Origin of the sequence: Komagataeibacter intermedius TF2 (assembly GCF_000964425.1) — a bacterium.
GTDB lineage: Bacteria > Pseudomonadota > Alphaproteobacteria > Acetobacterales > Acetobacteraceae > Komagataeibacter > Komagataeibacter intermedius.
Window position 1 is genome coordinate 1 of sequence record NZ_BANF01000024.1, and the last position, 44,419, is coordinate 44,419.

Sequence of the window (44,419 nt, forward strand, 5' to 3'; positions counted from 1 at the left end):
TCCAGCGGCATCTACGTCTGCACGGCAGAGAACACGTGGTCCGCATATACGCCAGCTGCGATCTGGCCATAAGGAACCGACATGATCAAGTGAACCCAGCCATCGCCACTGTTTCCTGACCGATCAACAAGGAAAACACCATGAACCCGAATATTTCCCGCCGGTCCCTGCTGCGCGCCGGGGCCGGAACGCTGGCGGCTGGCCTGCTGGCAGCCTGCACGGTTACGAAGTCCGGCACGACCACCACCGTCACCCTGAACGTGGCCGAAGTCGTGGATTACAGCAACGCAATCCTGTCCTTTGCCAGCACGGCCATTAATGTGTCGTTCGTGGCGTCCGCGATGGGCACGGCAAATCTTGCGTTGGCCAACACCGTCATCACATCGCTGAAATCCGCCCTGGCCGCGTTCCAGTCCGCCGCCGGGTCAAGCGCGTCCGTCACCTATGACAGCGCCAGCGTGAAGGCGGCTTTCGATAGCATCCTTGCCGATGTGGAGAAGGTGGACACGCTCATCATTTCCACAATCACCGGCACGGCAGCAAACCTGTCCAGCAGTGTGGTGTCCGAGGCCAAGACGGCAGCCGGGGCAGCGGAAACCTTGATCGACCTGCTCAAGGCCATGGTGGACATGTCCGGACCGCGCCTGCGCGGTGTGTCTCCCCTGAACGGTGATGCGGCTATTGCGCAGATTGCCGTTTTCTCGGCCTCGCAGGGATGACCATGAACCCGGTCATTGCCGTTCTTCTCTGGATCAGTGGCGTCGTAAGCGGCGCCTCTGGTGCCTTTTTCCTTTACGCATATCTGGCGAGCAATTCACGATGACATATGCTCTTCCTAACGACTATTTCGAGAAAGTCGCGAATCAGCTTTCCATCGCGCGCCCTCTTACAGGGCGCATCGCAGAAATGGGCGGCCGCACCTTTGTTGGCACAAAGATTATTCACGCTACGCCGATGAACCGCCGAGAATACAACACACTGCGCGGCTGGGAACTCCCAGCCGACGAGAATGGCGACGATGCTGGCTATCTGGTCCAGTACGCTGATCAGGATCACACTAATCTACCCGGCTTCACAGGGTATATCTCATGGTCTCCGGCGGACGTGTTCAACGCTGCATACGCGCCCGTTACCGAAGATGGTAACGCATGACCACCCACACGCTCGCCGGTATGGGCCTGTTCCTGACCGGAGCGGCGTTCTCGCAGGTGCTGGCGTTCGGCATCGTCGCATGGCGCGAAGCTCGGCGCGAACGGCAGATTGACGGCACGCTTGGGCCGCCTGCGCCTGATCCATCGGATAATGCAAAATGACAAAACGCTTTCTCGGCTGCCTGTTACTGGTAGCTGCCAGCCTTTCTGCCTGTGCCCCTTACCGGGATTGCAGGTCTGAGAACATTCCCCGCACACAATGCGCATTTATTGAGGTGATTCCTTGACCGCCCGTAAACTCGGCTGCCGCCCGGCTGAACACCGTCCCGGCCAGCCGCATCTATCCGTCATGCGCGGGTTCTGCGCCCGGCAGGCCCCGCCGCGCCTGATCCGCGACCACATAGACCCGCGCCCGGCGATGCTGGGCAATGATGCACTGGGGGACTGCACGGCGGCTGGCATCGGCAACCACCTTCACGCCACGGCGGCCCTGTCCGGCTTTGACGTGGTAGGCGTCACCACAGAGGCGGCCATCCGGTTCTACAGCCAGTCCACCGGCTACGTGCCGGGAAATCCCGCCACGGACAACGGCGGCGTGGAGGTTGACGTACTGACATCAGCTTCCTGCGACGGATGCGCCCTGACCGATCAGACCCTGTATCCGTGCTGGGGCAGCGCCGATCCGGGCGACCTGAACGGAATCCGCAACATCACTGCGGGCCTGTCCGCCGCCTATCTGGGCGTGCAGCTTGCCACGGCGGATATGTGGGAGGATCAGGACGGCAACCTGCCGCCCGTGTGGGACACGGACAGTCCAGCCGACCATGGCGACCCGACGCCGGGCAGTGCGGGTGGCCACTGCCTGCTGCTGTGGGATTACGCGGGCACGACCGACACCGATCTGGTCACGCTCCTGACATGGGGCAGCAAGCAAAAGGCCACATGGCGCTGGGTCCGGTCCCGCATCATGGAGGTGCATGGGCTGGCTTGGGGACAGTTGCACGCACCCGGCGGCCTGTATCCGGCTGGTGACGACTGGGCCGCGCTGGTCGAGGCCAATGCGGCATATCTGCGGGGGACGGCATGAACCGGGGCGACCGGATAGCCTTCCTGCTCGGCTGCATGATCGGCCTGTCCGGCTGCGCAGTCCATCCGGCCAAGGTCAGCACGACCATCCCACAGGCCATGGCGGGCATCCAGGCCAGTCTGGCGCAGGCCGGGGTGGTGTCGGTATCGCATGCGGGCGATTGGACCCCGGATCAGGACGCGCTATTCGTCCGCGCCGTCCGGGCGGCGCAGTGCAGTCAGGACCGAGCCGACCCGGTGGTGGGCACGATTGCAGGCGATGTGACCTTGCAGCTATCCGGGCAGTTCACGCAGGGCGGCCAATTCACAGTGGGAGCGATCACGACAGCACCCACATTCGGCGTGCAGGGCGATGCCACCCGAACGCGCGGGCAGACGGTCAGCCTGCCGGTGGCCTACGCTCCGCTGTCGTCGCTACCAGATGTCGAGATGTCGCGGCAGCTTGGATACGAGGCCGAGATGCTGGCACAGAACGACGATGCCCGGCACGGCGAGGCGGCGCGGCTGATTGCTGATCGGGAGGAACTGCGAGGCAGGGTGCGGGAAATGATTGATACCTGGTCGCCGGGTGAATGCGCCGGGCACGTGCCGGTCATGCCGTTTGCCGGGGGCAGGCGGTGATCTGGCGATGGCTGCACCGTCTGTTCTGTTTGCGGAGAGGGTGCAGGAAATAAGAACGGCAGGAACCCTCAAGGCCCTGCCGTTCAATGCGTGGACAGCTTTGCCGCCTGTATCGAGCCATGCGCCCGCCAGCTGTCAAGAATTCCTTGACGGCTGGAACTTGTGTGCCGCGGCGGCGGGTTAGGGCCCGGATCACCACCACTGGAGATAGCCACCGCCGCAGCGGATGCATCATAGGATTGTAGGGAGGAAAGTACAAGGAGAAGTTGACCGTCAACGAGCGATAAATCCCCAGACGAATGAGAAATTTTCTTTATCAATGCATTGATATAACTTGATTATACCATTTCCAGGAAGCTGTGGACATGCTGCTCCACCGGCTGCACCTCGCGCCGTGTCACGGCGTAGCTGACATCCCACATGGCTGTTGCTTCATGCACGAAAAATGATGCGATCATGAACGACAGCACTGGAACATCAATTTCCATGAACAGTCCGGCCAGGACCGGAAAGGCTGCTTCCCCCAGCATGAGCAGGTGCAGGCCGCTTTCCTTCAGGCCCGTGGTGTGTTCGATATCCGTCCGCCGGTGGCACCACCAGTCAGTCAGGCCGGAGACCAGCCAGATGGGTATGACAAAATACTGTATGACCCGACGCGCGACATGGCGTGTGGCGTCGGTTTCGGCCTGTGCGTCCTCAATGGGTCTGGTTTTCCGTGCGACGGGTTCCTGCGGGGCCGGTTCCCGTGCAGCCGGTTCGGGCGTCGTGTCCACCCTGCGTCCACGCCACCATGCAATGAACCCTGCCCCCAGCGTCGCCGCTGCGGCGCATAGCATGGAGGATGCATAACATTTAAGGAAAGTGCGGTTTTCCATCATGTCCTGTCTCCCATCCTATTGGGGGGCGTGATGGGGTGCTGCCGCAAAAAGCGCCACAATGGCCGGACAGAATGCTTTCAGGTCGTGCGGATTGCGTGATGTGACCAGTGTGCCATCGCTCACCACTTCCTCATCCACCCAGTGCGCGCCCGCATTGGTCAGGTCCGCGCGCAGGGATGGCCATGATGTCATCCGGTGCCCGCGCACGCCGTTGGCATTGATCAGCGTCCATGGCCCATGGCAGATCGCGGCGATCGGTTTGTCGGCCTGGACAAATTCCCTGACAAAGCGCACGGCGTCCTCGTCCATGCGCAGGTGATCGGGACTGGTCGTACCGCCGGGCAGGAGCAGTCCGTCAAAATTGCGTGCATGGGCCTGACCCACCAGCATGTCGACCTGATAACGGTGGGTCGGGTTCACATCCGCCTTCATGGCTTGGATGTAGCCATGGGTGGGGGAGACAAGGACCGTCCGTGCCCCGGCCTGCTGCAATGCGGCGACGGGTTCGGTCAGTTCCACTTCCTCCACCCCATTGGTGGCAAGGATCGCAATGGTCCGGCCATTTAGCGGGCCACGACGCACGCCACCGTGCATTTCGGCATCGGGAGGTGTCCGTGTGTCATGCGCGGGCATGGCGCCGGGCGTTGGTGGCATATTGTCCTGGGCCTGGACCGTATTGAACACATGGTTGGCCATGATCGTTCTCCATCGGCTGTAAAGGACTGGCGCGGGGACATATTTTCTGCCAGCCCTCCGCACACAATCTGCTGGTGTCATAACGACCGACCGTGGGGGATGTTCCGATTATTCTGTGTCAGATGGCGGGACGGGGAACGTGTTATTCATGGGGAATAGACAGGTCTGGTTGACATGAAATAAAAAACAAGGGCGGCATGTATTCATGTCTGGAATACATGCCGCCCAGTCTGTCCGGGTCAGTTGCCGCATGATGCGGCATGCTTATTTGTTGGGTCCGGTCGAACGCCCCTGGGAGGGTGGATCGCTGGCGGGAAAGCTTTCATCAAGTGCTTCATCGCGCCCTTCGTCTTCCTGTTTTTCCTCAGGGGTCTGGGGCTTGTCCTTGTCGTCGGGTCTGTCCTGCATGGCCATGGATCCTGTCCAGTATGAATGCCCACCAGCCTGATGGTAGCGGGCCCGGTTGCGAAGTGGGGGTGGCTGCGGATCGGGCGTATCGAACGGAAACGGGTCGTAGGGGCCGGGGGGCGGATAATCGCGCGGCATGGGCGGGCCCGACGGCGGCAGTGGGGCCTGACCCAAGGTGTGGATGGAAGATGTAAACATGGCTGTTCCCATCTGGCTTACATATGGGAAACATGGGGCGTGCACCCTGTTTCCCTGCCGGTTGGACCGGGTATGTCAGTAACGTTTACTGTTCACCACTATCGGCGGGGGACGGGGTCTTGTTCCCGCCACGGCTGCTGCGGCCATAACTGTCGCGCATGTGTTTGTGGTGTGTGGACTGGGTGGACGCGCCGTTGTCCGTTGTCGGGGGCTGTGTGCCGGGCTGTTCATCGACAGTGCGCGGGTTGTTCCACAATTTGTCGGAAGGTTCCACCCGCTGCCCGTTCGGCGCGGTGGCGGAAGGCGGGTTCCTGCCCACTTCGGATGCCGCGGAATTCGCCGTTGGCGCCGGGACTGTTTCCGTACCGGTCTGTGCCACGGCCATGACCGGCACACTGGCGATAACTGCCGCCAGCAGGGCGGAATGCATTGTTTTTGTCATGGTGTCGTCTTCTTTCATTCATGTGAATGGACTGACCACAAAAGCATTCATGGGTCGAAAGGTTGCATCCTGTTTGTCAGAACGGTGCGCGTTCGTGCATCCATACCCATATGGGTAAATAAATCATTCATGACGGAATGGATGAATACATGGTCAGGTCAGGGATTGTTCTTGGTTTTCCTGTTGACCTGACCTGTTCATGCAGGTCGGCGCGCACCGTCAGGCAGCATGTCCGCTGTCACTGTTTTGATGACTGATCGGGTCCGGACGTTTCCGGTGCATCTTTCTCGGCGGCGTGTTCGTCGCATCCCGCCTGGTTCTGGTGCCTGCCCTTGTGGCTTGTAGCCTCGACACGTTCATCATTGTCGCGGGTGGATTCCGGCTCGTCCTCTCCCGCGCGGGGCTGGCCGGTTGCCTTGCCACCATCGCCCGGAGGGGGGGTGGCATGGCCCTCGGGCGCGTGAAGGGCATATGGGGTCTGTACGGAAACATGCGGTTGGTCGGGCATGGTCTTCCTCCGTTATGGGAATGGGGACGGTTCTCACCTGCTGGCCCTGCCTGTGCACATGAAGCAGCGCGGGGCCACGTGGTTGCCTGCCATGTTCTGGTTAACGGGGCATGGGCTGAATGGTTCTTGGCTTTTTCCCATCCTTTCATGTGCGAATATTTCATGAATACGCATGCTGTCAGCCCGGCGGGTCGGGTTGCGGTCCCAATGTGACCTCCACATTATGGGCCTGCCCGTCATCCACCATCTCGACCGTGCCTGTGGGCGGCAGGGGAGTACCATCGCATGTTGCATGGCGTATGCCGTGACACACATGGTCAGGATTGTGAACGACAACGTGATAGGTTGCCGTGCGCCAGCGCACCGTGGCCGTGAATCCCGGCCATGTATCCGGGATGCAGGGGGTGATCAGCAATTGCCTGTCCTGCACGCGCAGGCCGAGGATCGTCTCGGTCCCCACGCGCTGCATCCATCCCGCTGACCCGGTGTACCATGACCATCCTCCCCGGCCGACATGGGGCGGGCATGAATAGATGTCGGCCGCGACCACGTAGGGTTCCAGCCTGTAACGCGCCACGTCCTCGGGGCTGGATGCGTGATTGATCGGGTTGAGGGTATGGAACAGGGCATGGGCGCGGTTTCCATCCCCCAGCGTCGCCATAGCCATGGTGGTCCACAGGGCGGCATGGGTGTACTGGCCGCCGTTTTCGCGTATGCCGGGCGGGTAGCTGCGGATATAGCCCGGATCGGGGCCAACGGCGTCAAATGGCGGGGTCAGGACAAGGACCAGCCCGTCATCCGGGCGGACAAGACGCGTCATGGCCGATCGCATGGCGTGCTGCGCCCGTTCGGGTACGGCCACACCCGACAGTACGGCCCATGACTGTGAGATGGCGTCAATCTGGCATTCCGCGCTGGTGTGCGAGCCAAGCGGCGTGCCGTCATCAAAATAGGCGCGCAGGTACCAGTCGCCATCCCATGTCGCTTCCAATGCCGTGGCAAGGGCCGTGGCATGGTCCTGCCACGCCTGCACGCGCGCATCATCCCCGCGGGCGCGCGCCAGCGGGATGAAGGTGGTCAGCGCATCATGCAGGAACCACCCCAGCCATACGCTTTCGCCCCGTCCCTGTTCCCCCACGCGGTTCATGCCGTCATTCCAGTCCCCCGTTCCCATAAGCGGCAGGCCATGACTGCCTGTCGCAAGGCTGTGGTCCAGTGCGCGGGCGCAGTGTTCGAACAATGTGCCGCTGTGTTCGGAAATCGCGGGGATCATGAAGCGGTCATGTTCGGTAATGGGCAGCGCTGGCGCCTCCAGAAAGGGAATGCGCTCATCCAGCACGCCCGTATCCCCCGTGGTGGTGACATAATGCGCCACGGTATGGGCCAGCCAGGCGCAGTCATCGGAAATATGGGTCCGCACGCCCGCCCCGGTATTGGGCAGCCACCAGTGCTGCACGTCCCCTTCGGCAAACTGCCGTGACGCGGCCCGTAGCAGGTGCGCGCGCACGCGGTCCGGGCATGAAAGCGCCAGCGCCATGCCATCCTGCAACTGGTCACGGAAGCCATATGCCCCGCTGGCCTGGTAAAATCCGGCCCGTGCCTGAACCCGGCTGGCCAGCGACTGGTACAGCAGCCAGCCATTGAGCATGATATCCATTGTGCGGTCGGGGGTCTGGACCTGTATGGCGCCGGTTACCGTATCCCAGTGGCGGTGGACCGCCTCCATCACATGGTCGGGACTGGTGGTACGGTACTGGCCAATCAGGGCGCGGGCATGGTCGGTGTCCGTGCCTTCACCCAGCAGGAACACGATTTCCGCCCGTCCCCCCGGTGGCAGGGTCACCATGGTCTGTACCACGCCACATGGGTCCAGCCCGGCGCCGGTCGCCCCCTGCACGCCATTGGCATGGGCGAAGGCAAGGGGATCCGCCATCGTGCCATTGGGGCCGATAAAGGCGGCACGATCACCCGAACAGGCCGTCATGTATCCGCCAATATCGGCAAAGGCCGTGCGGTCCGCATATTCCGCGTTCCAGCGGTTGCGCGCGAACAGCGCGCCGGTTTCCCCATCGCGTTCGGTCATGATGAAGGGGGCCGCCGTACTGCGCGCCGGCCCCAGCACCCATTCCACATACGCGGTGACGGACAGGGTGCGGGACCGGTCTGACTGGTTGTGCAACTGTATGCGCGTAATCTTGACCGGGTCGGATACCGGCACGTATTGCAGCAGGGAACTGGCCACCCCGTGCGCCACGCGGTCCAGGCGGGTATAGCCGCGTCCATGATGGGTGACATAGGTCGCGGCGGCATCGCGTCGGGTGGCGGCGGTGGGGCACCACAGGGTTCCGGTGTCCTCGTCCCGGAAATAGAAGACTTCGCCCGCATGGTCACTGACCGGATCGTTCGACCATGGCGTGATCTGGTGCTCGCGGCTGTTGCCCGACCATGTATAGCCGCTGCCTTCGCCCGAGATCTGGAAGCCGAATGCGTCATTGGCGATCACGTTGATCCATGGCGCGGGCGTGGTCTGGCCGGGGCCAAGCACGATCACGTATTCCCGCCCGTCTTCGGCAAAGCCGCCATGGCCATTGAAGAATTCCAGCGCGGGCACCGGTGGCATGGCAAATGCCGAAGGCTGCGGTGGAACGGGGCGCGGCGCGGGCGGGAAGGACCGTGCCCGCGGCCTTTCCCCCTGGTCAAGCTGTTCGGACAGGGTGTGATCCGCATCCAGCACCACGCGGGCGATGGATATGATCAGGTGGCGCACGGCGGGCGTAATCAGGTCGGCGCGCAGCACGCGCACGGACCCGGCGGTTCCTGCCGTGCGGGGGGTCGCACGGACAAGCTGGTCAAGCGATACCTGCAGGTCCTGCAGGTAGGACGACGGGTGTTCGTTCAGGATGACAAGATCCACCGCCAGTTGCTTGAGCCGGAAATACTCCTGCGCCAGCAGCAGGAAGCGCACGATATCCGTGCCGGAATTTTCGCGCACGCGCAGCACGACAATCGGCAGGTCGCCCGAAATGCCCTGTTCCCACAGCAGGGGCTGCGCACCCGCCCCGCGTGCGATGTCCACCGGGCTGGCGCGCAGGGCGCGGGTGGCGAACACGATATGCCCCGCCAGCCGCTGGAACAGGTCCGCCTGCGATGGGGAAATGTCCAGATGTCGCAACTGCACCTGCGCCTGTGTCCATGCCAGCGTGCGCGCGCGTTCGAACGCGGCATGGTCGTGATGGGTGTCGATCAGGTCCAGCAGGGCCGCACGGGTGGGGGCAACCATGGTCCAGAAGGCGACGCGCGCCACCGCGCCGGGACGGACGGAGACCCGCGCCCGGATGGAAAAGACGGCATCCAGCACAGTCCCGGTCGTGCCCGACAGGGGCGCGCGTGTGGCCATGGCGGCGGGCTGTCGGGCATCGTGCCTGCGACCGATGAAGCGGGCGCGATCCGTTTCAATCTCGATCGGGGCATCGCACAGCGCCAGATGGGCCACCCATATCTCCGGCTCGTCACCGGTGCGTCGGCGGCGTGTTGCGATCAGGGCGCGTGACTGGGGGATATGCTCTGTCTGTACGAACAGCTTCGTAAAGGCCGGGTGCGCCAGATCGGCGTTCTGCGCCAGCAGCGCCAGTTCGGCGTATGACGTGATGTCCAGGTCCAGCGTTTCGCTGCCTGCGTTAAAGACCGAGACCTGACGTACTTCCGCATCGTCTTCCGCCGAGACCAGAACATCCAGCGTGGTGGTGACGGTCCCGTCGCGGCGCGCGAATTCGGCACGGTCTTCATGAAAGACCACGGCGTATTCATCGGGCGGGCTGTCGGTCGGCTGCACCCCGGCGGACCACAGACGGCCTGTCCTGCGGTTGCGGATATAAAGATACTGGCCGTATTCATCGCGTGTCGCATCCTCGCGCCAGCGCGTGATCGCCTGTCCCTGCCACCGGCTGTAGCCAGATCCCGCCGCCGTCAGCATGACCGTGTACCGTCCGTTGGACAGCAGGTGCGTGACCGGTCCGCCCATATCGGCACGGTCCACGTAACGCCCCGCAGGTGCTGCTATGGTATGGACGGGGGTATGGGTATCATCTTCGGACGGCAGGGGGCGGGCGACGGCCCCGGTGCGGGGGGCACGTTCCTGCAGCAGCAGCTCGGCCGAGGCAATGACCGGATCATCATGAAACCGTGCGCGCATGACGCCATTCATGATCGTATCGGCCACCGCCAGGATGGACATGCCCTGATGATGGGCCATATAGGCGCGGATGATCGCAACGCGGTGGCTGTCGGGCACGCGGTCGGGCGTATAATCCAGTGCTTCGTACAGGCCATACCGGCCCAGCGCCCCGGTTCTTTCCAGCGTATGCAGGTTGGCCACCGCTTTCTGCGGGTCGATCATGGCGGCCAGCATGGTGGCGTAGGGGGCGACCACCGTGTCCATTCCCAGTCCGCGCTTCAGCCCCAGTCCGGGAATGCCGAAATTGGAGTACTGATAGGTATAGTCAAGGTCGCGCGCGTTATAGGCGGATTCCGATATGCCCCACGGAATGTCACGATCCTGCCCATAGGCGATCTGGCGCTGGACGATCAGCTTGTTGGTCTGTTCCAGCAGGCTGCCCATGGGGGCGCGCATGACCAGTGATGGCATGAGGTATTCAAACATGGACCCCGACCACGACACCAGCGCCGCCCCGCTGCCCACGGGTGTTATGGACCGGCCAAGGCGGAACCAGTCATGGGCGGGCATGTCACCCTTGGCGATGGCGAAAAACACCGCCAGCCGTGCTTCGGACGCCAGCAGGTCGTAGCAGTTGGTGTCCTGCGTATCTTCCGCCACCAGATAGCCGATGGACAGCAGCTTGCGCGACGGGTTGCACAGGAAGGCGAAATCCATGTCCTGCGCCATGCGCCAGGCCGTCTGCGCCACGGCCTCCAGCCGTGCGCCAAGGGTGGCGTACAGGTCCGTATCCAGATCGCGCAGGTGGCTTTCCAGCGTGCGCAGGGGGGCTGATACCCAGAACGTGCGCTCGTTCACCGTGTCTTCATCATGGCCCGATGGGGGGGGCGTCATGCCCGCCACATAATCCATGACCGCTGCCGCCTGGCGACGCAGGGCGGACAGCTGTGTTGCCGAGCGGTTGGCGTCTGCGGACAGGACGGAGTTCTTCAGTCCCGTCAGCAGGCGCAGCAGATGGCGTTCCGCGGGTGTGTGGCTGATGCGCGTGCCGTTACGGAATGTCAGGTCGGTAATCGCGATGTTCAGCGCATCCGTCACCCCTTCGCGCCAGGTGGCGAATTCAGGACCGTTTTCCCGCCAGCGCTGGCACGCGCTGGATAGCGTGACGAGGTGACCGGCAAGGTTCCCGCTGTCGACACTGGAAATATAGACCGGGTCAAGCGGGCGGAGGTCGTCGGTGGCATACCAGTTGTAGAAATGTCCCCGGTAGCGCGGCATGATCTTCAGCGTGGCGAAGGTCGCCTCCAGCCGCGCCACGGTGTCGGCCAGGCCGATCCAGCCGAAATCCCGCGCACTGGCGCAGCACAGCAGGTACAGGCCGATATTGGTGGGTGATGTGCGTCGGGCCAGGACAGGGGCGGGATCTTCCTGGAAATTGTCCGGCGGCAGCATGTGGTCTGCAGGCGTGGTAAAGGTTTCGAAAAAGCGCCACGTGCGGCGCGCGACCATGCGCAGGATGCGCGTATCGGTGCGTGAGGGCCGCGAACGTGCGGAAATGACCGGCGTGCGGCTGGCCCACATCGCCACGGCGGGCGACAGGCACCACAACGTGGCGACCGGCACGGACGCGAACAGGCTCCATGGCGCCCATATGGCCGTGGCCGTGACACACCCGCAGCCCAGCAGCGGGGCCGTGAACATCCGCCCGTAATATCCCGCAAGGCCCGAGCGCATGAGCCCCGCGATCTGGGCTGCGGGCACCCATTGCAGCAGGTGGCGGCGCGTGATCAGCACGCGCACCAGCGTGCGCGTGATCGCATCCGTCATGAGTACGGACTGATGGGCGAGGAAGGTGATGGTCAGGAAAGTCATGACCGCCGCCTCGGCGCTCTGCGTGCCGATGACGTTGAGGTAACTGCGCAGTGTAATCCATTCCCGCCGGGGCACGATATCGGGCAGTACCGGCAGGAACGCAGGCAGCGCCAGGGCCGCCAGCATGAAGGTCGTCCAGATCAGGGCGGCATGGAACGGCAGGAACCATCCCGCCACAAGGCTTGCCAGCGCCAGCGGCATGCACATCGTGCGGCGCAGGTTATCGAGCATTTTCCACCGCGCGATGCCCGACAGCCGTGCTGCGCGTGCCGGCACGCTGCGCGGCGGCAGGCTGGATACGATCCACGGCAGCAGCTGCCAGTCGCCACGTGTCCAGCGGTGCAGCCGCTGGGCCGCGACAAGGTAGTCGGTAGGAAATTCCTCGACCACCTCGATATCCGTCACCAGTCCGGCGCGGGCGAAGATGCCTTCGAACAGGTCATGGCTGAGCATGGTGGATTCAGGTACCCGCCGGGCGAGGGCGGCTTCGAAGGCGTCAACGTCGTATATGCCCTTGCCTGCATAGGACCCTTCGCCAAACATGTCCTGATACAGGTCGGATACGGCAGCGGAATAGGCGTCGATGCCGCTGGCGCTGGCGAAAATGCGCTGGAACAGCGTGCTCTGGTGCCCCACGGGCAGCGATGGCGTCACCCGTGGCTGCAGGATGGCGTAGCCTTCATGCACCCGTCCGGATACGGGATCGAAACGCGGCGCGTTCAGGGGATGGGCCATCTTGCCAATCAGGCGGCGCACGGTTTCCAGCGGCAGGCGCGTATCGGCATCAAGGGTGATGACATAGCGTATGCCTGCAGGCAGGTCATGCGGGGGGGACAGGAAGGTCGTGTCCGTCGCCCCGCGCAGCAGGCGGTTGAGTTCATGCAGCTTGCCGCGCTTGCGTTCCCACCCCATCCAGACCCGTTCGCTTTCGCACCGGACCCGCCTGCGGTGCAGCAGGTAAAAACGCGTGCCCTGCGCGCCCGCGCCATATTTCCGGTTCAGCCTGTCAATGCCTGCGCGCGCCAGTGCCAGCAGGCGCTGGTCATCGGGGGCATCGGCGCTGTCATGGTCGGTCCAGTCGGTCAGGAGCGCGAAGTGAACCGTATCGTCGCGCACGCTCAGGTAATGGACCTCCAGCCGCGCGACCAGTTCGTCCACGGTTCTGTCCGTTGTCAGCAACGCAGGCACGACCAGCATGGTACGCAGATGGGCAGGAATGCCATGCAGTAATTCCAGTCCCGGCAGGATGGTGGCATGTACCGCCTCCAGCGCCAGGCGGTTGACGCAGGCGACTGCCGCCTCCGAAATCGGGATGAAGGCAATGACCGGCAGGGCCCATGCGACATCCATGCCGGCCCGATGGACCAGCCACACCGGAATGGCGATGAACAGCAGCGTAAGCAGCGTGACCACGATGCTGTAGGCCGTGATCCCGTAGGCGCAGAAAGCCCGGACCAGGCGGCGTGACAGTGTGGGCCGGAACCCGATCGCAGCCTCCAGCGCCGGTCGTCCCGCCATAAGCAGGTAATAGCCCGGATCGCAGCGCCGGGGGTCATCCGCGCCCCTGTCGCGTGCCGCATGCGCCATGGCCACGGCCTGTCTGGCTATGTCCATTTCGCTGTGGCGGCAGCCGCGGGCCAGATTTTCTATGGCCTTGCGGTACAGGTCGCGGCTGGCAAAATCAGCCTGTGTAAAACTGTCATATTCGGCAAAAAGCCGGTCGATCAGGCTGACCCGTTCAAAGGCTTCGGTCCAGTCGAAACCGGCGATCAGCCGCAGGCTGGTGATGATGTTGCGTATGGTGGCGTTGAACGCCCCCTGTTCATGCAGGTCGTCGCGCACCGCGTCGTCAATGGTGGTGTGCCGGTCCGCCAGACGCTGTTCCAGCCAGACAAGGGCCGGGTCCTTTTCCGGATCCAGCCCACGCGAACGGTGGACAAGTTGCGCGGTGAACGCATTATTGAGGATACGGAGGTCAACCGCCGCCAGGAAACCCGCCATGGCCGCCTGCGTGCCCTTGCGGTAGGCGGCCAGCTGGTCGGCCAGCTGGTCAGCGGCGCGCCTGCTGGCGTTATTGTCCATGATCGCGCTGACGACACGGCGCAGGTTTTCAATCAGCACGATCCGCAACGTGATCGGGACTGCCCACAGTTCCCCGATCGTAAGCGGCGTGACACTCTGGTAAGCCTGCAGATAATTGTACAGGATTTCAGGCTGCAGGTTGCTGTCGGTATGGGCGACAAGGGCCCATGTCACGCCAAACACCCGCGGCAGCCCGGCAAACGGGCCATTGGCCAGTTTGGGCAGGCACGCATAATAACTGGCGGGCAGGTCCAGATCCGTTTCACGTATCTGCATGTCCACCAGCGCGTAATTGTCCGCCAGCCACTGGGCCGCAGGCGTAAGCTGTTTCCCGTTCTGGATATCCTGCGCGATCCGCACGTCGGCTGCGCGCAGGAACGCCCCGTTTTCCGCCAGCCGCCGCGACAGGGGCTGACCGTGCGTGCGGGCATGCCCGTCGGGTACGACGGTCTGGGCCGCGGCAAGGCTGCGCGCGTGGGCTTCCAGCCGTTCCATGCCGAAAATCTCGCTTTTCAGCGGGGCGAAGTCATTTTCCCACAAGGGCGGCGGCACGCGACCGAACAGGCGTGCAAGCCATGGGTGTCGTGTTGACCGGACTGCAGGCTCGGGCTGTGGGAGGGTGGTGGTGATCCCGTCCATTTTCTGCTCCAGTTGCAGGCACGTGCCGGCCTGTGGACAGGCTGCTGCCCGTGCGGGCGTTCATTTCCGGAAAAGGCTTTTCCTTGGCTGCGGGGTGGGGGGCATGGACCCGCGCAGTATCGTCGGTGGCGTTCCGTCAGGTGGGTGGGGGACGGTGTCCCCGCCTGTTTTCAGGGCACGCTCCGGTGTTGCGGGCATGGCTGTCGGTTGTGTCCTGTCGGACGGTATGGTCTGTCCCGGCGGCGCGGGTTTGTGGGATGCACCCATCCTCTGTTCTCCTCTGTCCGGGGATAAAGGGGTGGTGGTGGATCAGGCCTGCGGGACATGGCGGTCAGTGTGTGTGACCGGATTGCCGCAGGCTTGGCCAGAACGTGCCCATCGGGCCTGCGTTGCATATATTTTACTGGCGTTTTATTTGGACTGAAAAATACCCGTCTGGATTTATGATACAAAAAACCATAAAAACGGTTTTCCTGAACAGGAACGTCGGGGGAACTGTTTCAGGCAATACTGGATATCAATACATGAAACCCGCCATTTCTGTTGTGGCGCATGGGGCGGGCGCATATCATACGGGGCTGTAGCGCACGCGCATGGCCGTCCGTCGCACGGCGCGAAACCTGTCCGGGCCATATTTTATTATGTGAATACGTCCCGTCAGCCTGTCCGCGCGTGGCACTGTCCCCGCCGTGGCGCGTTATTGCCTGGGGCCATGATGGACAGGCCCGGCAATCTGACAGGTAGGGCGCGCATGTCCAACGTAGGGCGGTTTGAATTCATCCTGCTGCTGATTGTCCTGATCGTGGGATTGGAACTGGTGGCGCGCAAGCTGCGCCTGCCGCCGGCGGCGGCGCTGGTGCTGGGGGGCATCGCCATCGCGCTGATGCCCGGCGTGCCGGTGATCGGGATTGATCCCGATCTGGTGCTGATCGTGTTCCTGCCGCCGCTTCTGCTGGCCGGGGCCTATTTTTCCGTCTGGCATGCATTCCGGAAGCACCTGCTGGGGATATTGCAGCTGGCGGTGGGCGGGGTCGCGTTCACCACGCTGGCGGTGGCGGCCGCGACGCGGTGGCTGATCCCGTCCATGCCGTGGGCAGCCTGCGCGGCGCTGGGGGCGATCGTGGCCCCGCCCGATGCCGTGGCGGCGAAGGCGGTGCTCAAGCATGTGCCCCTGCCGGAACGGATGACGACCCTGCTGGAAGGGGAAAGCCTGCTGGATGACGCCGCCAGCCTTGTCATCTACCGTTTTGCCACCCTTGCGGTGCTGACCGGCAGTTTCAGGCCCGTCCATGCCATGGTCACGTTTTTTTTCCTGGCGTTGGGCGGTCTGGTGCTGGGGGGCGTGCTGGCATGGGTGTGGATCCGGCTGCTGACGCGCGTGCGTGACCGGATCCTTAGCATCACCATGACGTTGCTGCTGCCCTGGGTGGCCTATATCGGGGGGGAACAGGTTGGCGTTTCAGGGGTCATTACCACCGTTGTGGCGGGGCTGGTGCTGGGCTGGCGGCAGCATGACGTTTTCAGCGCCGACGAACGCCTGCGCTGGGCGGCGGTGTGGGAAGTGCTGGTGTTCGTGCTGGAATCCCTTGTGTTCGTGCTGATCGGCATTTCGCTGCATGCCATCGTGCTGCGGCATATGGGCACGGCATGGGTGGCGCAGGACGTGGTCCTGCCGGTGGCAGGCATCGTGACGGTGGTGCTGGTATCGCGTTTTGTCTGGATGCTGCTGACCGAAGGGGGGCGTGTCGCATTCCTGCCACGTGGCAGACGGCCGGGCTGGCGGGGGTTTTCCAGCTTTGTCGCCATTATGGGATGGTGCGGCATGCGCGGCGTGGTCAGTCTGGCGATCGTGCTGGCCCTGCCACCGGAAATGCCCAACCGTGACATCATGCAGATCGCGACCTTCGTGGTCATTCTGGTTACCGTTCTGGTGCAGGGCACGACCATTGGCTGGGTCATCCGCATGACGGGGGGCGAACCCGCGCATCCACGCGGTCAGCGCCATCACCTGTCCGTATCGCAGGCGCGTGCGCTGATCGCCCGGTCGCAGGAACACGCCATGCGGCAGCTGGCCTATGCCCCGGATGGGCAGATCGTCCATTCCCGCCTGCTGGAACAGTACGCCTATCGCGCGGAACTGGCGGAACGTTTCAGTCACGAGCAGCAGGCGCTGCAGGGACGCAAGGATGCCCATTACAAGGCGCTTCTGGCGACCATAGACGCCGGTCGCGCGGAACTGCTGCGCCTGCACCGCAGCGGGGAAATCCATGACGCCGTCCTGCACCAGCTGGAACATGAACTGGACCTGCAGCAGATGACGGCGGAAGGCGGCCTGATCTGACCCTGTCCTACCCGATGGCCTGTGTCATCACGCCTTCCAGCCAGTCGGCAAAGACCTGCAGGCGACGCGACAGGTGCTTGCGGTGGGGATAGAGCAGCGTCATGGGCATGGGGTCCGGGCGGTACTGCGGCATGACCTCCACCAGTTCACCGGCTGCTATATGGTGGCGCACGTCATAAGCCGGGACCTGTATCAGCCCAAGGCCCGAAAGGCAGCAGGCCACCAGGGCTTCGGCACTGTTGACGCTGACCCGGCCAGGCAGGTCCATGCTTCGCGTGCGCTCGCCTTCCATCCATTCCCATTCCTCCACCCGTCCGGTGGAGGGGGAGGCATAATGCACTGCCTCGTGCGCCTGCAGGTCCGCAGGGCCGTGGGGCGTGCCGTGGCGGGCAAGGTAGGCGGGACTGGCCACGTTGATGATGGCCAGTTCCCCCATCCGGCGTGCGATCAGGCCGGAATCGGTCAGGGGACCGACACGCAGCACGCAGTCGATCCCGTCCTCGATCAGGTTGACGGCGCGGTCGGTCACGCCCAGTTCGATCCGGATTTCGGGGTAGCGATCCAGAAATGCGGGCAGTGCCGGGGCAACCAGCAGCCGCCCGATCCGCCCCGGCATGTCCACACGCAGCAGGCCGCGCGGATTGCTGCGATCATGACGGAACAGGGTCTCGGCTTCCGCCACATCCGCCACCAGGCGCACGCAGTGTTCATAAAACGCCACGCCATCGGGCATGGGCGCGACGGAGCGTGTGGTCCGCGCCAGAAGCCGCGTTCCCAGCCGGGATTCAAGTTCCTGTATGGCGGTGGACACCGTGGAGCGTGGCATGTTGAGCGTCGCCGCCGCCCGGGTGAAGCTGCCGGTTTCCACTACGCGGGCAAAAATGCGGAAAAGGTCGATACGGTCCACGATTGTCACCGTCAGGTTGCTGTTTGTTCGACTTTTCTGACATGTGTTGTCAGAAAATGGAACTTTATGCCCCAATCCTAACTGATAACCTGTAACCATGAACAGCGCGGCATCCCTCCGCGCACCATGAATGGAGGCTGGATATGGCTGATCATAGCATCAAGGGTAAAACCGTCCTGATCGCGGGCGGGGCAAAGAACCTCGGCGGTCTGATCGCCCGTGACCTTGCGGCACATGGCGCGAAGGCCATTGCCATCCATTACAACAGCGAGGCGACACGGCCCGAGGCGGAAAAGACCCTTGCCGACCTGAAGGCCGCAGGCGTGAACGCCGTTGCGTTCCAGGCCGACCTGACGCGCGATGGCGCGGTAGCCAGGCTGTTTGCCGACACGGTCAGGGCCATCGGCCGTCCCGATATCGCGATCAACACGGTGGGCAAGGTACTGAAAAAGCCGATTGCCGATACCAGCGAAGCCGAATTCGATTCCATGTTCGCGATCAATACGCGGGTTGCGTATTTCTTCATCAAGGAAGCGGGCATCCACCTTAATGACCATGGCAAGCTGCTGACGATCGTCACATCGCTGCTTGGGGCCTATACGCCGTTCTATTCCACCTATGCCGGGTCCAAGGCGGCGGTGGAACACTTCACCCGTGCCGCGTCCAAGGAATATGGCGCGCGTGGCATATCGGTCAACGCCATCGGACCGGGACCGATGGACACGCCTTTCTTCTACGGGCAGGAAGCGCCTGAAGCCGTAGCCTATCACAAATCGGCGGCCGCCCTGTCGCCGTTCAGCCCGACCGGCCTGACCGAAATCGAGGACATCGCCCCCCATGTCCGCTTTATCGTGTCCGAAGGATGGTGGATGACCGGCCAGACCATTCTGGTCAATGGCGGTTACACCACGAAGTAAAGACAGCCGTTTCCACAGGTGCCCCCCCGCCGTGATCCCACGCGTATCTGTCCGGTCCTGACCCTGCTGCCCTGCATGGCCATGGGCAGGGGACGGGTAAATGCGCGTGGGTTGCGGGCGTATTTGAAGGGCGCACCGTAACAGAAAGCTTTTCTGCATAAAGGCGGCGAGCCGGAAACTGCTGTTTTTTATTGGTAGCCCGCTGCCTGCAGTTCAAACAGTTCCGCGTACCGCCCGCCCTGTGCCAGAAGGTCTTCATGCGTGCCGGCCTGCAGGATCTTTCCATGTTCCAGCACGACAATCCGGTCCGCCGTGCGCACGGTGGAAAAGCGGTGCGAAATTACCAGCGCCGCCTTGCCGCGCCGCAATGCGCGCAGGCGTTCGAACACGTCTGATTCCGCCCGCGCGTCGAGTGCCGCGGTCGGCTCATCAAGGATCAGCAGGTCCGCATCGCGCATATAGGCACGCGAAATGGCAATTTTCTGCCATTCGCCCCCGGACAGCTCACGTCCTTTCGCCACGCGTTTGCCCAATGGCTGGTCATATCCCATGGGCAGTTTGCCCACGACATCATCTGCCAGTCCTTCATGTGCCGCCGCTTCAATGCGCTGCGTGTCCGACAGGGCATCGATCCGGCCCACGGCGATGTTTTCCGACGCGGTCAGGCTGTAGCGGACAAAATCCTGGAATATGACGCCGATATGCGCGCGCAGGTCCGTCAGGTCCATATCGCCCAGGGGCACGCCATCCACCGTGATCTGCCCTTCATCGGGGTCATACAGCCGGGTCAGCAGTTTGACGATGGTGGTCTTGCCCGCCCCGTTTTCCCCCACCAGTGCTACCGTTTCCCCCGCGCCAATGGTCAGGTCCAGGTGCCGGATGGCCCAGCGGTCCGTGCCGGGATAGCGGAAACCGACATTTTCAAACCGGATGCCCTGCCGGATGGGGGACGGAAAGGGCAGGGCGCGTGGCGATGAGACGATGGCCGGGCGCAGGTCAAGGAAGGCAAAGAAATCATTGAGGTACTGCGCCTGGCTGGCGGTCTGGGTAATGCCCAGCAGCAGGCTGGACAGGACCGAATGCAGCCGCAGGAACGACCCCGACAGGAATGTCAGGTCTCCCACCGAAAACCGGCCACGAACCGTATCCCACACAATGACCAGATAGACCCCGTAATAGGCAACCGACCCGATGGTGGCGAAGGCGCCGCTCCAGACAAAGCGGCGCAGGGCCAGCCTGCGGTTCTGTTCCAGCACGGTGCTGGCTGCCGCCCGGAAGCGCCCCACCAGAAAATCCCCCAGCCCGAACAGCTTGAGTTCCTTGGCATGTTCGGCGCTGGCGCCGACATAGCGCAGGTATTCCATTTCACGGCGTTCGGCCGTCTTGGCGCGGATCAGCCGGTAGCCTTCGGCATTGAACCGCGCTTCCCCTGCCGCCGAGGGCAGGAGGGCGACAGCCAGAACCACCACCATCCACGGCGCAAACGCCACGACGCCAATCGCAAGCGTCAGCGCGGTCACGGCGGTCTGGGCAATGTTGAACAGTTGCACCAGCAGGTTGTTGCGTCCCGATGCCTGACGCCGCGCGCGTTCCAGCAGGTCCTGCAACGTGCTGGATTCAAACTGCTGCAGGTCCAGCGTGGCCGAATGGGCCATTAGCGCAAGGCTGACGGAGTTGATGTAGCGTTCATTCAGCAGTCCATCGACCAGCACGATCGCGCGTGATGTCAGGTCCGACAGGATGATGAGGGCGAATTCCAGCCCGATCCATTCCTCCAGCCGGGTGGCCGGACCATGCAGTACCCAGTCCAGCATGGACCCCGACGCCGGAGCGTGGGCGCTGGTGCGAATGACTTCATCGACAATCAGCTTGCCGACATACAGCGCCAGTGGCGGCTGGATGGCCTGCAACAGCCGCAGTGCGATGCTGGCCAATGTCAGGGCGGGGCTGCAGTTCCATATCTGGCGGAACATGCGGGGCACATGCCCGTACACCCCGAAACGGGCGCCCAGGCGCGTCCGCCATGATGGGGGGGATGGATCACGGTCCGATGTTTCAGGGGCTGCGTTCAATCAGGAAGTCTCCGGCAGGGAAGGGCGGAAGGTCGGGGCAGGCGACAGAAACAGGGCGGCGACGGACGGCCCGCCCTTCATCACGACTGGTCCAGTATTTCTGCCGTGGCGCGGTTGAGGATGGCGGCGATGCGACGGGATTCCTCCGCCGTGCATCCACGCTTGCGGCGCAGGGCATGACGGATCGCATGGCGTGCTTCATGCAGTTCACCGGCTTCGGGGCCAGTGGCGTCATCAACTCCGGCGAACGCATCGCGCACGTCCGCCATGCGGCCACCGATACGCGCCAGTGCATGCAGTATACCGTCTGCCTGTTCACGCCGGGCCGCCAGATGGATACGACCTGTTTCCGTCAGGGTATAGCACTTGCGGTTGCCATCACGGCTGGCGGCGGCATGGCCGGTTTCATCCAGATATGTCAGGGCCGGATAGATCATGCCGGGGCTGGGCGCGTAAAACCCGCCCGAGCGGTCTTTCAGCTGCCGGATCAGGTCATAGCCATGCGCCGGCTGTTCCGCCAGCAGGGCCAGCAGCACAAGTTGCAGATCTTCCGAACCAAGCTTGCGCCCTGTCGGGAAGTCGCCCCGACCCAGACCACGTTCGAACCCGCCACGCGACCGCCGACCGGAACCATGCCCTCGCCCGCCATGCCTGCGGGAATCGGGGCCGGAATGGGTCGGACGGTCAGACATATGATCGTCAGTCATATCGTAAGATATATACTATCTTACGATATATTCAATGGAAACGACCCATGAACATGCCTGATCCATAACCGGGGGACTGCCCCCAGATCCCCCCGCCGGGGGAAAGATGGGTCAGCCGTCCGGCGCAATGCTTCGGGCTTATGCGTTCGTGTCGTCACCAGGCGGGGTGTCATGCCGCGTGCCGGGCAGGGGCAGGCCCAGATGGCGCGTGCCCTGCCGCGCCGCCAGCTGGATCTGGCGCTCACGTTCCGCATATCGCCTGCGCTGGGCTTCGGTGCGCTGGTCGGCGCAATGGGGGCAACTGACCCCTTCCACATAATGCGGGCTGGCGCGGTCAGCTTCGCTCAGGGGCGTACGGCAGGCATGGCATATGTCGAATGTGCCGGGTTTCAGCCCATGGCCCACGCTGACGCGCTGGTCGAATACGAAGCATTCCCCATCCCACAGGCTTTCATCCTCTGGCACGGTTTCCAGATATTTCAGGATGCCGCCCTGCAGGTGGAACACATCCTCGATCCCTTCGGCACGGACAAAGGCTGTTGCCTTTTCACAGCGTATGCCGCCAGTGCAGAACATCGCGATTTTAGGCTTGCGCCCCTGTTCCAGCAGGTCGCGCCGCCGGTCGCGGAACCATTGCGGGAATTCGCGGAACGTGCGGGTGCCCGGATCAATGGCGCCGCGGAAGGTGCCGATTGCGACCTCGTAATCATTGCGCGTGTCGATCACGATGGTATCGGGATCGGAAATCAGGGTGTTCCATTCATCGGGTGCCACGTAGTGGCCAACATCGCGGCGGGGATCCAGTCCTTCCACGCCCATGGTCACGATTTCACGCTTTATGCGCACTTTCATGCGGTGGAAGGGCAGGGCGGGCGCACGGGAAAACTTGACGTCCAGATCCGCGCAGCCGGGCAGGGCGCGGATGATGTCAAGGATGCGGGCAATCGCGTTATCCGTTCCGGCAATGGTGCCGTTTATGCCTTCGCGCGCCACCAGCAGGATACCCCGTATATCCAGTGCGTGGCAGGCATCCAGCAGCTTTGCGCGCACGGCGGCACAATCTGCAAATGGCGTGAAATGGTACAGTGCCGCCACGCAGACGGGTAGCTGATCCTGCGTGGGCGGAACAACGGAAGGGGTGGGATCTGTCACAATGGCAACCATGCGCTTCAAAAGGGATCGCTGACGAAAGCCCGTCAGTAAACAGGCCGTTCCGGCATTCCGGGCAGGCCGCCTGTGCGGTCATAGCGGAAATTCCCCGCCAATGCACCCTGTCAGGCCACACGGCGCAGGCCGGGCTGCAATCGGGAAGGGAACGTGCTTATAGTGCGTTTCCTCTGTCTGATCATATGGGAAAAAACCGCGTCATGACCGTCACCCTGTACCATAACCGTGCGTGTGGCACATCACGCAATGTGCTGGCCATGATCCGCGCCGCCGGGATCGAGCCGGTCGTGGTGGAATACCTGAAGACACCGCCAACCCGTGCCGATCTGGATGTGCTGGCCAGCCGTCTTGTGGTGTCGGTGCGCGACCTGCTGCGCCAGCGCGGCACGCCGTATGCGGAACTGGGGCTGGATGACCCGGCGCTGACTGACGGGGAACTGCTTGATGCCATTGCGGCCCACCCGGAACTGCTCAACCGCCCGGTGGTCATGACCGATCAGGCGGCGCGTCCCTGCCGGCCTAAGGAAACCCTGTTTGACATCCTGCCGCAGGCGCGTGGGGTCTGAATAACGGAACGGGGACAAAGGGCCGCCGTCAGATTACAGGAAGTTTCTGGTGAAGCTTTTTTTGAACGCTTCAGGAAAACGTCGGCTTTATTGGAAAATGGCGGCGCTATGCTTTCGGGCGCATCCTGCCGCGCACGACATGGATCATGATAAAGAACAGGGTTGTGCCAAGGCTGGCCATGGCGGTCATGCGCTGTGATGCATTGAGCAGCATGGCCACGAAAATGACCATGACCCCTCCCAGTGTCAGGAGGTTGACCGCCGGGAAGAAAGGCAGCCGGAAACAGGCAGCCTGTTCCGTATTGGCGGCCCGGCGGCGCAGGACCATGTAGGATGTGACAATCAGCGAATAGACCAGCAGGATCACCCCGCCACTGCAACTGAGCAGGAAGGCGAATACCGTGCCCGGTGCAAGGATGGAGGCAAACGCCACCACGGCCCCGGCCAGTGAATTGGCCATGATGGCGTTGACCGGCGTATGCTGTCGCCCGTAATGGTGCAGCAGGGCGGGCGCATCACCATGCCGGGCCAGTTCGGCCAGGATACGCGATGTAATGTACAGGCTGGAATTCATGCATGACAGTACCGCCGTCAGCACCACGATCCGCATGCACGCCCCCGCCCCCGGAATGCCCATGGCCTGCATGGCCGTGACAAAGGGGGAATGGCCTGGAACGATGTCCGACCATGGCACGATCATCAGGATCAGCGCGATGGACAGGCTGTAGAACAGTACGATGCGCGTGCCCAGGCTGCGGGTGACATGGGCTACATTGCGTGCCGGTTCCGCGGACTCGCCTGCCGCCACCGTCGCGATTTCCGACCCGATCATGGTAAACAGGACGGTGGGGATGATGGAAATTACGGCCGCCGCCCCATGCGGGAACAGGCCGCCATGGCCCAGAACATTGCGCGGGAACGGGACGCCGGGTCCGAAGACATGGGCGACATACAGCGCGCCCGCCATGATGAACAGCACGATGCTGATGACCTTCACCAGCGACAGCCAGAACTCACATTCCCCGAATATATGGACCGCTGCCAGATTGATCAGGTTCAGCGCCACGATCAGCGCCATGGCAAGAAGCCAGACCGGCAGGCTGATCCAGTCATGCAGCAGGATGGCCCCGGCAATGGCCTCGCTGCCCAGCGCCACCAGCCAGAAAAACCAGTACAGCCACCCCGTGGTAAAGGCGGCCCCGTCGCCATGGGCCAGGCGGACATAGGCCACGAACGATCCCTTGCCGGGGCTGGCGGTCACCATTTCGCCCAGCATGCGCATGACCAGCATGACCACAAGCCCGACCGCGACAAAGGCCAGTAGTACGGCAGGTCCTGCTGCGGCAATGGCCGCGCTGCTGCCCACGAACAGTCCGGCTCCGATGGCGCCCCCAAGCGCGATCATGATGATATGCCGCTGCTTCAGCCTTGCAGCAGGTCGGGAAGGCGGCTGGTGGGTACCAGTCGTGTCAGACATGCCGTATGGGGTTTCCTGAATGACGGGAAAGAATGATTTCAGCGGAGGTGCGGATCGCATGCCACCGTGATGGCGGCGGAACCGGCGATCCTGCATCCCGGTGACGGGCAGGCGCGGGCAAACAGGATGGAGGCATCAGGCACGCCGGGGACAGGTATGGGATGCGGGCTGATATCGTTTCAGTTTCATCGTGAACATAGGACAGGAACGCACCTGTTATGTAAAGGGGCGAGATGTCAGGCGTGCGGGCATAAAATGTCTGTTTTACAGGGATATGACCGGATCGCGGCGTTCGTGTGGCGACAGCATGGGGCGGCCCGGATCGTATCTTTGTTTTTTTTGACAGGGCGCATGAATTCCACGAAGACACGTTCCATGCCCGACCCGAACACGAAAGTGACCGTTATCCTGAACCCGACCGCCGGGCGTCGGCGCATCGGGCGTGTGGTGCGCTTTGTGCGGCAGTTGCAGCATGCGGGCATGCAGGCGGACATCGTATCAACCCTGCATAAGGGACACGCAACGGATCTGGCGCGTCGGGCGGTGGTGGAACGGACCTGCAGCCATATCATCGCCGCGGGCGGGGATGGCACCGTGGCCGAAGTGGCCGAAGGCATGGCCGGTTCCGATATCATATTGGGCATACTGCCCGTCGGCACGGCAAATGTCCTGGCGCGTGAACTGCATGTGCCGTTTGATGACGCGAGGAACGCGCGCATGATCGCCAGCGGTGCCTGCACCATCGTCTGGCCGGGGCGGCTGCGGTCCTCCACGGGGGAATGCCTGTTTGTGCAGATGGTCGGGATTGGCCTTGACGCACATGTGGTCCATGTTGTGTCAGCACGACTGAAAAAACTGGTGGGGCGCGCGGCCTATGTCATGGCAACGCTGGGTTCGTTGTGGAAATACACGTTCGCCCCCATTACCGTATCGGTTGATGGCGTTCCCTATCAGGCGGCGTCGGTTATCGTGTCGAAGGGGGCGTTGTATGCCGGGAAATATGTCCTGACGCCACGGACACAGCAGACATCCAGAAAGCTGTCGGTTGTCCTGTTTGGCGCAGCGGGGATTGCCGGCAGCATCCGCTATGGCCTGGCCCTGCTGCGCGGGACCCTGTCACGGCAGCACGATGTCAGGATACTGACGGCGGAAACGGTTGAAATCAGGGATCCCTGCCATATGCTCGTCCAGAGTGACGGGGACGCCCGGGGTCATACGCCCATACGGATTGATATTCCTGATCGTCCCCTGCGTATTGCGGTATAAAGGACTGTCTGAAATGTCGGCTTACGAAATATCCGACATATCCGACAAGCTCACTGAAAGTTTCCATTAAAGAACGACGTGGTCGCGGGATGGCGTCAGGTTGCCTGCGCGGATGTCCGGACCATGCCACCCCATACGATCAGCGCATTGACTGTCAACCCGATCATGCCGGGATTCAGTCCCGCAGGCATGACATGCAGGAAAAACAGGCTGATTCCGATCAGGTCGCCACATAACAGCCCGGCAATAATGGGCATGGCCGACACCCTGCGGTTGAGGATGGCGACGATAATGCCCGGCGCAAGCTGGGTGACACCGATATAATACAGGTTGTTCAGCATGACCATCAGCCCGGACAGTGATGCGCCCCCCAGAACCGAAACCAGCAGGTAAATGGCAATGGTGACCTGTGCCCCGGTTTTCTGGGTGCGGTCCGAATGGCCGGGCATCAGGTTGCGTGAAACCAGTGGCCCCAGCGCCAGGCAGATCCCCGCCAGTATCACCAGCGCCGACAGCGCGCATCCCCCCGCCACCAGACCACGTGCCCAATGGGGCAGGGTGGCGCAGACCGCAACCATGAACACATCATTGGGCGATGCAGGTGTCATGCCCGCTGTCCGCACATACAGCGCCATCATGAACAGGAACGGGAACATGAGCATGTAAAGCGGCATGAAAATCTGGTTTTTCTGCACGGTCCGGGGCGACCGGGCGCTGAACAGGAAGGCAACCGTCTGTGGCGCGATACATAACCCGATCGATTGCAGGATAATGGTCGAGACGATGAAGGCGTTGCCGCCCGGTAACCCATGAACACCCCCGGCGGGACGGGACAGGGGTGGCAGTGCCGCAGGCCAGTGCATGGCATGTAAGGCCGCATATCCCCCCAGCACGATCGCCACCACCATCAGCACATCCTTCAGGATGGAAACATAGGCCGGCGCGCGTATGCCCGACAGCACGATCCACGCCAGAGTCAGTAACGCCGATGCCCCCGTCATCATCATGCCCGACACATGCCAGCCCAGATTGCGGACCACCACCATAAGGCCCGCAAACTGCATTTCACCAAAAGGAAGAAGAAATAGCGTAGTATTCAGAACGATCAGGATTTCCAGAACGCGGCTGGCGTAATGGTTGCGGAAAATATCGGCAATCGTCACACAGGCATATTTCTGGCCCAGCGCCCATACGCGCGGGTTCAGGAAATACCCCACCGGATAGGACAGCAGGATATACCCCAGAAACCACAGTCCGAACCCGCTGCCCTGCGTATAGATCCCGGCGGGAAAGCCCAGGACGCTGCCAATGCTGTATGTCTCCCCGATGGTCAGGAAAAAGACGAGCACGGCCCCGAACTGACCCGACGCCACAAAGAAATCCCGTGTATTGCGCGCGGCGTGGCGATACCGTGAATAGATGGCGATCAGCACGGAAGCCGTAATGACGGCCAGAAATATGGAAACTTCCATGCCTTATTTTACCTGCTTTCCGTCTGGACCAGGTGGTGACATGTTCCAGCATACGGTCAGGCATGCCGGCACCAGAATGAAACAGGCGAACATCCAGATCATTTCAAGCGGGATGCCGAATAATGCCATCCGGAATGCCTGAAGCGCCAGACAGCCCCCGATCACCAGACAGAACGGCAGGACAATGCCAGCCAGCAGCACGGGAAGGGAAATGGCGGGCACAATTCCGGTGTCGTTGTCCCGTCTGTCGTGATCATGCATGCCTGTCTGACCCGGTCCTGTGATAATGGCAGGATGCTGTCATGCCATCCTGCCCGGCTGATACGGGCGCCGGAGGCGTATCATGGCCCCGGTGCCAAAGACGGAAACTGTAATGAAATTACGCATCGTGGCATAGGGACACGGCAGCGCATTCCATAATCATGCAGTGGTTTTTTTCCAGATCCCCATCGTCGCCATGCCTGCGGCCTGCGGGACGGGAAGGGGAATTCACTCCCCAGACCAGCGGGCGGCATGATATGCATGTTCCGACATGACAACCCAGATGCTGATCGAACTGATTGCTGTCCTGACGGCCGTGCGGGATGACGTGCCGCAGGTCATGACAATCGACCACGGCAGGCTGCTGCCGTCCGGCCCGCTGGAAAGTACCCACCGGTCCCTGCAGGCAGGCGTCAGGGCATGGGTGGAACGCCAGACCGGTCACCCCATCGGGCATGTGGAGCAGCTGTACACCTTTGCCGATCATGACCGCCTGCTGGGCGCGGAACAGGGCAGGATGATCGCCATTTCCTATCTGGCGCTGACCCGCAGCCACGCGGGGGAAACAGGATGGCGGGACTGGTATGACTATTTTCCGTGGGAAAACTGCAAGACGGATGCAGGACGGGACTGCCTGACCATTATTGAACGCCTGTTATGCAAATGGGTGGCGGGCATGGACAATGCCGCCATGCGCGTGCGGCAGTGGCAGCGCTGTGTCACCCTGTTCGCCATTGGCGACATGGTGGCGTGGAATGACGAACTGGTGCTGCAACGCTATGAACTGCTGTATGAAGCCGGGCTGGTGGCGGAAGCGGGCTGCGCGCCCGAAAGCACCGTGCCGGGGCGGGCCATGCACCACGACCACCGGCGCATACTGGCCACCGGCATGGCGCGGTTACGTGCAAAGATACGTTACCGCCCGGTCGTGTTTGAACTGATGCCGGAGGAATTCACGCTGCTGCAATTACAGCGCGTGATGGAAAGCCTGTCGGGTGTCCATATTCATAAACAGAATTTCCGCCGCCTGATCATGCAGCAGCAATTGGTTGAAGAAACAGGTGGAATTGAGGAAAATACCGGTGGCCGTCCCGCCCGCCTTTACCGCTTCTGCGGGGAAGTCAGGCAGGCGCGGCAATTCGTCGGGACCAAGATTCCACTGGTCCAGCCCTGAGGGGAAAAGCGGGACCTCACGAAAAACCTGATTGACAAGAGGCTTGTTTCCCTCTGGAACTGTGCGGGCGACCCCTGCTGCCTGACTTATACTCAATATGAGCATAAGCGGCGCGGCAGAATGGGGCCGAAGGGAGAACAGGCATGAACCAGATTACGCCGCGTGGCGGAACAGACGGGCTGTATGACCGCGTGCGGCATCTGGTCCCCGAAATGGAATGGGAGACGTTTGTCGAGGACATCCGCGCGATCGAAACACTCAAGCGCGAACGCAACGCCGTCATCCTCGCGCATAACTACCAGACGCCCGAGATATTTCACTGCGTGGCCGACATCCGTGGCGACAGCCTTGCCCTGGCGCGGGAGGCACAGGAAACGGATGCGGACGTGATCGTCATGGCGGGCGTCCATTTCATGGCGGAAACGGCCAAGATGCTGAACCCGCACAGCACCGTGCTGATCCCGGACCTTCATGCGGGCTGTTCGCTGGCTGATTCCATTACCGGGCGGGACGTGCGCCTGCTGCGTGAACGCCATCCCGGCGTGCCGGTTGTCACCTATGTCAACACCTCGGCCGAGGTGAAGGCCGAAAGCGATATCTGCTGTACATCGGGCAATGCGAAGCGGGTGGTGGAAAGCCTTGGCACCGACCGTGTCATCATGATCCCTGACGAATTCCTTGCCCGCAACATCGAAGCCGAGACCGGCATCAAGATGATTACATGGGCAGGCCATTGCGAGGTGCATGAACGCTTCACCCCACAGGAAATCGAGCGTATGCGCGCCGACCATCCGGGGCTTGTGGTCCTTGCCCACCCCGAATGTCCGCCCGACGTGGTGGCGGCATCCGATTTCAGCGGGTCCACCGCCATGATGGGTGATTTCGTGCGCGGGCATACCGGCAGCCGTATCCTGCTGGTGACCGAATGTTCCATGAGCGACAACCTCGCGGTGCAGTATCCCCAGACCGAATTCGTGCGTCCATGCAACATGTGCCCGCACATGAAGCGCATTACCCTGTCCAATATCCGCCGCGCGCTGGAAACCATGACGCATGAAGTCACGCTGGACCCGGAACTGGCCAGCCGTGGCCGCCGCGCCGTTGAACGCATGCTGGCGATATGACCACCCTGCCGTCGCCGGACAGGCTTGCCGGGCAGCCGCTGATCGTCGGCGGGGGACTGGCGGGTATCATGACCGCACTGTCCACCACGCGGCCATGCGTGCTGGCATGCGCGGGGCGGCTGGATGACATGCGGCCGCCCGCTGCCGCCAGCATGCTGGCGCAGGGGGGAATGGCCGCGGCCGTGGGGGCGGATGACACGCCCGCGCTGCATGCCGCGGATACGCTGGCGGCGGGGGCGGGATTATGTACTGCTGCGGTGGTCGACCGTGTGACAGCGTACGCGCCGGTGGCGGTTGAACAGCTGGCCGGGCTTGGTGTGCGGTGGGACAGGCATGCGGATGGCAGCCTGCAACTGGGGCTGGAGGCCGCCCATGGGCGGCGGCGCATCGTCCATGCGGGGGAAGATGCGACGGGGGCCGCCATCATGCGCGCGCTGATCGCCCGCGTGCGGCAGACCCCGCGCATCACGGTAGTGGAACGGGCCCATGCGCATGACCTGCTGGTGCATGATGGCGCGGTGTCGGGCTGCGTGCTGGACATTGGCGGGCGCACGCTCACGCTGTCCACCCCGGCCGTCGTGCTGGCCACGGGCGGGACAGGCGGCCTGTTTGCCGATACCACCAATCCCGCCGGGGCCACTGGCGGTGGCCTTGCCATGGCCGCGCGCGCGGGCGCGGTGCTGGGCAACATGGAATTCGTGCAGTTTCACCCGACCGCCCTGTCCGCCGGGCCGGAAGGGCAGCGCCTGTGTCTGGTCAGCGAGGCCGTGCGGGGCGAAGGTGCGGCCCTGGTTGATGAAACGGGCGAACGTTTTACCAGTGAACTCGCCACGCGCGACAGCGTATCGCGTGCAGTCTGGCGTCACATGATGGCCGGGCACAGCGTGTACCTTGACACCCGCGCGGCTGTGGGCGCGGCCTTTCCCCGGCATTTTCCTGCCATATATGCGTTATGCATGGCCCATGGCGTCGATCCCGTAACGCAGCCGATCCCCGTCCGTCCTGCCGCCCATTACCATATGGGAGGAATCATGGTGGATCACCGGGGGCGGACCGGTGTCACGGGCCTGTGGGCAGCGGGGGAAGTCGCATGCACCGGCCTGCATGGCGCCAACCGGCTGGCCAGCAATTCCCTGCTGGAAGCCGTGGCGTTCGGCACATGGATCGGCCACGAACTTGATGGCTGCATGGCGTCCCGCGTTCCGGTGCCTGATATCGCCCGCCTGCCGCATGACCTGGCCGCATTTCCCCCACCGGCAGCCCTGCGCCGGATCATGAGCCATCATGCCGGGGTGATCCGCACGGGTGACAGTCTGCGTTCGGGCCTGAAACAGATCATGCCCTTCATGGGCACGGATGTCGGGCTGGTCAGTGCCGCGATCCTTCTGGCCGCCAGTCTGCGCCGTGAAAGCCGGGGCGGTCATTTCCGCAGTGATGATCCCCATACCATGGCGACCGCCACGCCGTCGCGCTTCCGGCTGGCGGACCTGCAGGCCCGGCTGGCGGATCTGCATGATGCGCCCGTACCCGCCGCCCCATCCATGAATGAAAGACATGCCCCATGATCCATCCCCTGCCTGACATCATGCTGGAACCGCTCGTACGTGCGGGGCTGCTGGAGGATCTGGGCCGCGCGGGCGACCTTACGACCGATGCCGTGATCGTGGATGGGGATGCTGGCGTCTGCGCCATGCTGGCCGCGCGGCAGGACGGGGTGATTGCCGGTCTGGACATGGCGCGGCTGTCCTTTGCGCTTATGGACCCGCGCATCGTGTTCGAACCCCATGTGCGCGATGGTGACGCGGTAACACGTGGCGCCCGTCTTGCCACGGTGCGCGGCCCAGCGCGTGGCATCCTGTCGGGAGAGCGCGTGGGCCTTAATTTCCTGTCGCATCTCAGCGGGATCGCGACGGCTACGGCGCAACTGGTTGAACTGGTCCGTCCCTATCGCGCCAGCATCACCTGCACGCGCAAGACCATGCCCGGCCTGCGGGCGATCCAGAAATATGCGGTCCGGGCCGGTGGGGGCAGCAACCACCGTTTTGGTCTGGATGACGCCATCCTGATCAAGGACAACCATATCGCCTTTGCCGGCGGGATTACGGCTGCGGTGGAACGGGCGCGCCGGGCCGCGGGGCATCTGGTGCGCATTGAACTGGAGGTCGATACGCTGGCGCAGCTGCGCGAAGGGCTGGAGACAGGCGGCGTTGATGTCTTCCTGCTGGATAACATGCCCCCCGACATGCTGCGCGAGGCCGTGCGGACTGTCGATGGCCGTGCCCTGACCGAAGCCTCGGGCGGTATCACGCCCCACACGGTCACGGCCGTGGCGCAGGCGGGGGTGGACCTGATTTCCCTTGGCTGGCTGACCCATACCGTGCGCGTCATGGACATCGGGCTGGATTACCTGCCCTGATCCTGTAGGAAGGATGGTATCCATACACGGGAGAACCATCATGGCATCCACCATCAGGACCGGCGCGGGGTATCTGTGCGCAGCGCTGCTGGGCGCGACCATCATGACGGTGGGCGCGCAGGCCCAGCCGGACATGCAGCAGGCGCAGCAGCGCGCCCAGCAGATGCAGCAGTTCCAGCAACAGCAGATGCAGCAGCGCCAGCAGGAACAGCAGATGAACATGCAGCGTGACCAGCAGGCGCAGCAGATGCAGCAGCAGTTCCGGCAACAGGACATGCAGCAGCACCAGCAGGAACAGCAGATGAACATGCAGCGCGACCAGCAGATGCAACAGATGCAGCAGCAGTTCCGCCAGCAGCAGATGCAGCTGGACCAGCAGGAACGCCAGATGGGCAACCAGCCCGGTGGTCGTGAACAGATTGCCCGCCAGCGTGAGCAGTTCCGCATGCAGCAACAGCAGCAGATGCAACAGATGCAACAGCAGTTCCGCCAGCAGGATGAACAGTTGCGCCAGCAGCATATGCAGATGCAGCAGCAGCAGGACCAGCAGCGCAGGCAGATGATGCAGGGACCGCAGAACTGGTAAAATGCCTGCCTGCCGAAATGGCCTGCGCAGCACAAAGATGTTTTCAGGAAAACTTTTCCCGGAAGATTTCTGGGAAATGCCGCCTTTTTAAAAGAAGGCGGCACCCGGAAACTGTCATTATTTTTTCATTAATGGCCTGTTATCGGCCACCCCGTTTTCCATATCAGTTCCCTGTTACGGCAACGGGTGAACGGGGCAGTTCCAGCAGGTTGACCGCAACATCCCTGTCACACATTTCCGCCCGCAGGGTACGCGTCATGTCGCGTATGCTGTCATGGTGGGTGAACAGCAGCACCTGCGTGGTGCGGGCGAAATCCGCCAGTACCCGCAGGGTGCTCAGGCTGCGGGCATCATCGAACTGGACCAGCAGGTCATCGGCGATGAAGGGCAGGGATTCGGCGGATTTGCAGTAGGTTTCCACGCTGGCCAGCCGGAAGGCGAGGAAAAGCTGGTCGCGCGTACCCGCGCTCATCGCCGCGACCGGCACCGTGCTGCCATCATGGCGCACGCCCTGCACCACGGGTTCGCCATCGGGGTCGAGTTCCGTTCTTATGCCGCTGAACGCGCCCAGGGTCGCAAGGGACAGGAACTGCCCCGCACGGGTGACCAGCGGGTCCTGTTCCGCCGTCCGGACGCGGGCAATGGCATCGGCGATCAGCTTGCGGGCCAGGCTCAGTTCGGCATATTCCTCCACAATCCGGTGCAGGCTGGTAATGGCGGCCTCGCGCCGTGCCGCGGCCTGTGTCGCATCCGTATTATGTTCAAACGCACGCAGCGCCATGTCTTCATGCTGTTCGGCGCGGACCGCGTTATCACGCAGGCGCTGCAGTTCGGCCAGCCGGTCATGAATCCGTGCCGCTTCCGCCTTCAGTTCCGGCACGTCGCGCCCGTCAAGGGCATGTTCCACTTCGGCGGGGGACTGCCCGTCGGTCATGCGGGACAGGGTATCGCGTACCTGCGCATGCTCCCCGATCAGCCGGTCACGCTGGTCCAGACGTGCTGCCAGCGCACGCAGGGCGTCCACGCTGTCGGCAGATGTGCGGGTCAGCAGCGCCTCGATGGTCGTGCGGGCGTGCAACAGGCTGGCTTCGCTATCGGTTACGCCCTGACTGGCTGTGGCCAGTGCGGGCAGCAGGGCTTCGCGCTGGTGTCGCGCCTTTTCCGCCGCCTGCCAGTGCTGCTCCAGTTCCCCGGCCGCCGCCACGCTGTCCTGCGGCAGGGCAAGGGGCAGGCGGGGACGGATGGCATCGACAGCCTGCGTCAGTGCATGTCCGGCGGCGTGTGCCTGCGCGCGGGCGTCACGCAGTTCGTCCAGACGCTCGATCTGTGCAGGGGCAGCGGCCCATTCGGTGGCAAGATCGTGTGCGACATCGGGCAGGGCATCAGGGCCAAGGCCAATGGCCTGCATGGCGGCGGCCCAGTTCTGTTGCCATTCCTGCTGTGCCGTGGTCAGGGCTGCCGCCTGCTGGCGCAACTGCTGCTGTAGCGGCAGCAGGTCATCGCGTTCGCGCTGTAGCCTGCTGTATTCTTCATGTCCGCTGATATGCATGCGCGCGGCAGTGCTGACGGCTTCCACACACGCGGACAGGTCCGGCGCGGGGTCGATCCCCAGCCGGCGGGCCAGCCGGTGCAGCCTGTCCCGCATTGCGTCCGGACGGATGCGTTCTTCCACCAGCGCCGCCTGTTCGGCTGCGACCTGTTGGGCATCCGCCAGCAGCTGCGTGCGCTGCTGCACGAAGGCCAGCAGGGCCTCGGGCGTTGCGGCACGGGCGTGCAGGGCGGGAAAGGGGGCCATGAATTCCTGCCACTGGCAGGTCATCCGGTTTTCCACCTCCGCCCGGCCATGGTCATGGAAGGTGATCCTGTCCATGCAGTGGCTGATATCGTGGCGTAGTCCCTCGATCCGGGCGATACGGTCGGCCTGCGCCATCAGCTGTGTGGACAGGGTGTCCACCTGTTCCATGGCGGCGTCCAGCGCCACGGCGTGGCTCAGGCGCGTGGAGGCGGGCGTGTCCGGGTCAGGGTGCAGGTAGGTGGCGCGGATGTCCTGCCACAGCGCATCGCGCCGTGCGCGCGCGTTTGCCACCATGTCGGGCGTAAGCGTGCTGCCTGCCTGTTCCAGCCGCGCCAGTTCGGATTGCAGGCTGGTCAGGCGTTCGCGTTCGACTGCCAGCGTGCCAGCCAGCCGGTCGTGTTCGATGCGCAGTTTATGCTGGCGGTCCATGGCGGCGCGTACGCTGTCCGGGTCGGGGCAGGGCTGGTGGCGCAGGTGGTCCACCGTGTCGCCACCCAGTGCCTGCGCCTGTGCAGCAAGGCTGGCCTGGCGCTGTTCCACTGCCGCCGCGCGCATGGCCAGCCGTTTCATGTCCATGGGCAGGGCGGCGAAGGGCGCGGTCTCTTCATGCAGCGCCACGTGCTGGCCCGCTGCATGCAGGCTGGCCATGCGGTGCTGCTTCTGCGCAATGGCCAGGTCTGTCTGGCGCATCTGCTGTTCCAGATTGTCGTGCTGGATGCGCCAGCGCGCCTGCGTGTCCACCAGCACGCGGATGCTGTCCAGCACCGCGCGGTCCGGCATGAACTGCCGCAGGTCGGCATCCGCGCCCTTGCCCAGCCTGCGGCGCAGGCTGGCCAGGCTGTCGTTTATGCTACGCCATTTTTCATCCTGCGCCGGTTTCAGCGCACGGTGCTGGCGGACGTCGTGCCCAAGGCGGATGGCCTGCATGACGGGATCGCGCAGGTCCTGAAGGCTGACCTGTGCGGGAGACGGCGTCGTCTGTTGTCGTAATTGAGCGGCCTGCGCCACCATGGCGTCATGGTGGGCCCTGGCGTGATCATATGTTTCCAGCGTCGTGGTGATCGTGGCGCCCATGCCGACGGGCAGGGCGGCAAGGTCAGCCAGTGCCGACAGTTCCGCCTGCAGCCGGTTGATCTCACCCAGCAGGGGCGCTGCCTTTTCCAGCCGTTCATGACGGGCCTGCAGGCGGCGCAGGTCGTCCTGTTCGCGGCTTATGTCGGTCTTGCTCTGGCGGGCTTCATCACGCAGGCGGCAATGTTCGGTATAGGCGTCATGCCCGAGCGAGGCGTCCTTCAGGCTGTCCTTTGCCGCGTTAAAGGCATCCAGCGCCCTGTAGAACGCACGTTCCGCCGACCGGCGGGGCGCGAACAGGGCATTGCGCCGCGCGTCGATTTCCTCCAGCCGTTCCACCAGCGCGCGCAGGCCGCCGCCTGCCTCCACGATCAGGCGGCCAATATCCCCGTTTGCCTTCAGCAGTTCCGTTCCGCCCGAACGCAGGGTTTCGTCATTCAGCCCGAACAGCGCGGCAAAGCGTTCGCGCGTCATGGCCCCCAGCGGGTGCGACAGCATGCTGTCGGCCACAGCCTTGCCATTGGGGGCCAGCAGGGTATTCCGGCGGCCCTTGCGGCGGCTCAGGTCCAGGGCCTGCCCATCATCCAGTCGCAGGCGGGCGTCCAGCCGGATCTGGTCGTTGCCAAACACCGCCCCCGCAGGCGACAGGTTCGGGACGCCAAACAGGAAATCCGACAGCGCGGACAGGCAGGTGCTCTTGCCTGCCTCGTTGGGACCATGGATGACATGCAGCCCGTGGCCATCGCCAAAATTCAGGTCAAGGTCGGCAATGGCGCCGTATTTGACAATGCGGAATTCACTGATTCGCATTGTCATGCCCTTCCGGATTGTCCACCAGCGACAGGGCGAGGTCGATTGCCCGGCCCGGCACGTCATTCAGGATCGTTTCGCGCATTTCTTCCGTGCGGGCATGGGCGGGCATGCGGTCCATGATCGCGGTCAGGATATCGGACAGTTCCGCCCGCAGCACATCCGGCGTTGCGGCCTGCTGTATGTCGGCGGCGATCCGGCCGCCGGTGGACGGGTCCAGCACGGCAGGGCGGGGTGGCGGGCGGGTATGGATTTTCAGGCGTTCGAGCCATATCTCATCGGACAGGCTGGCCAGTATGGTCTCGATTTCCAGTTGCGCGTCATGCGTGCCGCGGATCAGGTGGGCATGCAGCGCCGTTGCCCCCACCAGTTCCAGCCGCAGGGCAATGGGCCGCCCCTGCGCCTGCGCCACAAGGGATCGCCCGGCATCGCGGATACGGTCGGTCATGTCGGCGGGGGTCGTGGCGTCTGTCAGGTCCACCATTTCGCTGGCCCAGCGCACGGCGTCCAGCACCTGATGGTCTACCGACAGGACCCGCTCGCCACGCACCGTGACCAGTGACGCCCCTTTTGGTCCGGCTTCGCGCGCATGGCGTCCCTGCAGGTTGCCCGCGTACACCACGTACGGGTTTTCATGCAGGATTTCCCGGTTATGGACATGCCCCAGCGCCCAGTACTGGTAGCCATGGTTGACCAGCTGTTCCACGGTGCAGGGGGCATAGGTTTCATGCCCCTCCCGCCCCTGACAGGCGGTATGCAGGATGCCGATGTTGAACAGGCCCGGTACGGGGACAGGATATTTCCGTGCGATATTGTCCGTAACGTCCCGGCGGCCAAAGCTGCGGCCATGCACGGCAACGCCCAGATCTTCCATGATGCAGGTTTCGGCCCTGCTGGAGGCGAACAGGTGTACGTTGTCCGTTATGTGCAGGTGGCGGGCAAAGCGGTTTTCGGCATCATGATTGCCAAGGATCATGAAAACGCGGATGCCCGCCTGCTGCAGCCGCGCCATGCCGTTGATGAAGAACAGCCCGCACTGCGTATCGCGCAGGTCACCGTCAAATACATCGCCCGCCAGCACGACAAAGCGGCATTCGGTCTGGATGGCCAGATCGACCATGTCGCTGAAGGCGCGGCGTGAGGCATCGGCGATCAGGCGGGCGTACTCCCCCGATTTCTGCGTCAGCCCCAGCAGCGGGCTGTCCAGATGGAGGTCGGCGGCATGAAGGAAGCGGAATTCGTCCATGTCGCCATCGTAGTCCATTGAAAGCGGATGTAAATGCGCCCCGGCGCGTGGAACGGGGCGGCTGCCGGTCATGCCGTATGGTCGGTGATGTCCGTGCAGATATACTTCATTTCCATGTATTCATCCATGCCATAGCGTGATCCCTCGCGGCCCATGCCGGACTGCTTGATGCCGCCAAAGGGGGCGACCTCGTTGGAAATCAGGCCGGTGTTATGGCCGACCATGCCGTATTCCAGTGCTTCGGCCACGCGATGGGCGCGGGCATGGTCGCGGGTGAAGAAATAGGCGGCAAGGCCGTATTCCGTGTCATTGGCCATGGCGATGGCCTCGGCTTCCGTATGGAAGCGGAACAGCGGGGCCACGGGGCCGAACGTTTCCTCCCGCGCGATGCGCATGGCGGGTGTTGCGTCACGCAGGACGGTGGGCCGGTAGAACAGGTCGCCCGCATCGTCGCGCGCGCCGCCGCACAGCACGGTCGCGCCATGTGCCAGCGCGTCGCGCACGTGTTCCTCCACCTTGTCGCGCGCCTTTGTGCTGATCAGCGGCCCAATGGCGGAACTGGGGTCGCTGCCCGGCCCCACCGGCAGCTTGTTCACCACGCGGGCAAAGCGGGTGGCGAATTCGTCATAGATCCCGTCCTGCACCAGGAAGCGGTTGGCGCAGACGCAGGTCTGTCCGGCATTGCGGTATTTGGCGGCGACCGCGCTTTTGATCGCCTGTTCGATATGGGCATCGTCAAATACGATGAAGGGGGCATTGCCGCCCAGTTCCAGCGAAAGGCGCTTGAGCGTGGGGGCCGACTGCGCCATGAGGATGCGCCCCACCTGCGTGGACCCCGTAAAGGACAGCTTGCGGATGGCGGGGCTGGCGCACAGCGCCCTGCCCAGTGTCACGCCATCCCCCGGCAGGACCTGCAAAAGGCCCGCAGGCACGCCCGCCTGCCGGGCAAGTTCCGCCAGCGCAAGTGCCGTAAGCGGTGTGTCCTCCGACGGCTTGACGATCATGGCGCAGCCCGCGGCCAGCGCGGGTCCGGCCTTGCGGGTGATCATGGCGGCGGGGAAATTCCACGGCGTGATCGCCGCGCACACGCCCACGGGCTGGCGGATGACGCTCAGCCGCGTGGCCGGGTTGGTGGGGGGAATGATGTCGCCATAAGTGCGCATGGCCTCGGCCGCGAACCACAGCAGGAAGCTTGCAGCATACCGGATTTCGCCCGCGGCTTCGGCACGGGGCTTGCCCTGTTCGGTAATGATCATGGTGGCGAGGTCGTCAACATTGTCCATGATCAGTTCATGCCAGCGCGTCAGGATGACCTGTCGCTGCGCGCCGGTGCGGTTGCGCCATTCCGCCTGCGCCGCGAGGGCGGCCGTAATGGCGTGGGTCACGTCCTGCGGCCCGCATTCGGCTACGTCCGCCACCAGCAGGCCGGTCGCCGGATCATGCACGGCGCGGCGCGCGCCATCCGCCGCAGGGCACCATGTGCCGTTAATGAACGCATCCTTGCGGAACAGGGATGTGTTGGAAAGATGTACGGGCATGTACGGTCTCCGGTACTGGGGCGAATGGCCGGGACGGGTTCGGGATTTTGCCGGAACCTGCCCGGAGAATAGTCTTCCCTTCATCAATGATCACATCGGATGCCGTCAATGGCACAAGGATGCGAATATCTGGCCCCTGTATCCCACGCGGGGCAGTCGGGTCAGCCCTGTCCAGCCGGTTCCATGCGCATAACGTCACGGCAGCATTCATGTGTACGCCCGGCCCGCCACATTTTCCCCACCATTTTTTCGCGAGCGATCATGCCCTCGGGCCGGCATGGCACCGGGCATGCCTGCCTTGACGGCCCTGCAGGCGGGCTGCCGTTCGGTCAGGCCGGAGCTGCCGTGCGCGCCGCGATCGCGCATATGGGGTGCGGGACGGGGTCTCTGGCGAATGGCGGGATTGTCCGGTAATATGTGACGTTTCTTGTCAGGACGGATGTGGCGTGTTTCTGCGGCAGTTGACCTATCTGATAGCCCTTGACCGCTATCAGCATTTCTCGCGGGCGGCGGAAAGCTGCGGCGTATCCCAGCCCGCGCTTTCGGCGGCGATACGCCAGCTTGAAGCTGAACTGGGAATTACCATCATCCGTCGGACCCGGCGTTTCAATGGCCTGACGGACGAAGGGCGGCGGGTGCTGGCATGGGCGCGCCAGACGCTGGCCGCGCTGGACGGATTGCGGCAGGAAGCGGCCTTTGCGCAGGCCGTGGCCGGGGGCACGCTGTCCATTGGGGTCATACCGTCGGGGATGCAGGGCATTCCGCTGCTGCTGGAAAGTTTCCGGACCGCCATCCCGGGGCTGCATCTGCAGGTGCGTATCGGTTCATGTGCTGATACCATTCACCGTCTGCGCCAGCAGCAGCTTGACCTCGGGCTGGTCTATCTGGACCAGATCCCTGCGGATGCGCCTTTTGATATGCTTCCCCTGTTTACCGAACAGCATGTGCTGGCGGCGGCGGAACCCCTGGTCCTGCCGACGGGACGGCGCGACTGGGCGACACTGGCCGACCTGCCCCTGTGCCTGTTCAGTCCGGAAATGCGTACGCGCCAGATCGTGGATGCCGCGTTCCGGGGGGCAGGGGTCAGCCCGATCGTGGTGCTGGAAACCAATTCACCCGAAGTGCTGTATGGTGAACTGCTGGCGGGGCGACTGGCCAGCATATTGCCGGTTGCGGCGCTGCCGACCCATATCGGCCATAGCCGCCTGCAGATTCGTCCCCTCGGTCCATGTGGTGCGCCAGAAGTGGGGCTGGTGCGCCTGACGCAGTCCCTGCCAACGGCGCTGATGACGCGGGTATGGGAAATTGCCAGCCAGATGGACATGCGCGACATCTTCGCGGTCAACTGAAAGGTCTGCCCACCAGTGTCCTGATGACCTGCGGGATGGCGTATGGTCGGTGTGTGCAACCGCCTGTCATGGCGCGGCGGGGGAGTGCGTGTTCCGCAATGCCTGCTGTTCGGCGCGCCGGAAGGCCGTCCAGTCCTGTCGTGCGGGGCTGCCGGGCATGGGGGCGGCAGGTTGCGTCGCGTTCAGGTCAGCGGGACCGGGGACCTGTTCGCGGTAGGGTGATGACGGAACGGATGTGCCGGAGGCATGCAGCGGGGCGAAATGCGCCAGCGGAGGGGCTGCTGGCATGGACAGGACCGATGGGGCCATGGGCGCATGCGGCAGGGCCACGCTGCCATTCCAGCCGCCGGGGACCGCACCGGGCATCTGCGCCATGGCATGGTGCAGTGGCAGGCAGGCCAGTGACAGTATGAGAAACCGGAACATGCTGTCTGGCTGTAAAAGAGAGTAGAAATAAAAACGGCAGGAACCGGAGTTCCTGCCGAGATTATCAGCCAATCTTCAGATTGACTGCAGAAGACTTGCCGTTGCGGCCCCGTTCGAGGTCGTAGGTCACAGCCTGTCCCTCGTTCAGTGTCTGCTGGCCAGCCTGCTCGACTGCAGAGATGTGAACGAAAGCGTCAGCGCTTCCATCATCAGGCTGGATAAATCCAAAGCCCTTCTGGGCGTTGAACCATTTAACTGTTCCTGCGGCCATGTCTTGGCCTCCTTGCGTAACCGGCACCTCCACGCGAACATGCGCGGAATCGAGACTTTTCGTTATATCGGGGATGCCAGAAGGCCGCTTAGCGAGGCTGCATTTGAAATCTTGTCCGTAGCTGAAAAGTCCAGCCGTGGAACATCCTATACAGAGGATGCATGCAAATAGCACGGAAAATATTTTAAAAAGCGGAAATATTTCCTGTGGGCCGCCTGATAACCGGCTACAGCAGGCACCACTGGCGCATCATGTTGTGGTAAATATTGGTCAGCGACAGCACGGCGGGATCGGCGTCCCCCAGCCGTTCACGCAGGGATGTCACCTGCATGTCCAGGTCAAACATGATCTGCCTGCGGCTTTCCTCGGCAATCATCGACTGGGACCAGAAAAAGGCCGCCAGCCTGCTGCCGCGCGTGACCGGCGTGACACTGTGCAGCACGGTGGTGGGATACAGCACCATGTCGCCTGCCGGCAGCTTTATGGCCTGTTCGTTGCCATTGGCATGCATGGTCAGTTCACCGCCGTCATATTCGTCGGGATCCGAAAAAAACAGCGTGGAGGACACATCCGTGCGGATGCGCGTATGGATGTCGCCCGCCACGATGCCCCGGATGGCATTGTCCACATGCGCGCCAAAGTTCATGCCGTTTTCATAGCGGTTGAACAGCGGCGGGCTGACCCGGTAGGGCAGCACCGCGCTGTTGAACAGGGCGTTGCGGCCCAGCGCGCGCAGCACGACCTGCCCCAGTTCACGGCAGGCTTCCGAATCCCGGGGCAGCTGCAGGTTGTTCTTGGCCTTGGCTGACTGCAGGCCCGCCGTCTCGCGTCCGTCGGTCCACTGCGCGTTTTTCAGTGTTTCGCGACAGTGGGCCAGTTCATCGGCGCTCAGCAGGGCGGGAATGTGCAGCAGCATGGCGGAACCTTGGTGGTATGATGGATGTGGATCAGTACTGGGCCGAGATGTTGAACAGGAACGAGCGCCCGATGGACGGCGTCACCCGGTTTGAAAACAGGCTGCCGTAATTCAGCCGGTTATCAAGGTTATAGGCGTTCATCGCCACTTTCCAGTGGTCGGCGAAATGGTGTGACACCATGGCGTCGAATTCCACCGTGGCCGGCACGCGCGCGGTGTTGGCCTGATCCAGCCACACGCCCTGCCGCCATGTAATGCCACCGCCAATGGTCATGTTCCACGGCTTGCGCGGGGCGATTTCATAGCTGGTCCATGCCGTGGCCTGGTTATGGGGTACGTACTGGATCTGCCCGCCCTGCTTGGACGTGGTGGAACCGGCCTTGGTAATGGTGGGATCATACAGCGCGTAGGTGCCGTAGAACATCCAGTTGCGCAACAGCGTGCCCGATGCGCTGAGTTCAAGCCCCTGGTTGCGTTCCTGGTCGCTGGTCGCGCTGATGTCGCCCGTGGAGGGGTCGGTCTGGATGGAATTGTTCTTTTCCAGCCGGAACAGGGCTGCCGTGAATCCGATGCGGTCATGGAAGGCGCTGTATTTCGCACCGACTTCATACAGCCTGCTGCGTTCGGGGGATGCGGTCGCGCTTTTGGAATTCAGGGGTTCCGAGCTGTTGGTGACGTACATGCTCAGCGGCGTGGTGGATTCAGACCAGTTGAAATACACCATAAGGTTGCTGCGCGGGGTGTACATGATGCTGACGGACGGGTTGATGGTGGTTTCGTTCTGTCCGTAATGCACATCCGGGGTGGCGGTGCTGCCGCCGGTGGCGCTGTAGTGGCTGTTCCAGTTATCCCAGCGGAAACCCGCCTTGACCGACAGGTAATTCGTCAGCCAGATCTGATCCGACAGGAAGAAGCCGACATCCAGCGCGTCGCTGTTCTTGTAGCACTTGCGACCCACGCCATTGCCGATATTGACCAGCCGGTTGGGATACTGGTTGCAGTCCCCCAGCGTCAGGCCAGGCACGGCGGGCGAGGGGTCAAGCAGGCTGGTGCCGGGCCGGTTGGAGCCATAGGCGTAGTTCTGGCGGTGATCGGTAACGTATTCAATGTCGAAGCCGCCAATGATCTCGTGCCGGATCCGTCCGGTCTTAAGGTGCGCGACACCGGAAAACACATCCTGTATGGACCAGTCGCTCTGCCGGTAGGGTTCGGGACCGCCCACCCCGCCATTACGCGCCACCTGGGCTGCAGCAGGGTTGGATGAAAAGAAGTCGGACTGACAGGTGGACGATGGGGATACGCCATTGAACGTGTTGTTCGTCAGGGTCGCGCCGCTGCTGAAGTTCGAACATGCTTCCTGTGATGCGGAGAAATAGCGGTGGAAGATACCGCCACGCATGTCATTATATAGTGTCAGGATCGGGTTGACCTTGGCCGTCAGGCGACCGGTGATCATGTCCGTGCTTGAATCGTCCTGATCATAGGTGGTGCCATACCAGTTGGTGCGCTTGACGCCGTATTCGGTCACGGGACGGCCAATGGCGTTGGCGGATGAATAGACCACCGGCACGCCGTAATCGGGAATGCGGTTATCGTTCTGGTGGAAATATTCCAGCACGAACGACACTTTCTTGCCCAGGCCAAAGGCGATGGACGGCGCGATCCCCCAGCGGTGGGAATAGATGTAATCGCGACCAACAACATTGTTTTCGTTGCCCATGCCCGTCAGGCGGAAGGCGGTGGTGCGGGAGTGTCCTGAAGTCTGTGTATCTGACCTGGCCCACGGTTG

35 protein-coding genes are annotated in these 44,419 nt (G+C 63.0%); 15 read left to right on the top strand and 20 right to left on the bottom strand.

What is annotated here, in order from left to right:
* Positions 1–140 precede the first annotated feature (140 nt).
* The 5 genes from B7449_RS03940 to B7449_RS03955 all read left to right on the top strand — a co-directional run bounded on the left by B7449_RS03940 (position 141) and on the right by B7449_RS03955 (position 2,858).
* On the top strand, positions 141–719 hold the full coding sequence (locus B7449_RS03940) for a hypothetical protein (RefSeq protein ID WP_048883261.1): 579 nt from the start codon (positions 141–143) through the stop codon (positions 717–719).
* A gap of 100 nt (positions 720–819) precedes the next feature.
* Positions 820–1,152, top strand: coding sequence for a hypothetical protein (locus tag B7449_RS03945; protein WP_244465736.1), 333 nt, complete (start codon positions 820–822; stop codon positions 1,150–1,152).
* Positions 1,149–1,313: a hypothetical protein gene (locus B7449_RS21225; RefSeq protein ID WP_167335736.1), complete on the top strand. Its 165-nt coding sequence runs from the start codon at positions 1,149–1,151 to the stop codon at positions 1,311–1,313. The genes B7449_RS03945 and B7449_RS21225 overlap by 4 nt, the downstream gene beginning before the upstream one ends.
* Before the next feature lie 121 nt (positions 1,314–1,434).
* Positions 1,435–2,238 carry a hypothetical protein gene (locus B7449_RS03950; RefSeq protein ID WP_048883262.1) on the top strand — a complete coding sequence of 268 codons (804 nt, stop codon included), beginning with the start codon at positions 1,435–1,437 and terminating at the stop codon, positions 2,236–2,238.
* On the top strand, positions 2,235–2,858 hold the full coding sequence (locus B7449_RS03955; RefSeq protein WP_048883263.1) for a hypothetical protein: 624 nt from the start codon (positions 2,235–2,237) through the stop codon (positions 2,856–2,858). The genes B7449_RS03950 and B7449_RS03955 overlap by 4 nt, the downstream gene beginning before the upstream one ends.
* A 338-nt stretch (positions 2,859–3,196) precedes the next feature.
* On the opposite strand, the gene B7449_RS03960 is transcribed toward B7449_RS03955, so the two are convergent.
* The 6 genes from B7449_RS03960 to B7449_RS03985 form a co-directional block, all read right to left on the bottom strand.
* Positions 3,197–3,736 carry a hypothetical protein gene (locus B7449_RS03960; RefSeq protein WP_048883273.1) on the bottom strand — a complete coding sequence of 180 codons (540 nt, stop codon included), beginning with the start codon at positions 3,734–3,736 and terminating at the stop codon, positions 3,197–3,199.
* Between the two features lie 15 nt (positions 3,737–3,751).
* Positions 3,752–4,432 carry a type 1 glutamine amidotransferase domain-containing protein gene (locus B7449_RS03965; RefSeq protein ID WP_082084747.1) on the bottom strand — a complete coding sequence of 227 codons (681 nt, stop codon included), beginning with the start codon at positions 4,430–4,432 and terminating at the stop codon, positions 3,752–3,754.
* A gap of 264 nt (positions 4,433–4,696) precedes the next feature.
* The gene (locus B7449_RS03970; RefSeq protein ID WP_141654730.1) at positions 4,697–5,038 is read right to left on the bottom strand and encodes a hypothetical protein; all 342 of its coding nucleotides are present in this window, start codon (positions 5,036–5,038) and stop codon (positions 4,697–4,699) included.
* Positions 5,039–5,123: 85 nt separating this feature from the next.
* Positions 5,124–5,480, bottom strand: a complete 357-nt coding sequence (locus tag B7449_RS03975) for a hypothetical protein (RefSeq protein WP_048883275.1) — start codon at positions 5,478–5,480, stop codon at positions 5,124–5,126.
* A 238-nt stretch (positions 5,481–5,718) separates the two neighbouring features.
* Complete coding sequence (locus B7449_RS03980; RefSeq protein WP_039734422.1) at positions 5,719–5,988, bottom strand: hypothetical protein; 270 nt, start codon at positions 5,986–5,988, stop codon at positions 5,719–5,721.
* A 178-nt stretch (positions 5,989–6,166) separates the two neighbouring features.
* On the bottom strand, positions 6,167–14,755 hold the full coding sequence (locus tag B7449_RS03985; protein ID WP_048883265.1) for a GH36-type glycosyl hydrolase domain-containing protein: 8,589 nt from the start codon (positions 14,753–14,755) through the stop codon (positions 6,167–6,169).
* Between the two features lie 751 nt (positions 14,756–15,506).
* Here B7449_RS03985 and B7449_RS03990 point away from each other — a divergent pair.
* Positions 15,507–17,096 (top strand): cation:proton antiporter, encoded by a 1,590-nt coding sequence (locus B7449_RS03990; RefSeq protein ID WP_039734424.1) that lies wholly within the window; start codon positions 15,507–15,509, stop codon positions 17,094–17,096.
* A 7-nt stretch (positions 17,097–17,103) separates the two neighbouring features.
* Here B7449_RS03990 and B7449_RS03995 read toward each other — a convergent pair whose 3' ends face one another.
* The gene (locus tag B7449_RS03995; RefSeq protein WP_039734425.1) at positions 17,104–18,003 is read right to left on the bottom strand and encodes a LysR family transcriptional regulator; all 900 of its coding nucleotides are present in this window, start codon (positions 18,001–18,003) and stop codon (positions 17,104–17,106) included.
* Between the two features lie 143 nt (positions 18,004–18,146).
* Here B7449_RS03995 and B7449_RS04000 point away from each other — a divergent pair, with 143 nt between their 5' ends.
* A complete protein-coding gene (locus tag B7449_RS04000) occupies positions 18,147–18,920 on the top strand; it encodes an SDR family oxidoreductase (protein WP_039734426.1) in 774 nt (257 codons plus the stop codon).
* A 188-nt stretch (positions 18,921–19,108) separates the two neighbouring features.
* Here the strand turns inward: B7449_RS04000 and B7449_RS04005 are convergent, their stop codons facing one another.
* From B7449_RS04005 to trhO, 3 genes are all read right to left on the bottom strand, one after another.
* Positions 19,109–20,992, bottom strand: coding sequence for an ABC transporter ATP-binding protein (locus tag B7449_RS04005; RefSeq protein ID WP_039734427.1), 1,884 nt, complete (start codon positions 20,990–20,992; stop codon positions 19,109–19,111).
* 80 nt (positions 20,993–21,072) lie between these two features.
* Positions 21,073–21,684 carry a PadR family transcriptional regulator gene (locus tag B7449_RS04010; protein ID WP_039734428.1) on the bottom strand — a complete coding sequence of 204 codons (612 nt, stop codon included), beginning with the start codon at positions 21,682–21,684 and terminating at the stop codon, positions 21,073–21,075.
* Positions 21,685–21,837: 153 nt separating this feature from the next.
* Positions 21,838–22,863 (bottom strand): oxygen-dependent tRNA uridine(34) hydroxylase TrhO, encoded by a 1,026-nt coding sequence (trhO, locus tag B7449_RS04015; RefSeq protein ID WP_048883269.1) that lies wholly within the window; start codon positions 22,861–22,863, stop codon positions 21,838–21,840.
* A 203-nt stretch (positions 22,864–23,066) separates the two neighbouring features.
* Between trhO and arsC the strand changes: the two genes are divergently transcribed.
* Positions 23,067–23,432 (top strand): arsenate reductase (glutaredoxin), encoded by a 366-nt coding sequence (arsC, locus tag B7449_RS04020; protein ID WP_039734447.1) that lies wholly within the window; start codon positions 23,067–23,069, stop codon positions 23,430–23,432.
* Positions 23,433–23,538: 106 nt separating this feature from the next.
* Here the strand turns inward: arsC and B7449_RS04025 are convergent, their stop codons facing one another.
* On the bottom strand, positions 23,539–24,909 hold the full coding sequence (locus B7449_RS04025) for an amino acid permease (RefSeq protein WP_039734448.1): 1,371 nt from the start codon (positions 24,907–24,909) through the stop codon (positions 23,539–23,541).
* Positions 24,910–25,284: 375 nt separating this feature from the next.
* Here B7449_RS04025 and B7449_RS04030 point away from each other — a divergent pair, with 375 nt between their 5' ends.
* Complete coding sequence (locus tag B7449_RS04030; protein ID WP_039734449.1) at positions 25,285–26,175, top strand: diacylglycerol/lipid kinase family protein; 891 nt, start codon at positions 25,285–25,287, stop codon at positions 26,173–26,175.
* Between the two features lie 95 nt (positions 26,176–26,270).
* On the opposite strand, the gene B7449_RS04035 is transcribed toward B7449_RS04030, so the two are convergent.
* Complete coding sequence (locus B7449_RS04035) at positions 26,271–27,647, bottom strand: sodium:solute symporter family protein (RefSeq protein ID WP_039734430.1); 1,377 nt, start codon at positions 27,645–27,647, stop codon at positions 26,271–26,273.
* Between the two features lie 3 nt (positions 27,648–27,650).
* Positions 27,651–27,908, bottom strand: a complete 258-nt coding sequence (locus tag B7449_RS04040; protein WP_039734431.1) for a hypothetical protein — start codon at positions 27,906–27,908, stop codon at positions 27,651–27,653.
* A 283-nt stretch (positions 27,909–28,191) separates the two neighbouring features.
* On the opposite strand from B7449_RS04040, the gene B7449_RS04045 reads away from it, so the two are divergent.
* The 5 genes from B7449_RS04045 (at position 28,192) to B7449_RS04065 (ending at position 33,208) form a co-directional block, all read left to right on the top strand.
* On the top strand, positions 28,192–29,082 hold the full coding sequence (locus B7449_RS04045; RefSeq protein ID WP_039734450.1) for an NUDIX hydrolase: 891 nt from the start codon (positions 28,192–28,194) through the stop codon (positions 29,080–29,082).
* Positions 29,083–29,225: 143 nt separating this feature from the next.
* Positions 29,226–30,206: a quinolinate synthase NadA gene (nadA, locus tag B7449_RS04050; protein WP_039734432.1), complete on the top strand. Its 981-nt coding sequence runs from the start codon at positions 29,226–29,228 to the stop codon at positions 30,204–30,206.
* A complete protein-coding gene (locus tag B7449_RS04055) occupies positions 30,203–31,771 on the top strand; it encodes an L-aspartate oxidase (protein ID WP_039734433.1) in 1,569 nt (522 codons plus the stop codon). Before nadA ends, B7449_RS04055 begins: the two co-directional genes overlap by 4 nt.
* Positions 31,768–32,622 carry a carboxylating nicotinate-nucleotide diphosphorylase gene (gene nadC, locus B7449_RS04060; RefSeq protein WP_039734434.1) on the top strand — a complete coding sequence of 285 codons (855 nt, stop codon included), beginning with the start codon at positions 31,768–31,770 and terminating at the stop codon, positions 32,620–32,622. The genes B7449_RS04055 and nadC overlap by 4 nt, the downstream gene beginning before the upstream one ends.
* Positions 32,623–32,662: 40 nt before the next feature.
* Positions 32,663–33,208 (top strand): hypothetical protein, encoded by a 546-nt coding sequence (locus B7449_RS04065; RefSeq protein WP_039736757.1) that lies wholly within the window; start codon positions 32,663–32,665, stop codon positions 33,206–33,208.
* A 163-nt stretch (positions 33,209–33,371) separates the two neighbouring features.
* Here B7449_RS04065 and B7449_RS04070 read toward each other — a convergent pair whose 3' ends face one another.
* The 3 genes from B7449_RS04070 to B7449_RS04080 form a co-directional block, all read right to left on the bottom strand.
* The gene (locus B7449_RS04070; protein ID WP_235721060.1) at positions 33,372–36,890 is read right to left on the bottom strand and encodes a YhaN family protein; all 3,519 of its coding nucleotides are present in this window, start codon (positions 36,888–36,890) and stop codon (positions 33,372–33,374) included.
* The gene (locus tag B7449_RS04075; protein WP_039736759.1) at positions 36,871–38,130 is read right to left on the bottom strand and encodes a metallophosphoesterase family protein; all 1,260 of its coding nucleotides are present in this window, start codon (positions 38,128–38,130) and stop codon (positions 36,871–36,873) included. The genes B7449_RS04070 and B7449_RS04075 overlap by 20 nt, the downstream gene beginning before the upstream one ends.
* Before the next feature lie 68 nt (positions 38,131–38,198).
* A complete protein-coding gene (locus tag B7449_RS04080) occupies positions 38,199–39,668 on the bottom strand; it encodes an NAD-dependent succinate-semialdehyde dehydrogenase (protein WP_039736755.1) in 1,470 nt (489 codons plus the stop codon).
* Between the two features lie 446 nt (positions 39,669–40,114).
* Between B7449_RS04080 and B7449_RS04090 the strand changes: the two genes are divergently transcribed.
* Positions 40,115–41,017 (top strand): LysR family transcriptional regulator, encoded by a 903-nt coding sequence (locus B7449_RS04090; protein ID WP_039736753.1) that lies wholly within the window; start codon positions 40,115–40,117, stop codon positions 41,015–41,017.
* A 66-nt stretch (positions 41,018–41,083) separates the two neighbouring features.
* On the opposite strand, the gene B7449_RS04095 is transcribed toward B7449_RS04090, so the two are convergent.
* From B7449_RS04095 to B7449_RS04110, 4 genes are all read right to left on the bottom strand, one after another.
* Positions 41,084–41,443 (bottom strand): hypothetical protein, encoded by a 360-nt coding sequence (locus tag B7449_RS04095; RefSeq protein WP_235721059.1) that lies wholly within the window; start codon positions 41,441–41,443, stop codon positions 41,084–41,086.
* Positions 41,444–41,507: 64 nt separating this feature from the next.
* Positions 41,508–41,714, bottom strand: coding sequence for a cold-shock protein (locus B7449_RS04100; protein WP_007398099.1), 207 nt, complete (start codon positions 41,712–41,714; stop codon positions 41,508–41,510).
* 226 nt (positions 41,715–41,940) lie between these two features.
* Complete coding sequence (locus B7449_RS04105; RefSeq protein ID WP_039734364.1) at positions 41,941–42,630, bottom strand: Fe2+-dependent dioxygenase; 690 nt, start codon at positions 42,628–42,630, stop codon at positions 41,941–41,943.
* 31 nt (positions 42,631–42,661) lie between these two features.
* On the bottom strand, positions 42,662–44,419 hold a 1,758-nt coding region (locus B7449_RS04110), incomplete at its 5' end, for a TonB-dependent receptor (RefSeq protein ID WP_048883278.1).

Bases quoted from the DNA above. Each gene is read 5' to 3' on its own strand.
- B7449_RS04100 (WP_007398099.1), bottom strand. From the start codon at position 41,714: ATGGCCGCAGGAACAGTTAAATGGTTCAACGCCCAGAAGGGCTTTGGA.
- B7449_RS04035 (WP_039734430.1), bottom strand. From the start codon at position 27,647: ATGGAAGTTTCCATATTTCTGGCCGTCATTACGGCTTCCGTGCTGATC.
- B7449_RS04000 (WP_039734426.1), top strand. From the start codon at position 18,147: ATGGCTGATCATAGCATCAAGGGTAAAACCGTCCTGATCGCGGGCGGG.
- B7449_RS04010 (WP_039734428.1), bottom strand. From the start codon at position 21,684: ATGTCTGACCGTCCGACCCATTCCGGCCCCGATTCCCGCAGGCATGGC.
- B7449_RS04040 (WP_039734431.1), bottom strand. From the start codon at position 27,908: ATGCATGATCACGACAGACGGGACAACGACACCGGAATTGTGCCCGCC.
- B7449_RS04025 (WP_039734448.1), bottom strand. From the start codon at position 24,909: ATGTCTGACACGACTGGTACCCACCAGCCGCCTTCCCGACCTGCTGCA.
- arsC (WP_039734447.1), top strand. From the start codon at position 23,067: ATGACCGTCACCCTGTACCATAACCGTGCGTGTGGCACATCACGCAAT.
- B7449_RS04105 (WP_039734364.1), bottom strand. From the start codon at position 42,630: ATGCTGCTGCACATTCCCGCCCTGCTGAGCGCCGATGAACTGGCCCAC.
- B7449_RS04030 (WP_039734449.1), top strand. From the start codon at position 25,285: ATGCCCGACCCGAACACGAAAGTGACCGTTATCCTGAACCCGACCGCC.
- B7449_RS04070 (WP_235721060.1), bottom strand. From the start codon at position 36,890: ATGACAATGCGAATCAGTGAATTCCGCATTGTCAAATACGGCGCCATT.
- B7449_RS04075 (WP_039736759.1), bottom strand. From the start codon at position 38,130: ATGGACGAATTCCGCTTCCTTCATGCCGCCGACCTCCATCTGGACAGC.
- B7449_RS04095 (WP_235721059.1), bottom strand. From the start codon at position 41,443: ATGTTCCGGTTTCTCATACTGTCACTGGCCTGCCTGCCACTGCACCAT.
- B7449_RS03990 (WP_039734424.1), top strand. From the start codon at position 15,507: ATGTCCAACGTAGGGCGGTTTGAATTCATCCTGCTGCTGATTGTCCTG.
- B7449_RS21225 (WP_167335736.1), top strand. From the start codon at position 1,149: ATGACCACCCACACGCTCGCCGGTATGGGCCTGTTCCTGACCGGAGCG.
- B7449_RS04055 (WP_039734433.1), top strand. From the start codon at position 30,203: ATGACCACCCTGCCGTCGCCGGACAGGCTTGCCGGGCAGCCGCTGATC.
- B7449_RS04080 (WP_039736755.1), bottom strand. From the start codon at position 39,668: ATGCCCGTACATCTTTCCAACACATCCCTGTTCCGCAAGGATGCGTTC.
- B7449_RS03980 (WP_039734422.1), bottom strand. From the start codon at position 5,988: ATGCCCGACCAACCGCATGTTTCCGTACAGACCCCATATGCCCTTCAC.
- B7449_RS03945 (WP_244465736.1), top strand. From the start codon at position 820: ATGACATATGCTCTTCCTAACGACTATTTCGAGAAAGTCGCGAATCAG.
- B7449_RS04065 (WP_039736757.1), top strand. From the start codon at position 32,663: ATGGCATCCACCATCAGGACCGGCGCGGGGTATCTGTGCGCAGCGCTG.
- nadC (WP_039734434.1), top strand. From the start codon at position 31,768: ATGATCCATCCCCTGCCTGACATCATGCTGGAACCGCTCGTACGTGCG.
- B7449_RS03985 (WP_048883265.1), bottom strand. From the start codon at position 14,755: ATGGACGGGATCACCACCACCCTCCCACAGCCCGAGCCTGCAGTCCGG.
- trhO (WP_048883269.1), bottom strand. From the start codon at position 22,863: ATGGTTGCCATTGTGACAGATCCCACCCCTTCCGTTGTTCCGCCCACG.
- B7449_RS03940 (WP_048883261.1), top strand. From the start codon at position 141: ATGAACCCGAATATTTCCCGCCGGTCCCTGCTGCGCGCCGGGGCCGGA.
- B7449_RS04045 (WP_039734450.1), top strand. From the start codon at position 28,192: ATGCTGATCGAACTGATTGCTGTCCTGACGGCCGTGCGGGATGACGTG.
- nadA (WP_039734432.1), top strand. From the start codon at position 29,226: ATGAACCAGATTACGCCGCGTGGCGGAACAGACGGGCTGTATGACCGC.
- B7449_RS03960 (WP_048883273.1), bottom strand. From the start codon at position 3,736: ATGATGGAAAACCGCACTTTCCTTAAATGTTATGCATCCTCCATGCTA.
- B7449_RS03975 (WP_048883275.1), bottom strand. From the start codon at position 5,480: ATGACAAAAACAATGCATTCCGCCCTGCTGGCGGCAGTTATCGCCAGT.
- B7449_RS03965 (WP_082084747.1), bottom strand. From the start codon at position 4,432: ATGGCCAACCATGTGTTCAATACGGTCCAGGCCCAGGACAATATGCCA.
- B7449_RS03955 (WP_048883263.1), top strand. From the start codon at position 2,235: ATGAACCGGGGCGACCGGATAGCCTTCCTGCTCGGCTGCATGATCGGC.
- B7449_RS03970 (WP_141654730.1), bottom strand. From the start codon at position 5,038: ATGTTTACATCTTCCATCCACACCTTGGGTCAGGCCCCACTGCCGCCG.